We start from the raw sequence: 57,387 nt of genomic DNA, 5'->3' as shown, positions 1-57,387 counted from the left end.
GCTGCCGCTGCGCACCGAGCTGGCCGGCTGCCGGGACTTCCGTGAGGTCGTCGCCCGGGTGCGGGCCGGCTGCCTGGAGGCGTACTCGCACGACATCCCGTTCGTGCAGATCCTGGCGCAGGCGCCGGAGCTGATGGAGCCGGTCATGGAGGACGACCGCGCCGCGTGTGTCTTCCAGGTCTTCCCGTTCCCGTTCGTGCTGGACGGGGAGCGGATCGGTGACGTCGAGTACACCGAGATACGGCGCCGGCTGGACTCCCAGCCGGTGTGCTCTGACGTGCCGAACGGCGCGTTGTGGACGCTCAACCTCGATCCGGCCGGTGACGTCGTCGCGGGCATCCAGTACAACAGCAACCTGTACGACGAGAGTTCGGTGGCCGCGATGGTGGACCGGTTCCGGCAGATCCTGTCGGAGGTGGTCGGCGCGCCGGACGCGCCGCTGGACCTGCCGGGCGCGCCGTAGCTCCGAGGGGAGGACGGGTGCGGGGCGGCCGGACCGGCCGCCCCGCACCTTTTCCGGTCAGCCCACCCGGATCGGCCCTTTGGGGCGCAGCCCGCGGCAGCCCGCGTCGTAGTCCTCCAGGACCCGCTGCGCCTGGGCGTTGGCGCGGGCCAGCCGGTCGCGCACGTCCACGTCGGAGACCAGGACGTCGTGCATGGCCCGGGTCAGTACGTCCTGGATCCCGGCGAAGTCGCCGAGCACCGCGCCCTGCGCGGCCGGTGAGCCGTCGTTGGCGGCGAGCTGGTCCAGGGCGGTGCGGAAGTGCGGGTTCTCCTTGAACCAGCCCTCCTCGTCGAGCAGCCGGATCGCGCCGTCGGTGACCGCGATGAAGCCGGTGTCCCGGTGGCGGTCGGCGGCGGCCCTCGGCGCGTTGAGGAACTGCATGAAGGCGAGCGCCCCGTCGAGGGTGTCCGGGTCCAGGCCGTCCCGCAGCCAGAGGGCGTCCCCGCCGATCACGTTGCCGGCGTAGGGCACCTGCTCGTTGTAGGGCATCCGGCAGGCCCGGACGGTGAAACCGCCGTCGCGGCCCGCTCCGATCATGCGCTCGGCCTCGACCGAGGTGGTGAGCGTGAAGGCGACCCGCTGCTCGGCGAACGCGCTGAAGTTGGCGTCCCAGTCGCTCCGGTCGGAGGTCGGCCTGCCGCGGTAGAGGTACAGCCCGTCCCGGTGCAGCCGTCGCCACCAGTGGAAGTAGGCGAGCATCGCGTCCGAGTCGAGTGCCATGGTCTCGGCGCGGCCGGAGCGGCCGTTGTCGTGGTCGGCGAGCAGCGCGCCCTGCTGGGCCGCCGCCTGCTGGAACAGCCAGCCGTGGTTGGGCCAGTTGGCCCCGTACGTGGGACCGTCGGGCAGGGCGACGACGGCCCGGCAGGCGGCCTCCAGCTCCGCCCAGGTCTCGGGGACGTCGTCGATCCCGGCCCGGGCCAGCAGGTCGGTGTTGGCGTAGAGCAGGGTGGTCGAGGTGAGCGGGGGCATGGCCGCCACCTCGCCGTCGAAGGTGTAGTACCGGCGGGCCGCCGGGGTGACGTCGTCGAGGACGACCGGTTCGCCGAGGATCTCGGTGCGGCCCGCGATCGCCCGCTCGACCGGGGTGAACAGCGGTCCACCGTCCGGTCCGCGGGCGTCGAGGGCTTCCTGGGTCGAGGTGTAGAAGTACTGCGCGACGGTCGGAGCGGCACCTTCGCGGGCCGCGTCGTGCACGGCCTGGGGCAGCGACAACCAGTCCTTTCCGGTGACCCGGATCCGGTATTCGGGATGGGCCGAGACGAACTGTCCGGCCAACTCGCGGGTCCGGTCCAGGAAGTACGGCATGAACGGGTAGAGCGGCACCCAGATGTCAATGTCGATGCGGTTCCGCATTCCGGTGTTCTCCTTCGGAGGTCTTGCCGGACGGGCCCTGCCCATGATTTGCAGCGGCCTGCGCCGGAGCATCTTCGAGACTGCCGAGTAGGCCGGGTCACGGCGTTCGGCCGCGCATGCTGCAAGAAGCCCGGCGGGCGTTCGGGATGCCACGCTCTGAGGTGTTCCTTCGAGGCGGCGGCATGGGGAGGCGTCTGATGGCCGAGGGTCGCGACAGCAGTGGCGGGGACGGGCGGAAGACCCGCCCGTTGACCGGTCGGGAATATCTCGACAGCCTCCGCGACGACCGCGAGATCTACCTCTACGGAGAGCGCGTCAAGGACGTCACCGAACATCCCGCATTCCACAATCCGGCCCGAATGGTCGCCCGGCTCTACGACGCCCTGCACGATCCGCGGCAGCGCCCGGTGCTGACGTCGCCGACCGATTCCGGCAGCGACGGTTTCACCCACCGGTTCTTCACCACGCCCCGCAGCGGCGAGGACCTGGTCGGCGCCCAGCAGGCCATCGCCGCCTGGGCGCGCCTGAGTTACGGCTGGATGGGCCGCAGCCCCGACTACAAGGCGTCGTTCCTCGGCACGCTCGGCGCGAACGCGGACTTCTACGAGCCGTTCGCGGACAACGCGCGCCGCTGGTACGCGGAGTCGCAGGAGAAGGTCCTGTACTGGAACCACGCGATCGTGCACCCGCCGGTCGACCGCTCCCTGCCGCCGGACCAGGTGGCCGACGTCTTCGTGCACGCGGAGCGGGAGACGGACGCCGGCCTGGTGGTGTCCGGGGCGAAGGTGGTGGCGACCGGGTCGGCGCTGACGCACTACAACTTCATCGCCCACTACGGTCTGCCGATCAAGGACCGCAGGTTCGCGCTGGTCGCCACGGTGCCGATGAACGCCCCCGGCATGAAGCTGATCTGCCGCACGTCCTACACGGCGACGGCGGCGGCGACGGGCAGCCCCTTCGACTATCCGCTGTCCTCACGGCTGGACGAGAACGACACCATCCTGGTGCTCGACAAGGTACTCATCCCCTGGGAGAACGTCTTCGTCTACGGCCAGCCGGAGAAGATCCGCATGTTCACCGGCCAGTCGGGCTTCATCGAGCGTTTCACCTTCCACGGCTGCACCCGGCTCGCGGTGAAGCTGGAGTTCATCGCCGGCCTGCTGATGAAGGCCCTGGAGATCACGGGGACGAGTGACTTCCGGGGTGTGCAGAGCCGTATCGGCGAGGTGCTGGCCTGGCGGAATCTGTTCTGGGGGCTGTCGGACGCCGCCGCCCGCAACCCGGTCGACTGGCACAACGGCGCGGTGCTGCCCAACCCGCAGTACGGACTGGCGTACCGCTGGTTCATGCAGGTGGGTTATCCCCGGATCAGGGAGATCGTGCTGCAGGACGTGGCCAGCGGGCTGATCTATGTGAACTCCGGTGCCAGGGATTTCGCCCATCCGGAGATCCGGCCCTATCTGGACAAGTACGTCCGCGGTTCCGGCGGTGTCGACGCGGTCGAACGCGTCAAGCTGATGAAACTGCTGTGGGACGCCGTCGGCAGCGAGTTCGGCGGGCGCCATGAACTCTACGAGCGCAACTACGCGGGAAACCACGAGAACACCCGGATCGAGTTGCTGTTCTCGCAGCTGGCCCACGGACAGGTGGATTCCTACAAGGCGCTCGTCGACGAGTGCATGGCGGAGTACGACCTCGACGGATGGACCGTGCCGGACCTTTCCTCGTTCCCCGACCTGCGGCAGTCCGTCCAGGACCTTCTCGACAGCTGATTTCCACACATCGGAGAAGACCATGGCTTCCCCTTCCCTCCACGGGCATTTCGCCGAACAGGCACTCAGGACGCCGGATTCCGTCGCGCTCTCGTCCGCCGGACACCGTCTGACCTACCGGGAGCTGGACGAGCGCGCCAACCGGCTCGCCCACCGGCTCGGACAGCTCGGGGTGCGCACCGAGACGCCGGTCGCGGTGCTGATGGAGCGGTCCGTGGACGTGGTGGTGGCGATCCTGGCCGTGCTCAAGGCCGGTGGCTGCTACCTCCCGCTGCACACCGCGTACCCGCTGCCGCGCATGCAGGCGATCATGGATCACTGTGCCGTGCCCGTCCTGCTGGTGGACGAGGAGACGCGCGGGCGCGGCGTCCCGGAGGGTGCGGCGGTCGTGACCGTCGACGGGGAGAAGGGACTCGCCGAGTACCCGGCGGGCAACCCGTCCGTCCCGGTCGACCCGGCGCAGCTGGCGTACGTGATCCACACCTCGGGCTCGACGGGTGTGCCCAAGGGCGTCGCCGTCACCCACAAGGAGGCGCTGGGCCTGGCCCTCGACTCGATCTGGGAGAGCGGCCGGCACGAGCGGGTGCTGACGCTGGCGCCGTACGCCTTCAACGTCTCCACCTACGAGCTGTGGGTTCCGCTGCTGCACGGCGGAACCATCGCGGTGCCGCCCGCGGGGGACCTCGGCGTGGCCGACATCCGCCGGCTGATCGCCGAGGAGCGGATCACCGGGGTCCATCTGACCGCGGGGTTGTTCCGGGTGCTGATGGAGGAGGATCCGGGGTGTCTGGCCGGGGTGCGCGAGGTGCTCACCGGCGGCGACGTCATCGCGCCGGCCGCGGTGCGCCGGGCGCTGGAGCACAACCCGGACCTGGTGGTGCGGGCCATGTACGGCGCGACCGAGGCGACCTTGTTCAGCACCCATCTGCCGATGACGGCCCCGCTTCGGCTCCAGGGCCCGGTGCCGGTGGGGCGCCCCATGGACGACGTCCGGCTGCACGTCCTCGACGCGGACCTGCGGGCCGTGCCGGCCGGTGCGGCCGGTGAACTCCACATCTCGGGGCGCGGGCTGGCCCGCGGCTACCTGGGGCGGCCCGATCTGACGGCCGAGCGGTTCGTGGCGAACCCGTTCGGCGCCCCCGGGGAGCGGATGTACCGGACCGGCGACCTCGTCCGGCTCGGCGACGACGGCCTGCTCGAGTATCTGGGCCGGGCCGACGAGCAGGTCAAGGTGCGGGGCTTCCGGGTCGAGCTGGCCGAGGTGGAGGCGGCGCTGGCGCGCTTCCCCGGCATCCGTCACGCGGCGGTGACGGGGGTGGCGTCGGAGTCCGGGGAGCGGCGGCTCGTGGCCTACTACGTGCCGGCGGGCGACGCCGTCGACGTCGCCGGCCTGCGGGCGCACCTGGCGTCGCTGCTGCCCGACTACATGATGCCGGCGGCCTTCGTCACCGTACCGGAGCTGCCCCTGACCCCCAACGGCAAGGTGGACCGGCGGGCGCTGCCGCAGCCCGGGCCGCAGGCGGACTCCCCCGGCCGGGAGCCGGTGAGCGAGCGGCAGCGGACGCTGTGCGAACTGTTCGCGTCGGCGCTGGAGGTGCCCCGGGTCGGGGTCGACGACAACTTCTTCGACCTGGGCGGGGAGTCGCTGGCGGCGATGCGCCTGGTCAGCCGTATCAGGTCGCTGTTCGGTACGGACCTGACGATCACCCAGTTCTTCGACGCGCCGACGGTGCTGGGCCTGGACGACCTGCTGGGGCCGGCGGGACCGGTGCCGCAGGAGCGGACGGAAGGAGCACGACGATGACCGATCCCTTCGACGACGAGCACGCCATGTTCTCGGTCCTGGTCAACGCGGAGGGCCAGCACTCGCTGTGGCCGGCCACGGCGGAGGTGCCGAAGGGCTGGACCGTGGCCCGCCCTCCGTGCGACCGCGCCTCGGCACTGGCCTATGTGAACGAGCACTGGACGGACCTCAGGCCGCGCACGCTCGCGCGGCGCCTGCGGACATTGGAGGAGACGACGATGAGCGGACGGACGGAAGCGGCCGGCTTATCAGGTATGGGCCTGGACCATGTGAAGTTCTATGTCACCGACCTCACGACCGCGACCGACTGGCTGACCCAGGGCTACGGCCTGACCGTGTACGCGCGGTCGGACGGCGAGGCGGAGGCGTCCGGGGCGCGCTCGGTGGCGCTGGGCCGGCGCGACGTCCGGCTGGTGCTGAGCGAGCCGGTCTCGGCCACGCATCCCGGGGCGGAGTACGTGGAGAGGCACGGTGACGGAGTGGCCGACATCGCGCTCGGCGTCCCGGACGCGGCGGCCGCCTTCGCGGAGGCCGTCCGCCGCGGCGCCCGGCCGGTGTCGGCGCCGGCCGCGCACGGCGACCTGGTCACCGCGACCATCTCGGGGGTCGGCGACATCACCCATACGTTCGTGCAGCGCGCGGACGGCGGCGACGACCGCGCGCTGCCCGGTCTGTCGCCGGCCGGGGACGGCGGCTCCGCGGTGGACTCCGGGCTGCGGGAGATCGACCACTTCGCGATCGCCGTCGAGCCCGCGGACATGGACCTGACGGTCGAGTTCTACCGCACGGTGCTGGACTTCGAGCTGATCTTCACCGAGCGGATCGAGGTGGACGACCAGGTCATGATCACCAAGGTGGTCGAGAGCCGCTCCGGCGCGGTCACCTTCACCCTGGTCGCGCCGGACCAGTCCCAGGCGACCGGCCATCTGGACGAGTTCCTGAAGAGCCACAACGGGCCCGGCGTGCAGCACATGGCCTTCGCCACCGACGACATCGTGCGCTCGGTGGACACACTCGCCGCGCGGGGCGTCGACTTCCTGCCCACCCCGTCGGCCTACTACCGCGTGCTGCCGCAGCGGCTGACACCGCTGAGGCACTCGGTCGACGAGCTGGAGCGCCTGAACATCCTCATCGACGAGGACCACGACGGACAGCTGTTCCAGATCTTCACCCGGTCCGTGCACCCCAAGGGAACGCTGTTCCTGGAGGTCATCGAGCGGATGGGGGCCCGCTCCTTCGGCAGCGGCAACATCAAGGCGCTCTACCAGGCCGTCGAGTACGAGCAGGGCAGGGGTACCGGCAATGCCACGTGAGGCGGCGTCCGACGAACGGTTCCGAGCCGTGGTCGAACGGCTGCGGATGCCGGGCATGGGAACCGAGGTGGTGGCGCCGCTCCTCGCCTCCCTGATCCATCTGGTGCGGCCGCGGCGGGTGCTGGAGATCGGCATGGGGCACACCACCCCGTACCTGGCGCGTGCGCTGGCCGAGGTCGAGGAGCTGGTCGCCGCCGAGACCGAGGGGCTGGCCCGCAAGACGCTGCCGTATCTCGCGGACGGCCGGGAGCTGGACGAGGAGTGGGTGGAGGCCGAGCCCGCGCTGCTCACGCCGTCCGAGTACCTCGAACCCTTCCGGCCCCGGCTCGTCGCGATCGACGACTTCTCCGACTCCGGCTCGTCCGCCCCCCAGGTGACGCGGGCACTGGACGAACTCGGGCTGGCCGACCGGGTGACGGTGGTCAACGCGGACCTGCGCAACGCCGTGGAGCGGCTGCCCGAGGAGTGGCGGCCCATCGACTTCGCGTGGGTGGACGCCTGGGACTGCCTCTACTTCTTCGAGAACTGCTGGGAGCTGATCGATCCCGACGGCGGGATCGTGGTGATGCACTATCTGATGACGTACCCGGAGGGCGAGGCGATCCTCCGGTACATCGCCGAGAGCCAGCGGCTGCGGCCCGGCGAGTTCGAGGTGCTGAGCCTGCTGGAGAGCCACAAGCTGCGGCAGAACAGCATGACCGTGCTCCGCCGCACCAGCGGCGCCACGCCCAGGGAGTACTCCGACACCGGACAGCGGCCCCGGCTCGGGGGCCGGGTGCGCGCGGACGCGCTCACGCTGGCGAGATCGCTCGCCGCCCCGGTCGCGCCGTCGGAGGAGCTGCGCAAGGCACGAGATGTGAGCCGTGCCGCCGCCGTGCGAACGTCTGCTGCACCGGACACAGGAAGGCGCGAACAAGCATGACGGACACGGCCGTTGAACCGACGTCCCTGCTGGTGATCGAGCCGGGGGACGCCCGCTACGAGAACCTCGTCCAGGGCTACAACCACCGCTTCACGGGCCGGCCCGAACGGGTGTGCCTGCCCGTGGACACCGACGAGGTGGTGGCGGCGGTCCAGCACGCGGTGACCGCCGGGAAGCGGATCGCGGTGCGCAGCGGCGGGCACTGCTTCGAGAACTTCACCGCCGCGCCCGAGATCGCGGTGCTGGTGGACCTGTCCCAGCTGAACGGCATCGCGCACGACCGGGGGCGCCGCGCCATCGAGGTCGGGGCGGGGGCCACGCTGGGCGACGTCTACCGCACGCTGTTCAAACGCTGGGGGGTGACCGTCCCCGGCGGCACCTGCTTCGACGTCGGCGCCGGCGGGCACGTCATGGGCGGTGGCTACGGCCATCTCTCCCGCCGCGACGGCCTGGTGGTCGACCATCTGTACGCCGTCGAGGTGGTCGTGGTCGACGAGTCGGGCCGGGCCCGGGCCGTGGTGGCCACCGCCGAACCCGACGACCCGCACCACGACCTGTGGTGGGCGCACACCGGCGGTGGCGGCGGCAACTTCGGGGTGGTGACGCGGTACTGGCTGCGCACCCCGGGCGCCGACTCCGACGACCCGGCCGCGCTCCTGCCCAAGGCCCCGGCCCGGGTGTGGAAGCGCACCGTCATGTGGCCCTGGGAGGGGATGACCGAGAAGGCCTTCGACACCCTGCTGCGCAACTACTGTGCCTGGTACGAGAAGCACGACGACGCCGGCAGCCCCGAGGCGGGGCTGTGGAGCAACCTGATCGCCACCCACCGCAGTTCCGGGATGTTCGGGATGACGGTGGTGATCGACCACGACGGGCCGGACGCCGAGAGCGTCTTCCACGAGCAGTACGAGTCCGTCACCCGGGGCGTCGACGTCCCGCCGGTGATGCACACCGCCGAGGTCGTCCCCTGGTTCAGCTCCTGGATGCCCTCCTACACCTTCCCGAACGATCCCCAGGGCCGCTACAAGGACAAGTCGGGCAACCTCCGCAAGGGTTTCACCGAGCGCCAGCGCAAGGTGATCCACCGCTATCTGACCGATCCCGAGCAGTCCAACCCGACGACGTGCGTCGTGCTCGCGGGCTACGGCGGGAAGGTCAACACGGTCGCCCCCGGGGCCACGGCCACCGTCCAGCGGGACGCCGTCCTCAAGGTCGTCTACAGCGGCGGGGTCTGGCAGTCCGAGGACCGGGACGAGGCCGCGATCGCGTGGATGCGCCGGTTCTACCGGGACGTCTACGCCGGGACCGGCGGCGTGCCCGTGCCCGACGACGTCAACGCCGGGGCGTACATCGGCTATCCCGACGCCGACCTGGCCGACCCCGCCTGGAACACCTCGGGCGTTCCCTGGTCGACGATCTACTACGGCGCCAACTACCCGCGGCTGCGGCAGGTCAAGGGGCGCTACGACCCGCGGAACGTCTTCCGCCACGCACTGTCGATCGAACTCCCGTCCGCCTAGGTCCGTCCGTCTTCCGGAGGTTCACCGTGCTCGAGAACAAGGTCGTCGTCGTATCCGGAGTCGGACCGGGCCTGGGGCGGGCCGTCGCCCTGCGGGCGGCCGGGTCGGGGGCGGACGTCGTGCTCGCCGCCCGCACCGAGTCCCGGCTGACGGAGATCGCCGCCGAGATCGAGCAGCAGACCGGGCGCCGCGCCCTCGCCGTGCCGACCGACATCACCGACGAGACGTCCGCCGCCGCCCTGGCCAAGGTGGTGACGGACACCTTCGGCCGGGTCGACGCGCTCGTCAACAACGCCTTCGCCGTCCCGCCGCTGACCGACCTCCTCGACGTCGACCTGGCCGACGTGCGCGCCGGGTTCGAGACCAACGTGTACGCCGCGCTGCGGCTCACCCGGCTGTTCACGCCCGCGCTGGCGGACAGCCGCGGATCGGTCGTGATGGTCAACTCCGCGGTGCTGCGCCACTCCAAGCGGCTCTTCGGCGCCTACAAGATGAGCAAGGCCGCCCTGCTGTCCCTCGCCCAGAGCCTGGCCACCGAACTCGGCCCGCAGGGCATCCGGGTCAACACCGTCGCCCCCGGCTACATCTGGGCGGACGCCCTGCGCGAGGGCTTCGGCCAGTGGGCGGAGCAGCGCGGCGTCACCGTGCAGGACATCTACGACGAGATCGCGGCCACCCTCGACCTCGGCCGGCTGCCCGAACCGGACGAGATCGCGGACGTGGTGCTCTTCCTGGTCTCCGACATGTCCCGCGCCGTCACCGGTCACTGCCTGGACGCCAACGCCGGCGAGTTCCACCACTGACCGGGATGCCCCCGAACCACTCCCCGCCCCAGAGGAAAGTTGAGGCTCCGCGGTGACACAGAACAGAGAGGGAACCGGTGCTCCGACCACCACGGTGGGGCACCGCGCCACGGGCACCCGGCGCGCGGCGGGCCCGGCGCCGAGCTGGTGGCAGAGTCCATGGGCGGCGGCGCTCGCCGTCATCGTGGTCTTCAACCTGCTGTATGCCTTCCCGCGCTACCTGTCCGGGGATCCGGAGCAGTCCCGGATCCCGCTGGACCCGGGCTTCTCACAGCACTTCCTGGTGGTGGTGCTGCACGCCGTGCTCGGCAACCTCGCGCTGGTGACGGTCTTCCTCCAGGTCCTGCCCTGGGTGCGCCGCCACCATCCGCGGGTGCACCGGGTGAGCGGCAGGATCCACATCTTCGCCGCCGCGCTGCCCACGACCGTGCTGGCCTTCGTCCTCGTGCCCTACAGCCAGGCCCCCTTCGGGGCGTTCGGGCTGACGCTGTCGGGGGTGCTGTGGATCGTCACCACGATGCTCGGCTACCGGGCCGCGCGGCAGCGCCGGTACGTCGACCACCGCCGCTGGATGATCTACAGCTTCGCCATCTCCCTGGGCACCACCTGGGGCCGCGTGCTGGCCGAGTTGATGCAGGCCTTCCCGGGCATGCACGTCAGCCTCTCGTTCGTCCTCGAGCTCTCCATGTGGGGCAGCTGGGTCATGAACCTGCTGCTCGCCCATTGGTGGCTCGAGTACACGGCTCCGCGTGCGGCCCAACTGGTGCGGTAGCCCGGAAAACAAGGCGGTCGACCGAATTACGAAGCTCCGGTTGACGGGGTGACCTTCCCGGGTCATCCCGCCGGCCGGAGCTTCGCTATTCAATACCACCGGTGATTCCTTTTGGCACGGTGCGCGGGGAAGGGGGCTCCCGGCGCTTTTCGGAGTTCGCGTGGCTCGCCCGGATTTCTCCGCATAACGCCGTCGGCGCGCAAGATCACCTGCTCGGTGTGATCTTGACACGGATCGCAGATTACCGATGGGTACTGATTCGGCCTCTCCTGTACTACCCAGCCACCACCGTGCACATGCCGACATACCGCACCGGACGCCGACACGATCCTCTGTGACCAGCATCTCCCGACTTGCGGAACCAGCGTTCCCCTAATCATTCCGACTCTCTTTCGAAAGGAGGCTGCACGGCGAGCCGTCCGAAAAGGAGCAAGACCGCCGACGCAACGTGGGAAGGTAGCCGTCGTTACCAAGGTCGGGGCGGTGCGGTTCTCGCAGCTGCGGACATGGATAGGAAGTGTTTTTCAATGCTCCTCGAGGACAAGACGGTGGTGGTATACGGTGCTTCGGCAGCGCACAGCGCTGCGCTGGTCAGAGCGTTCGCCGGCCAGCGGTCTTTGATTTTCTTTGCAGATTCTTCACGAGATGCGGCCGAGGCGGCCGCACGCCGGATGATTGATGCCGGCGCGGTCGCCGAAGCGGCCGAAGTCGACCTTTTCGACCGCCGCCAGATCGAGGAGTACACCGCCGAGCTGGTGGAATGGACCGGCGGCATCGACGTCGCCGTCGTGGCGATCCGGGGCGAGGACGGCGACGCCGCCCAGCTGACGGCCGTGAGAACCGTCGCCGAGCGCATGGCCGCCCAGGGCTCCGGCATCATTGTGATCATGTCCATCGCCGACTACGAGCGGGACTACCGGGAGCTGATCGAGCACGCCGCCGACCACGGCGTCGCCGTTCTTCCCCTCTTCTGCGCCCCGGCCCGCGGACAGCGGCACAGCATCTCGATCGATCGTCCGGCCCATTCCTGATCTCTTGAGCGTGAAACCGGGGCGGGCCGCAGCCGGCGGCACGCCCCGGTTTCGCGGGCGGCGCGCCCGCTCCACCCTCTAGCCTGGTGCGCGGGCCGTGCCGCTGACGAGGCGTCAACAGCCCCTTTCCAGGGCCTGGTTGCGATCACATGGCCGGGCTCGCATCGCTCGACGGGGAGGGATCCACTGTGAGTCGAACGGGCAACAGACCAAGGGTGCTGATCGTCGGTGCCGGCCTGGCCGGCACCGCCACGGCGATCCGTCTGCTCCGCTTCGCGCGCCGGCCTGTCGAGATCGTCCTGCTCGAACGGCGCTCCGACTACCGGTCCGCCGGTATCGCCTACCACCGGGACGGCAATCCCTGGGACCACGTGTTCAACATCCAGGCGGGCCGGATGTCGGTGTTCCGGGAGGACGTCCTCGACTTCGTCCGCTGGGCGAACACCGAGGCCGACCGCCGGGACTGGCCGGATCCCTGGGCCGGGCTGGAGTTCGCCGAGCAGGGTCCGGCACCCCGGCGGATCTTCCAGGACTACCTGAACGACCGGCTGGCCGAGGCCGCGCGGGAGGCCGCTCCCGGCGTCGTCCTCGTCGAGGAGGACGGCGAGGCGGTGGACGTCGACGTACGCCCCTCGGGCGCCGACGTGACCGTGCGGCGGGCGTCCGCGGACGGGCGCGAGCCGGAATGCGAGGTGCTGCCCGCCGATCACGTCGTGCTCGCGACCGGTCTCGAACTCAAGGAGCCGCCGTTCGCCGCCGAGGTGCTCACCCACCCGTCCTTCGTGCGGAATCCGTACTCCGCGGCCGGTGTCCGAAAACTCACGGAACTTCCGCCAGAGGCGACCGTCGCGATCGTCGGCACCGTGCTGAGCGCATATGACTCGGCGGGCCTTCTGCTGCGCCAGGGCCACACCGGCCCCATTCATCTGATCTCGAGAAGCGGGACGATCTTCCGCACATATCCGGACGGTCACGAACACGAAGTCTTACAACTGCCCTGTCCGAAATCGTTACTCGAGCCGTACGGCAGTCGCGAAGGGTTTCTCGCCCGGGTGCGGAACGAGTGGGAGACGGCGTGCGCGTCGGTCGCCCGGCACCATCCCGAAGTCGCCCCGGCGGTGGTCGCGGAGCGGGTGGCGAAAGCGTGGGAGCCGTATCTTCCCGAGATCATCGAGCGTATTCCCACCGCGGAATTACGGAGCCTGCTGGACGAATTCAGCACCGCGATAGCCGCTTTCCGGGTCGGGGCGGTGGAGTACACGATGGCCGTCATCGAGCGCGCGATGGCCGCCGCGGACGGTTCGGTGAGGCTGGTCGTCGGCAGGGTGGACGGGATCGGGCCGGCGGCGTCCGGGCGGCTGGCCGTCTCGGTGGCAGCCCCGGAGGGACCGCGCAGCATCGAGGCCGACCTGGTCGTGTGCAACGTGGGCAGGGAATGGGACTACGGCAAGGCCCGTCAGCCGCTCTGGCGGAATCTCGTCGGCAAGGGGATCGCCGTACCCCACGACCGCACCGGACGGGGCGTGGAGGTCGACGCGAAGGGGGCTCTGCTCGGCCGCGACGGCAGGCCGGCCGGCCCGCTCTCGGCGGTCGGCGTGCCGAGGGAGGGCGACGAGATCGTGCGCAACGGCCGGACCGGTGCGTTCGCCTTCAATCTCGCCGCCATCAAGAACCAGTCAATAGCGGTCGCCGCGCGGGTGCTCGAGAGACTGGAATCCGGCGACGGTCCGGCTCAAAACCATTCTCCGTTCGTACGCCTTGTCAGCAATACAGAGGATGCGGTCCGGGCCCGCTGGGAAGAAGCTGTACTTCTGGAGGTGCGGAGGCTCGCCACACGTTCTCGGAATGAGCGGGAACTGCTGGATTCCCGGCTGGACACCTGCATTCGGTCCATCGGCGAACTTCCGGTCCTTCCGAAGGATGCTTCCCGGCGCCGCCGTCTGCTGAGGACGGTCGTCAACCGGGCTGCCGTCGACCGGCTCACCGACGTGTCCGTGACTCCACGGCAGCTGCGTCGGGAGTTGGACCTGGAGAACTCCGAATACCTGGAGGAGTAGTTGAACGGGCGACGGATTCGTGGATCTCTCCTGACCAGTGGACCGCACCGGGTGGTGCGCGGAATCTGCAACCGCACCAGAAATCCACTGGAGGGCTCCATTCTCGTCGCGCCTCGACTCGAAGCCGGGCTCTACGACGCGATGCTGGCGTCCCGGGCCGTCGTCTGCGGTTCGGGCGGGCTGACCGGCCACATGCAGTCCATCTGCCGCGGCCGGGGAATTCCCGTGCTCCTCGTCGACCAGGCGGACCTCGCCGGCCTGGCCGGCGAGGTGACGCTCGACCTGGACAGCCAGTCGGTCGTCGTCGGCCCCGACACGCCCCCGAGGACGCCCTCGCCGGACGACCTGGGCTCGGCCTGCGCGGTCATCGCCGACCTGCGGGACATCCACACCGTCAACTCCTGCGGGCCGGACGCGAAGCGGGTCGAGTCCTTCTTCATCCGCGAGGAGTTCCTCTGCCTGGCGGCGAACCTGCGGCCGCTCGACGCCCTGGCGGGCGGCCCCGCCGACGTCGCGGCCTACGGGCGGGCCCTCGCCGACCGGCTGTGCGCCTTCGTCGAGGCGCTGCTGCCCGGCCAGCGGCTGGTGCTGAGGATGCTCGACCTCCGCTCCGACCACGCCGCGGACGTCACCGAGCAGACCCGGGTCGCGGTCGAGCCCAACCCCGAGCTGGGCCTGCACGGGGCACGCTGGCTGCTCGGCTCCACCGCCTACCGGGACGCCCTGCACGCCCTGCTCACGCTCCTCGCGGAACGGCTCGGCGAGGAGGCGGGCCGGGTGAGCCTCGCGGCCCCGTTCCTCACCGACGAGCAGGAGTTCGTCCGGCTCAGGGCACACCTCGAACTGCCGGCCGACCTGCCCATGTCGGCGTTCGTCGAGACGCCGGCGGCGGTGCACGCCAGCCCGGCGCTCTGCGCGGCGGGCGCCAGCGAGCTGTTCCTCGGCATGAAGGACCTGGTGCAGTTCTATCTCGCCGCGGACCGCAGCAACCATCTCGTGGCCGGCACCTACCAGACCCGCCATCCGGCCGTCCTGGACGGCGTGCGGACCGTGGTGGAGGCCGCGCGCGCCTCGCGCACCCCGGTGCGGGTGTTCACGCTGGGCGCGGACTTCGCCCACTACCTGGAGCGGCTGCCGACCCCTGACGGCTACATGATGTGCACCGCCGAACTGCTGCAGGTGCTCCTGCCCGCGGAAACCCCGTGACGTCAACTCCGCATGCAGGAAGAAGACTTGAGACCCGCCGACTGCTGGGATGGGCGGCGACGTGGACCAGGGAGGTTCCCTATGTCAGCCAGCACCGCAACCGCGTACCGGATCCGTGACGGCATCGGCGTCCTCAACGGCCGGTTCCACAAGATCGGATTGAGGATATTCGCCGTCATCGTCCTGGCCCACTGGGCGGAGCACCTCACCCAGGCCGTCCAGATCTACGTCCTGGGCTGGCCGGTGCCCGAGGCCCGAGGGGTCCTCGGGGTGCCCTTCCCGTGGCTGGTCACCTCGGAGTGGATGCACTACGGGTACGCCCTGATCATGCTCGTCGGCTTCGTGGTGCTGCGCCCGGGATTCACCGGCGCGTCACGCACCTGGTGGAACGTCACCCTCGGCGTCCAGATCTGGCACCACTTCGAGCACCTGCTGCTGCTGGTCCAGGCGCTCGCCGGCGCGTACCTGGCCGGCCGTGCCGCGCCCACCAGCATCGTCCAGCTGTTCGCTCCCCGGGTGGAACTGCACCTCTTCTACAACGCGTTGGTCACCCTGCCCATGGTGGTCGCCATGGTGCTGCACGTGCGGGCGGACCGGGCGGACAACGCGGGCGCGCGCTGCACCTGCGCGGCCGAGGCATGACACGACGGCCGTCGGGCTTCGTGTCCCTGGTGCTGCTGGTGGCGGCGTGCGCCCTGCTGGGGGTGGCGCTGCCCAACGTGGGCAACGTGCTGCGCGCGGCGACGGCCGACGGGGTCCCCGGGACGTTCACCGCCCGGCAGCTGTCCTGCGTACGGCATCCGGGACACGAGACGTGCGAGTGGGTCGGCTCCTTCCGCTCCGCCGACGGCACGTCCGCGCTCGAGTCGGTCAGGATGTACGGCCGCGGCCGCGACTCGCTGGCGGAGGGCCAGCGGGTCGCGGCCGTCGACGTGGGCCTCCCGGGCCGGGTCTACGGCCCGGGAGGCTCCCGCGAATGGATCTTCACGGGCCTGCTGCTGCTCGCCGGCTACGCCCTCTTCGCCCTGGTGGCCAAGCGCCACCTCATGCCGCCGCCCGCCCGGCCGTCGACGACGACGGCCGCGTCCCGCCCGCTCCCCGAGGGGGACGCGCCCCGGGAGGAGACCCTGGCGGGCGCCGAGCCGCACCGGCTCCCGTAAGTCCTCTCCGCACTCCGGGAGTGGCCGGCTCCCCCGCCGGGGACGGAGCATGAAGCGGCCGTCGACGACGGCCGTGTCGTTCCGCTCGGGAGAGGACTGCCACCGTGCCGCACATCGATCTCGACAACGATCAGCCCGGCATTCGCGGGCTGATGGCCCATCGCCCCGACACCGCGGCGCCGCTCGGCCAACTGGCCGAGACGCTGCTGCGCTCCCCCCTGTCGCTGGAGCGCGGCGAGCGGGAGCTGATCGCCGCCTACACGTCCCACCTCAACTCCACGCCGTACTGCGCCCTTTCGCACGGGGCGTTCGCCGCGGCGCAGCTGGAGGAGGGGCACGACCTCGTCGACGCCGTGCTCGCGGATCCGGACACCGCGCCGATCACGCCGCGGCTGCGGGCGCTGCTGCGGATCGCGGCGGAGGTTCGGGGTCCGGTGCGCCCGGTCGCGCCCGAGACCGTCGCCGCCGCGCGGGCGGCGGGCGCCGACGACCGGCAGATCCACGACACCGTGCTGATCGCCGCCGCGTTCTGCATGTTCAACCGCTACGTCACCGGTCTCGACACCGAACTGCCCGAGGACCCGGGCTACTTCGACGAGGCGGCGAAGCTGATCACCACCCGCGGGTACACCGGCCGCGGCTGACGCGTCTCAGCCGCCGTCCACCCACGCCGCGTGGAAGCCGTGCGGCACCGGGACCGGCAGCGGCACGACGGCGGCCGGGCGGCCGGTGAAGTCGGCGGTGTCCAGGACCATCAGCTCGCCGCGCCCCGTCCGGCCGTCGGCGACCATGCTCAGCAGCCAGCCGTCGCCCTCGGGCGCACACGGCTCGCGGGGGACGAAGACGGCCTCGCCGGCGGTGCGGCCCGGGGGCAGCGCGTGGGTGTCGGTCCGTCCGGCGGCGAGGTCGTGGCGCAGCAGCGCCGGGCCGCCCAGCAGTTCGCCGCCGGACGGGTCGAGGGCGGTGGTGAAGGCGAAACGGTGCCGCATGCCGCGTACCCGGTCGTCGATCACCGGGGATTCCTGGACGGCGTCGGAGAGCTGCTCCTCGACGACCGTGCCCCCGACGGCGTCCACCGTCCAGCGGACCAGGGCGGGGGGCGTCTCGCCGGGGCGGTGCGGGTCGCGGTCGAAGACGCGCGGGTGGCGGATGACGTCGACGACGATGTGCCGGCCGGTCTCGTAGGCGTTGACGGGGTGGAAGACGAAGCACGGCGGCAGTTCGACCCAGAGGATGTCGTCGGGCCCGCCGTCGCGCGGCAGCAGCCCGAGGCGGGCGCCGTGGCCGTCGTTCCAGGCGTAGGGGACGCGTGAGCCGGCCGCCGCGGCGGCGGGGCTGAAGACCACGGGGAGGTCGTAGACGAGCGCGTGGCGCTCCGTCAGGGAGAACGCGTGCATCATCACCGGCCGCTTCAGCGGCACGGGGACCGAGCGGCGCACCCTGCCGTGCACGTCGACCACGAGGTAGGCGGCGTAGGGCGGCTCGTGGGACATGGCGACCGCGTGCAGCTCGCCGGTGAGGGGGTCGTGCTGCGGGTGTGCCGCGAATCCGCCGGGCAGCGTTCCGTCGAAGTCGACGCGGGCGACCGTGTCGAGGCAGGCGTCGAGCTGCAGGGGGCGCGGGCCGCCGTCGCCGAGGGCGAGGGTGCGGCCGGCGTGGCGGACGATGTTGGCGTTGGCGTTGTCGTTCGGGCCGTGCCGGGGGCCGGGGGCGGGCAGTTCGCCGAGGATGCGGGCGGCGCGGTCGGTGCGCAGCCAGCGGTTGCGGTACCACTCGGCGCGGCCGTCGCGCAGCCGCAGCCCGTGCACCATGCCGTCGCCCGCGAACAGGTGCTCGTCGCGCGGCCGCCGTAGCGGGTTGGGGCCGATGGTGAGGAAGGTGCCGTCCAGCTCCGTGGGGAGCGCACCGAGTACGGGGGGCGCGCAGACGTCCACCTCTCGGGCGACGGGGGGAACGGCGGTGAGGTCGACCGGTTCGGATTTCGATGCGATCATCGTTCCGCCCTACGTAGCGTATCGCCGTTACGTAACATGGTTACGTATCAGGGTGTCGGACGACCGAGGGGGCGTCAAGAGTGAGTCCACGACAGGCAAATCCGAGGCTCAGGGGCGATCTCGTGGAGGCCGCCGCGCGGCTGCTCGCCGACGAGGGGCCGCAGGCGCTGACGACCCGCCGGCTCGCGGCCGCGGTGGGTTCCTCGACCACCGCCGTCTACACCCACTTCGGCGGCATGGACGATCTGGTGCGGGCGATGGTCCACGAGGGGTTCGCCCGGCTCGACCGGCGGATGAGCGAGGTCACCGCGAGCGGCGACCCGGTGGCCGACATCGCGGCGCTGGGGCTCGCCTACCGCGACAACGCGCGTGAGCACCGGCACCTGTACGGGGTGATGTTCGGCGGCGTGGGGTTCGGCGGGTTCAGCCTCACCGAGGAGGACCAGCAGCACGGCCGCTACACCCTGGAACCCGTGGCCAGGGCGGTGTCGGCGGCCATGGCGGCGGGCCGGTTCCAGGAGGGCGACGCGCGGCTGGTGGCCCATCAGATGTGGATCGCCCTGCACGGTCTGGCGACGCTGGAGCTGGGCGGCTTCCTGGTCCGGCCCTACGACGCGGACCGGTGCTTCGCCGCGCAGGTGTACGGGCTGCTGGTGGGCGCGGGCGACGACCCGGCACGGGCCCGGCGCTCCCTGGAACGCCTCGGTGTGCCCGTCGGGGCCAGGTGACCGCGAGGGCGTGAACGCCGTCGGGCCGCGGTCGTCGCGAACGGCGACCGCGGCCCGAACGGGTGTGGCTCCCTGCTCCTGTCTCAGACGGTGGAGGGCGCCAGGCGGTGGAAGGCGCCCCCGTAGAACAGCAGGGCGTCGGTGTCCGGCCCGCGCCCCGCGTCGAGCACGGCGCCGAGCAGGATGGAGTGGTCCCCGCCGTCGTACACCGCCTCCAGCCCGCACTCCAGCCAGGCCAGCGCACCCGACAGGATGGGGGCGCCGGTACGGCGGCCCGGCTCGGTGTCCACCGCCTCGAACTCGCGCGCGCCGCGCGGCCGCGCACGGTCCGCGAAGCGGCGCGCGATCGGCTCCTGCCCCGCGGCGAGGACGGACACCGCGAAGGCCTTCTCGTCCAGCACCAGGTCGTGCAGCGCCGCCGTGCGCAGCACGCACACCAGCACCAGCGGCGGGTCCAGCGAGACCGAGGTGAACGAGTTCGCCGTCATGCCCCTCGGCAGCTCCCGGCCCGCCGTCAGGACGGTGATGCCGGTCGCGAAGGAGCCGAGCACACCCCGCAGTGCGCGGCGATGGTTCTCCAGCAGCGCGGCCGGCGCCCCGTCCGGGGCGGGCGTGCGCGGACCGTCCGCGCGGCCGTCGTCCATGCCGTCACCCCCCGCCCGCGGTCGCCGCGAGCTGCCCGGGGGGAACGGAGCCGGACGCCGGGAGCGCGTACGGCTCCAGCGCGCGGCGCAGCGCCTCGGGCACCCGGGTCGGCCGGGTGTCGGTGTTGGGACCGCGCATGCAGGCCACCCGCTGGCGGCCCCGGGCGACCAGGTCCTCGGCGACCGCCCCGTCCTCGCCGCGCAGCCGCACGTAGTCGAAGGTGAACCCGATCTGCGTCTGCGTCAGGTCCTCCAGCCGCATCCGGATGGAGAGCTGGTCGAACGCGGTGATCTCGGCGAAGAACTCGCATCCCACCGAGAGCGTGAACAGCTTCAGGTCGCCCCGGATGTCCTCCAGCACCTCCGGGGCCCGGTCGCGCAGGAACATCTCCCGGCACCGGCCCTGCCAGCGCACGTAGTTGACGTAGTAGACGTTGCCCACCAGGTTGGTCTCCTCGAAGCCGACCAGGTGGCGCAGTTCGTAGTAGGGGCGTTCTGCGCCCATCGGTCCCTCACCCCTCCTTCTCTGTCAGCACGGCGAACACCGCCGGTTCCGGCGCACCGCGCAGGACGGCCGGGACGGTGGCGATCCGGGCCGCGCCGCACCGCAGCACCACCCACCGCTCCGGCGCCCCGGGGCCGCCGTCCACGGTCAGCTCGACGTGCGCCCGGCCGCTCTTGCGCAGGCACTCGACGGCGCCCCACACCCGGGTCGCGGCGAGCGGCAGGTCCTCGCCGTGCTCGGCCGCGATCAGCCGGGCCAGCGCGAGCCCGCCGGCGCCCAGCAGCCCCTCCCAGTCGTCCGGGCCGTGCGTGCCGACGCGCTGCACGTCGCACGCGACCGGCCGGTCTCCCGCCACGGCGAGGGTCACGCCGGCCCCGTGGGAGGCGGAGACGTACGGGCCGCCGTCCACCTCGGGACGCCCGTCCGGGCGGTGCCTGAGCGTCACCGGGCGGCCGAGCGCCTGGCCGAGGGCGTGGGCGGTGCGGGCCCGCCGGGCGTCCCGGCCGCCGTCGGCGTCGTCCCCGTCCGGGTGGACGGCGATCCGCACCGGCGCGGACAGCACCGCCTCGGCGCGCCGCTCCAGGTAGGGGCCGAGCAGCGCGGGCTCCCAGGGGCCGGAGCCGTCCAGCTTGCGGACGGCACGCAGCGTCAGGCCCGTCCAGCGTTCGACGACCGTGCCGTGCTCGTCGCGGACGTCGAGGTCGTAGACGTAGGTGTCGCCGTCCCGGGAGCGCTCGACGGCGTGCAGGACCACCCGGTCGCCGGCGGCCGCCGTGGCCGGGTCGGCGAGGTGCAGCCGCTCGATGCCGACCGGCAGCAGCGTCGCGTCCGGCACGCACGCCTGGATGGAGTGCATCAGCGCGTCCCGGGTGCCCGGGTCGGCCAGCACCAGGTCGGGCGAGAGGAAGCCCGCGAACCAGGGCGCGGTGGCGGACGTCGAGATGTCCGCGACGCACTCCTTGGCCGCGAGGTGCCGGTAGCCCCGCAGCCGCTGGAAGCGGGCGCCCTGGAACAGCACCGGCCCGTACATCTCCCGCGCCGGGTCCAGCGCCGGGGGCACGCCCTCGGGCGGGACCGGACCGTCCGCCGGCCGCGGGTGCGGCCCGTAGCGCAGCACCGCGCGGAAGTGGTCGGCGCGGAAGTCCGTCTCGCTGCTGCGGATCACCGCGCGGACCGTGTCGGGGCCGGTGGCCAGCACGGCCACCCGCACGGTGGTCGTACCGTCCGGCGGCACCGCCACCGGACGCAGGAACTCGGCGTCCTCCAGGACGGGCACCGCGTCGCGGCCGGTGCGGCCGGTGAGCGCCGCGGCGGCCTGCGCCATGGCCTCCATGCCGAGCACCGCCGGCAGCAGCAGGGTGCCGTCGAGGAGGTGGTCGGCGAGGTAGGGGTCGGTGGCGGCGGACAGCTCGGAGTCGGCCACGAGTTCGACACCGGGGTAGTGGGCCTGGACGCCCTCCACGAACCGGAGCAGCGGCAGTTCGCGCTCCTCCAGGGTGAGGGTCGGCAGGCCGCCGGCGCGGCCCATGACGACCAGGGTGTCGGGCATGTCCGGGTCGGCCAGCACCTGCCGGAGCATCGCGACGCCCTCGTCGGCCGGGATCGGCTCGATGCCCTCCCGCAGCAGCGACTCGAGCACCCCGAGCCGCTCCCCCATCCCGGTGCCGGACCACACCGACCACTCCAGCGCCACGCACCGGCAGCCGGGCAGGTCCCGGCGCAGCCGCGCGATCCGCTCCGTCAGCCAGTCGTTGGCGGTGGCGTAGTCGGCCTCGCCGCGCAGTCCGGCCCGGCCGATGATGCTGCCGAACGCGACGACCAGCCTGAGGTCCGCCGGGTCGACGGCGGCGAGGACCGCCTCCAGCCCGGCGATCTTCACGGCGAGGGTGCGGCGGAACGACGCCTCGTCGAGGTCGGCGAGGGCGCGCGGTTCGTTGCGTCCCGCGCCGTGCAGCACGGCGGTGACGGGGCCGAGCCGTTCACGTATCTCCTGCACGGCGGCCTTGGTGTCACCGGCCGAGGTGACGTCGGCTCGGGCGTAGTGGAAGCGGACGCCCGAGGCCGCCATCCGGCCGAGGTTGGCGGCGAGCTCCCGGTCGGTCTCGGGGTCGGACCGCCCGAGCAGGCCGATGGCACAGCCGGACTCACGGGCGAGGGACAGGGCGCACTCGGCGGTGATGCCCTTGCCTCCGCCGGTGACCAGCAGGACGTCGGCGACGGTCAGCGGGACCCGGGCCCCGCTGCCGGCGCCGGAGACGTCGACGGGCGGCAGGGCCCGCAGCACCGGCACCCGGCGGACGCCCGCCGCGTCGTAGTGCACCTCGCTGAACCCGCTGGTCCCCGCGACGTCCGCGACGATCCGGCGCGCCAGCCCCGCCACGTCGGACAGGCTGTTCAGCGGGAGCGTGACCACCGTCGTGGCGGTGGCGGGCGCCTCCAGGTGGAGCGTCTTGGCCAGCCCGGCGGCCCCGCGCCGGTCGCCGACCGCGACGAACCGGGCGGCCGGCGCGGTGGGGTGCAGGGCGGCGCGGGCGGCGGAGAGCATCAGCGCGGCGTGCTCGTCGTCGCAGTCGGCGGGCAGGCAGAGCAGCACGCCCCCGCCGAGCCCGGCGTCCCGGAGCGCCGCCGCGAGCGGCCCGGCCAGCGGATGCCGGTCGGGGGCGAACACGGCCCAGTCCGCCCCGTCTCCCGCGGCGGAGCCGGCCTGCCCGGCCACGCCCGCCGGTGCGGCCTCGACGAGGTCGACCGAGAACGCCCGGACCCACGGCGCGACACCGGCCGCCGCCGTCGTACGGTCCGCGTCGGACGGCAGGGCCGTGCCGGACAGCTCGTCCAGCAGGGCCGCCAGTTCGGCCAGCGTCGACGTGGCGAACGCCGAGGTCGTGGCGATCGCCTCGACGCCCAGTTCACGGGCCGCGTCGTTCATGATCTGGCCGACGGTGATCGAGCTGAGGTGCAGCTCGTCCAGTGGGTTGGTGTCCGGCGAGACGGCCGACGGCGGCAGCTCGGCACGGGCCGCGGCCAGCCGCATCAGGATGTCGAGCGTGCTCGCGCCGTCCTCGGCAAAGTCCCCGGCCGGCGGCCGTACGGCCGCCGCGGCGACGGGGTCCGTCCCGGTGTCCGCCGGGAGCGGCAGGTCCCCGTCCGGCGCCGACTCGCACGGGCTCGCCAGGAAGCGGAACTCCTTGTCCAGCGGCAGCGGCCGGGTGAAGCGGTCCCGGAACAGCTCCCGGTGGCGCACCGGGGCGCCGAGCACCCACGCCGCGGCCACCCCCTGGAAGAGCCCCGCGAGGGACCTGCCGTCGGTGTCGAGGGCGATCACCGGAACGTCCACCGTCTCCGCGGCGAGACCGCTCAGGATGCGCCCCGGGCCGACCTCCAGCAGCAGCTCGCTCTCGGCCGCCACACCCCGCACCGCCTCCGTGAACCGCACCGGCGCGAGAACCTGACGGGTCAGCAGCTCCGCCACGTCGGTGTCCAGGGCGAGCGGCGCGCCGGTGACCGTGGAGACCACCCGCCGCTCCAGTGGCGCGAGCCGCTCCTCCGCCAGATGCCGGGCGAACGCGCGCGCCGCCGGGGCGACCGCGGCCGAGTGGAAGGCGTGCGAGACGTTGATGCGCTGCGAGCCGAGCCCCTGGGCGGCGGCCCGCGCGCTCACCCGCTCGACGGCGGCGGCGGGCCCCGAGACCACGGTCTGGCGGGGCCCGTTGTACCCGGCGATCACCACGGGCTCACCGGCGAGCAGCGGCTCCACCGACGCGGGGCCCGCGGCGATGCTCACCATCGCGCCCCCGCCGTCGCTGGCGGCGGCCATCACCCGGCCGCGCGCCGCCGCCGTGCGCAGCAGCCCGGCCTCGTCCATGGCCCCGGCCCAGTGCAGGGCCGTCAGTTCGCCCAGGCTGTGGCCCGCGGCGGACGTGCCGGTGATGCCGAGCATCGCCAGCACGCGCAGCCCGGCCGCGGAGGCCGTGACGATCCGGGGCTGGGCGACCTCGGTCGCGACCTGGTCGCCGCCGACCGGGAGGGCCTGGTCCCGGTACAGCTCGTCGACGGCGGCGAAGCGGGCGCGCAGCGCGCCCCCGTCGCCGCCGCGGCCGGCGCCCTGCCCGGGGAAGAGGAATCCGATCCGGGGCGGTACGTCGGTACGGCGGCCGAGGAACAGCCCGCCGGCCGGCTCGACGACGGTGCGCGCACCCCCGTCGACCCGGGCCAGCAGCTCGGTGAAGCGTTCCTCCGCCTGCTCCGGCGACGAGGCGACGACGGCGGCCCGGACCGCACGGCCCGCCAGCTCGGCCTGCAACGAGGCCGCCAGGTCCGCGAGTTCGGCGTAGGACAGGCGTCCGGCGAGGGCGGCGAGCCCGGCCAGCCGTCCGCGCAGCCCGGCGGTGTCGTCCGCGTCGACCAGGAGCAGCTCGCAGTCCTGGCGGGAGCGGACCAGGCGGACGGCGGACCGGGGCAGGGCGGTGCGGCGCACCCCGTCGGCGTGCTCGACGACGACGTGCGCGTTGATGCCGCCGAAGCCCATCGAGGAGACCCCGGCTCGCCGCGGGGCGCCGTCGGGCCACGCCTCGGCCTGGCGCGGCACCCGCAACGCGGGCCGCTCGCCGAGCAGTTCGGGGTGCGGGTCGTGGTGGCCGGTGGCCGGGGGGATGATCTGGTGGCGCACCACGAGCAGGGCCTTGAGCAGGCCGGCGATCCCGGCCGCGGCCTTGGTGTGGCCCATGTTGCCCTTGACGGTGCCGAGGGCGGCGGGCGGCGCGTCCGGGTCGGCGGCCCGGCGGGCCTCGGACAGGGCGCGCAGCTCGGTGGCGTCGCCCACGGCGGTGCCGGTGCCGTGGCCCTCCAGGTAGGAGACGGTCTCCAGGCCGAATCCGGCGGAGCGGTAGGCCCGGTCGAGGGCGAGGCGGTGGCCGCTCGCCTCGGGGCGGGTGATGCCGCCGCGGCCGTCCGAGGACCAGCCCCAGCCAGCGATCACCCCGTAACGGAAACGTTCCTGCGCCACGGCGTCCTCGTCCCGCATCAGCACCACGGCACCGCAGCCCTCACCGGGCCAGAAGCCGTTGGAGCCGCGGTCGTAGACGCGCATCTCGCCGGTGGCCAGGGCTCCCGTCTTGGCGAAGCCGATCACCTCGAACGGGTCGATGCTCAGATCCACGCCGCCCGCGATGGCCACGTCCCACTTCCCGGCGGCCAGCGCGTCGCACGCGGTGGCGACGGACAGCAGCGAGGAGGAGCAGGCGCCGTCGACCGTGAACCCGCCGCCACCGAGGTCGAAGTGGTTGCAGATGCGTCCGGCGATGGTGTTGGCCAGGCCGCCGGCCAGGCTGTCCTCGTCGATCGGCGGGAACGGCTGCTTGTACCGCTCCTCCAGACCGGCCAGGAACCCGGCCAGCTCCTTGTCCGACCAGCCCTGCTCGCGCAGCGCCGCGCCGACCGTGCGCCGGACGTACGGCCAGCGCAGCCGCATCAGGTTGGCGCGGCTGAACTCGCCGGTGAGGCTGTTGCCGAGGACGGCGCCGGTGGTGGCCGCCGGCAGGCCCCCGCCGTCGGGGAACCCCGCGTCCTCCAGGGCCCGCGCGACGGTGTCGAGGGCCAGCCAGTGCGTCATGTCCGTGGCGCGGAAGGTGCTGCCGGCGACGCGGTGCCTGACGCGGTCGAACTCGTACCCCTCCAGGACGGCCGCCTTGCGTGCGTAGTGGCGGTCCGGGGCGGCGGGGTCGGGCGAGTAGTAGTCCTCGTGGCGCATCCGCTCGTCCGGGAGGCGGCGGAAGGCGCGCCGCCCGGCCAGGACGTTCTGCCACAGCTGCTCGGGCGTCTCGGCGTCGGGGTAGCGGCAGGCCATCCCGACGACGGCGATACGCGACGGCGCTCCGGTCATGCCGCCACCGCCTCGGATCCGGTGGCCGTGCCCGCGGTCGCGGACGGCACGGCGGCGGCCCGCTCGCGGCGGCGCTGCCTGAAGTGGGCCACCCACCAGCCGATGCCGCGCAGGGCGCACACCGCGGTGGTGGCGAAGAACAGCGTGTAGACGACGTTGAAGAGCATCATCACCCCGTAGACCATCGCGACCGACGCGCCGAACATGAACTGGTTGCGGGCCTTGGTCGGCGTGGTACCCGGGTCGCTGATCATGTAGTTGGTGAAGAGCACGAAGGCGACGCCGCTCATCGTGCCGACCGCCGAGTAGACCGCGACGTCCCAGACGAAGTGCCGGATCACGCCCTGGATCGCGAAGCCGCCGAGCCAGCCGACGATCAGCGCGACGCGCTTGGTCAGGATGGCGTTGATGACGGTTCCCGCGGTCGCGATGATCAGCGGGATGGCCATCCGGAAGAAATTGTTCGCGTTCTCCGTGAACTGGTACGGCGGCGCGATGCTGAACCAGGTGCCGAAGCAGAGCAGCGAGACGGTGATGCCGAAGTTCGACGGGTTCATGAAGTGCCGCATCCGGCCCGCGATCGGCGCCTGGAACACGTGCTTGCCGCCGACGCCGACGACCACGCCGAACAGGACCGGCAGGAACAGGTCGTTGCCGTAGGTGAGCATCGACACGGCCAGCGAGGTGATGTGGGCGGGCAGCAGGAACTCGTACACCCCGCGCACGCCCCGGCCCCGGAAGCGCGGGGCGCGCTTGTACGCCCAGGCGCTGATCAGTTCGAGGCCGATCTCGGTGGCGTAGCCGCAGAGCACGGCCAGGATCGGCCAGAGCCACGGCTGCTCGAAGCCGAGCAGGGTGTAGCCGAAGACGTTGAACACGCTGATGGAGATTGCGAAGTTGCGCAGTGCGAGATAGCGCGGGTCGGGTTTGCCGGCCGGGCGCGGCGCGCCGGCCTGCGGTGCCTGCCCCGCGGCGGGTTGGGTCACCGTCGCGGTCATGTGCTCGGTACCTCCTGCGCGTCGCCGGTGAGCATGAGGGTGTGGGTGCCGGGGTCGAGGCGGCGTTCCTGCTGGTGGACGTTGCCGTCGGCGTCACGCCACCGGATGTCCAGGTTCACGGGTCCGTCGTAGGAGCCGAGTCCGAAGCGGACCTCGAAGCTGCGGAAGCCGCTGTGGCCGCTGCCGCCGTCGAGCTGTGCGATCTCCGTGCCGTCGGGCGTGGTGGCGCGGACCGTGGCGTTGTAGGCGGGGGTGCCGGCGCCGGACAGGCCGTCGTCGGAGCCCTTCGCGGCCGGGTCCTCGGAGGGCCGCACCAGGTTCAGGGTGAGGTGGTTGCCGAGGTCCGGGGACGTGTTGCAGTAGAAGGCGGGCGGTCCCCACTGCCGGGCCACGGCGAGGTCCAGCGCGCCGGTGCCGGTGGTGTCGCCGGTCGCCAGGGCGCGGGTGGGGGTGGGCACCGCGAGGCCGAGCTGCTCGCTGATGTTGGCGAAGGTGCCGTCGTCGGTGCGGGCGTAGAACGCCAGCTTGTCGTCCCCGGCGATGTCGTCGCCCGGCTGCACGTTGGGCCACATGGCGGGGTTGGACAGCAGGAGGTCGTTGGCCATGGCCATCTCCTGCAGCCACGGCCAGCGGTCGATCTCGCCCTTGACGAAGCCGTCGGTCTGGACGACGTCCTGGTTGCCGGAGTTGCGGAAGTCGCCCATCTTGACGTCCCAGTTCCAGCCGGTCCACGCCAGGCCGTACTCGCGGGCCTCCTGGGTGAACGGGGCGACGCCGTCGGCGAGTTTGCGCTCCATCTCCGCCTCGTCGGAAGTGCGGTTCTTCCAGACGAAGTTGGACTCCTCCAGGCCCCACGCCGCGGTGATGTTGCTGACCACCATGTCGAAGCGGCCGGTGCGGTCCAGGTCGCCGAAGTCGACGCCCATGCCCTTGAAGGAGCCCTTGCCGAGCACGAACGACTTGGGTGTGGTGGGGGTGCGTTCCCCGACCGCCTCGGTGAACCGGATCTGCCCGGGACGGGAGCGGTTGTAGAGCAGGTGGTCGTGGCCGAAGTCGTTGGCGATGTACAGCTCCGGCAGGACGTCACCGGTCAGGTCGGCGCCCGCGATGGCGAGCGTCCAGCCCGTGGCGGCGTCGTACGGGATGGCCTTGGAGTCCTCCGTGTAGTGCGCGGTGGGCTCGGTGCCGGAGGTGGCGGACGTCCAGCGCAGCACGCGGTCGCCGCCGGCGTTCTCGGAGCGGGACAGCGAGTCGTTCATCACGACGTTCTTCAGGCCATGGGGGTCGAGGACGTCGGAGTCGGGGAAGTAGTTGCCGATGACGATGTCCGGATGGCCGTCCCCGTCCAGGTCGCTGACGTGCACGGCGTCGGTGTTCCAGCGCGGGCCGTGGTACTTGCCGTCCCGCGACTGGAAGGGCACCAGCTCACGCGGCACATAGGCGCTGTTCGACGGTGTGCGCGCGTCGGAGCGGGCCAGGAAGAGGATCGGGGTGCGTCCCCAGTAGCTGACCAGGATGTCCATGCGCGCGTCCGCGTTGAAGTCCCCGAAGGTGCAGCCGGTCGGCGCCATGGTGTTGTCCACCGGCAGCGGCGCGGCGTCGAGGAGGAACGGCGTGAACCGGTCGGCCTTTCGTGCCGTGGGCGTGTACGTCACCGTGACCTGGTCGGTGCGGGTGTCGACGATGCACATGCCGGAGGGCCGGCCGTTTCCGGTGACGTCGTTGATCGCGATGCTCGCGCCCACCGACGAGATCCAGGAACGGATCTTCTCGTAGGCCGGGTTGACCTCGCGCACGGTGCGCTTGGGCAGCTTGTCGTAGCCCGGCGGCATGGCGATGGGCATTTCCTTGAAGCGGTAGGCGGCGGCCACCTTCGTGCCGTCGGGAGCGGCGACCGATTCCCGGGTCGCGAAGAACAGTGTTGCCGCGATGAGAACCGTCACCAGCCCCGGCACAAGCCTGCGAATCCGCTGGCTGTACGCCACGGTGCTCCCCCCTCTCTCTGGTGGATGTCAGGGTCGGCGTGCGAATCGAGATTTGATTCCACAGCTACGATCCGGGATTGCCGTGCGGTCGGCATCTCCCGGCTTGCTAGCCGAGACTGCGCACGTCAGGGCAGTCGGCAAGCTCGAAGAAGCGCCGCGGGCGGGCCGTCGCGAAAATCCTCGGCCACGGCCCGGGACTCGTCACCGCCGGCCTTTTGAATGCGGCCCGTGGAATCAATTGGGATTCCGTTCACATGCTCTCGGGGCGCGAATTCCCGTGCGCCGTCGGAATGCGCCCCCCGTCGGTTTCCGACGCTCCCCCGCGGGGGCGGGGTCCGTGTCACCCGGTTCCGGGTGACACGAACTCTCCGGCCCGCCGGCCTTGCTCAGCGCGCCTGCGTGGCGAACTGGCCGGGCTTGCGCCCGGGACCGGCCGGGCCGCGGTACGCCTGGGCGATGTCCAGCCACTGGTCGGCGTCCGGTCCGGACGCGGTGAGCGCGAGGTCGTCGCGGTGCCGGCGCCGGGTGGCGAGCAGGCACAGGTCGACGGCGGGTCCGGTGATCCGCTGCTCCGCGTCGGGCACGCCGAGCGTCCACACCTCGCCCGAGGGCGCGGTCAGTTCGAAGCGGAAGCCCTCGCGGGGCTCCGGCAGGCCGTGCGACTGGTAGCCGAACTGCCAGGTGATCGCGGTGAACTCGGCCACGTGCCGGATCCGGTCGGTGTACTCGCGGGTGACTCCGAGGGCGTCGGCGACGTCCTGGCCGTGCGCGAACATCTCCATCATCCCGGCCGCCGCCAGCACCGCCGCCGGGATCGGCCGGACCAGCCACGGCACCAGCTGCGCCGGGGGCACACCGTGCAGCGCCCGCTCGGTCGCCGCCCGCTGTGTCCGCCAGGCGTCCAGCAACTGCTTGCCGTCCATGGGCAGATACGGTTCGAGCCCGTGCTGGACGGCCTGGTCGAAGTTGGTGACCTTGGCGACGAACTCCTTGAACGCGGCGGGGTCCCCGGCGGCCTTCTCGGCCATGCCGAACACCATGGTCAGGTGGCCGACCTGGTGCCGGACCGTCCATCCCTCGGCCGGTGTCGGCCGCGCCCACTCGTCCTCGTCGAGATCCACGAGCAGTGCCTCGAGGGCGTCGCCCTCCGCCACCAGATCGCCGTAGGGGTCCCTGTGCTGTGTCATGCCTCGTCCTCTCTCCGGGCGGCTTGTCGCGGGGCCCAGTCTCAGACGAGGCGGGGCGCGTCCACTTCTCCGACCGTGCTGTGGGGGCGCGGCCCGGCGGGAGGCGCAACCGTGAAGAAGCACCGGTGTCGCCCGGGTGCCGATGATGGTGTGGCAGTCGAGTCGTTCGTGGAGGGAAATGTGGCGAGGACTCTGAGATCGCTCCGGCGCGTACTGCTCGCCCCCGAACTGGCCGAGGTGTCGTTCGCCCGGCGCGGCTTCCCGCCGCTGCCCGCCGGCAGTCCCGCCGCCCGCCTCCAGGACGTCCCGCGCGCCGTCGTGTGCGGCTTCGAGTGGGCCATGGAGGAACGCGGCGTCGAGGACATCGCGCACCGTCTGGAACTCCTGGATCCCGAGCAGCGCGGCTTCGGCTACGAGGGCGCCACCATGGCGCTCACCGTGCTGGACGTGATGGGCCGCCGCGGCCACCGCACCCGCCGGCTGCTGGACGGCCCCGGCCGCCCGCACATCCTCCTCGCCTACATCGGCATCGGCTTCGCCATGGCGCGGCTGCCGCGCGTGCTGTGGGGCAAGGTGCTGCCCGATCTCACCGACCAGCCGTTCCACCCGGTGATGAGCTGGCTCGCGGTGGACGGCTACGGCTTCGACCTGGCCTATTTCCACACCCGCCGCTGGGTCGACGAGCAGCGGGTGCCGGCGAGTCATCCGTGGCAGGGCGCGCCCGACTACTTCCCGCGCGCCGTGGACCAGGGCATCGGCCGCGCCCTGTGGTTCATCCACGGGGCCCGGCCCGAGCGCGTCGACGCCGCGATCCGCGCGTTCGCCGAGCACCGGCAGGCCGACCTGTGGAGCGGCGCGGGGCTGGCCTCCGCGTTCGCCGGCGGCTGCGGCGCGGACACGTTCGCCGAGCTGCGGCGGCTGGCCGGGCGGCATGTGCCGGAGCTGGCGCAGGGAGCGGTGTTCGCGGTCCGGGCCCGCGATCTCGCCGGGTTCGTGCCGGAGCACACGGCCGTGGCGACGCGGGCGCTGACCGGCCTGTCGGTCGAGGCGGCCGTGGCGCTCGCCGACGACAGCGCCCCGCCGGCGGGTGGCCCGGGCCAGGTCCCGGCCTACGAGCACTGGCGGCGCGCGATCCGTGCTCACTTCCGTCCCGAAGTGGCCGCCCGCCGATAGCACCTCGGCGCAACGCCCAGGGACAGCCGACAAGAAGGGGAGTTCCATGCCGAGCACCATGGGCAGGCTGCGGCGCCGGTTGCTGACGCCGAGCGTGACCGAGACCCTGCTGGAGACCCGCGGCTTCCACCGGAAGACGCCCGAGGCGCAGAAGCTGCTGGAGACGATCGGCAGCCGGTTCCTGGAGGGCTACGGCCATGCCATGGCCGCCGGCGGTACGGCGGAGGCCGAGGAGCATCTGGAGGCGATTCCGGAGCGGTTCCGCGGGTTCGCCTACGAGGGCGCGGGCATGGGGTACGCCGTCCGCGACGGCCTGCCGGGAGGCGGCCGGGACGGCGTCGAGCGGCTGCTGGCCGGCCGCGGCGGCGCGCACGTCTACATGGTGTACGTCGGCATCGGCTGGGCGATGGCCCGGCTGCCGCGTTTCCGGTGGGCGGACGTCGACTCGCTCGATCCGCTGCTGCGCTGGCTGGTCCTGGACGGGTACGGCTTCCACCAGGCGTACTTCCGCACCGACAAGTACGTGCACCGCAAGTACCGGGACGAGCGGTTCCCGTGGCCCGCGCACGACTTCCCGTCCTACACCGGTCAGGCGATCGACCAGGGCGTCGGCCGTGCCCTGTGGTTCGTGTGCGGCACCGACGCCGGTCTCGTCGCGTCCACCATCGAGGGTTTCCCACAGGAGCGCCGGGCCGATCTCTACAGCGGGGCGGGCCTCGCCGCCACGTACGCGGGTGGGTGCGACAAGGAGGAGCTGGCGCTGCTGCGGGAGCAGGCGGGGCCGCACCGGGGCGCGCTGGCGCAGGGCAGCGCGTTCGCCGCGGAGGCGCGGCTGCGCGCCGGGCTGCTGGTGCCGCACACGGCGGAGGCCACCCGGGTGCTGTGCGGCATGGAGCCGGAGGAGGCGGCCCGCATCACCCAGGAGGTCCGGCCGCGGGAGGCCGCCGGGTCGGGGTCCCTGCCGGCGTACGAACTGTGGCGGCGGGCGATCGCCGAGCGGATCGCCGCCGGGACGGAGCGCCGGTGACCGCCGTGACCCGTGCGGACCGGCGGGTCCCCCCGTCGCCGCCGCTGCGTGCCGTGCCGTCCCTGATGCGGCAACTGGCCGGGGACCGCCTGGCGATGATGACGGCCGCCGCCGGGTACGGGGACGCGGTGCGGCTGTCCCTCGGCCCGAAGACGCTGTACTTCTTCAACCATCCCGACCACGCCAAGCACGTGCTGGCGGACAACGCCGCCAACTACCACAAGGGCATCGGTCTGGCCCAGTCCCGGCGTGCCCTCGGCGACGGGCTGCTGACCAGCGAGGGCGATCTGTGGCGCCGGCAGCGCAAGGTCATCCAGCCCGCCTTCCAGCACCGGCGGATCGCCCAGCAGGCGGGGGCGGTCGCCGAGGAGGCGGCGGCGCTGGTCGAGCGGCTGCGCCGGTACGAGGGGCGCGGCCCGGTGAACCTGACGCGGGAGCTGACGGGGCTGACGCTGGGCGTGCTGGGCCGCACGCTGCTCGACACGGGCCTGGACGAGTTCGCCGACCTCGGCCATGCCTTCGAGGCGGTCCAGGAACAGGCCATGTTCGAGATGGTCACCATGGGCGCGGTGCCGATGTGGATCCCGCTGCCGCACCAGATGCGTTTCCGGCGGGCCCGGGCACGACTGCAGCGGGTGGTCGAGCAGCTGGCGGCGGAGCGGATCGCGCGGGGTGCGATCGGGCAGGGGGACGACGCGCTGTCCCGGCTGATCGCCTCGGTGCGCGCGGAGCCGGACCCGCGGGTCGGCGACCGGCGGCTGCGGGACGAGCTGATCACCCTGCTGCTGGCCGGCCACGAGACGACCGCCTCGACCCTGGGCTGGACCTGCTACCTGATCGACCGTCACCCGGAGGTGCGGGACAGGCTGCACCAGGAGGCGGTGGAGGTGCTGGGCGACCGGCTGCCGCGCCACGAGGATCTGCGCGCGCTGACTTACACGGCCATGGTGGTCGAGGAGGCCATGCGGCTGTATCCGCCGGTGTGGATCCTGCCCCGGCAGGCGCAGGCCGCCGACGAGATCGGCGGCTATCACGTCCCGGCCGGCGCGGATGTCCTGATCTGCCCCTACACGCTGCACCGGCATCCGGACTTCTGGGAGGCGCCGGGGCAGTTCCGGCCCGAGCGTTTCACGCCCGGGGAGCGGAGCGACCGCCCGCGCTACGCGCACATCCCGTTCGGCGCGGGTCCGCGGGTGTGTGTCGGCAGCAGCCTGGGGCTGATGGAGGCGGTCTTCACGGTGGCCCTGCTGTGCCGCGAGCTCCGTCTGGAGAAGGTGGCCGGTCTTCGCGTGGCCCCGGAGCCGATGCTGTCGCTCGGGGTGCGCGGCGGGCTTCGGGTGACGGTCCGTACGGTGCGGTGAGGAACGGTACGCCGTGGCATGCGCCGGGTGCGATGGAGTCGCTCCACCGCACCCGGCCGGTCACCCGGCCGCCTTGACCAGATTGGCCGTGAAGGTGCCCGACCGTACCCGCTGGAGTGCCATCAGCACCGGCGGGTCCAGCACGCTCACCTCGCGCAGCCGGAAATCGATGCGATGACGTGCCACTCGGGGGAGTATCTCGAGGGGGCCGACGGAACCGACGTGGACCGCCTGGTCGTCGGTGAGCGCCTCATGCGCGGAGGCCGGCACCGAGTGCCCCAGCAAGTACCACGCGCCCATCGGCACGTCCCGTATCTCGAATGGGCCCGGCCTGCTCAGCACGGTACAGCTGACGGGTTTTCCCTCCGGCACTCTGGTGGGAAACAGGCCGAGGTATATGAGCCCCGGGTCGGCACCAACCGGGGCGCTCACCGCGCCGTATACCGACCCGCCGGCCCCGCCCCTTTCCGCGGCGTTCACCTTGCGCACGAACCCACCCAATCTGCGGTATGCAGAAGGCGGCAGACCGACACTGCTCGCAAAGCGCGAGCTGAATGTGCCGACACTGCTGTAACCGACCGTGGAACTGATCTCCGTCACGGTCATGCTGGTGGTCAGCAGGAGTCGTTTGGCCTCCTGGATCCTTAACGCGGAGAGAAAACGCCGGGGAGAGATACCGGTGATCCGCTGGAACTCCCGCGAGAAGTGGAACTTGCTATACATGGCGAAACGCGCCATGTCATCAATGCTCAGCGGCTCCGAGAGCCTTCTCTTCATGTCTTCGATCGACCGCTCCACCGCCCTTTCGATCCCCGTTACCGCGCACCCTGTACTAGCCATTTGTCCTCCGAAGCCGAGACGAAATGCCGATGGACAGAACCTGGGCCGGTGGCGCTTGCAGCGACCGTCTCTGAAGCGGAAGCGGCTCCGCCGAATGTCATTATTAGCGGCCGATCAGCGCCCGAACAAGAAGGCCGTTGATGTTTGGCCGGTACATGCTGCGGGAATATACCGCCCCTTTGCCCGGTGCCTCGCCGACAGCAATGACAGAGATGCCCCCCACCACGCGGACCGTGGACCATCGACAGCAGTGCAGCACCCGCTGGAATCAAATTCAACCAACAGGATGCTTAGACGTCCCACAGGCCGAAAAGGTACAGCGATGCGACTGGATCAACCAGCCCCGAAACAGGACACAATTAGCACACTGGAAGCCTTCGCCGACACCATAGTCCCGGGAGAGAAGCGAAATCCGGACGACCGTGCGGTCGCCGGCGCCACCTCCGGCCCCGGCGCCGTCGCGGCGGGCGCCCTCGAACTGCTGCAGAACCCCGCGACCGGTCTGGCCGAGTCCCTGGAGGACCTCGCCCACGCCCTCAACGGCCACGCCGTGGCCCTCGCCGCCCAGCGCGCGATCTCCCTCGACCCGGAGGTGCCCCCGTTCGTGGCCCTGTCCTTCGCCGACCGCACCGGCCTGGTGACCGCGCTGACCGCGCCCGGCCACCCCGAGCGCGATCTGTGGGTCAGCCTCGCCCTGTTCAGCAACATGGCCTTCGACACCGGCGCCCATCTGCACACCACCGAGGCGATGGCCGCCGGGCATCCGGGACTGGCGGCCATGGGCTTCGCCGCCCCGGACCCCGACGGGCTGTGGCGCTTCCCCGACTTCTCCTACGGGCGTCCGCTCGCCCGCCTCCACCCCGACACCACTCCTTCCGGGAGCCTGGCATGAACGGCACCGAACGCACCGACGTACTCGTCGTGGGCAGTGGCTTCGGCGGTGCCATCGCCGCGTACCACCTGGCGGCGGGCGGCGCGAAAGTCACCGTTCTCGAACGCGGGCCGTGGCTGGAATCCAATGACTTCGAGCACGACTTCCTGCTGGGGTCCTCCTACACCCGCATCTTCGACTTCGTCGTCGGCGACGGCATGAGCCTGCTCGGCGGCAACTGCGTCGGCGGCGGCAGTGTCGTCTACTTCGCGGCGATGCCCCGCGCGCCGCGCTTCGTCTTCGACCGCACCGGCAGCATCGGCCGCCGCATGTGGCCCTCCTCGATCAACCGCGACACGCTCGACCCCTGGTACGACGTGGTCAGCGACGCCCTGCCGGTCACCACCCAGAGCTGGCAGGACGTCACCTACGCCGGCGGGCTGTTCGCCGCGGCCTGCGACCACGCCGGGCGGACCGCCAACCCCGTGCCCACCGCCGTCGACACCGCGAAGTGCACCAACTGCAACTGGATGATGGCCGGTTGCCGGTTCGACGCGAAGCGGTCGCTGCTGCTGAACTACCTGCCCGCCGCGCTGGCCCACGGCGCCGAGATCCGGCCACTGCACGAGGTGCAGAAACTGACCCGCACCGACGACGGCGGCTACCGGGTGCACTACAACGTCGTCGACGACACCGACTACCGGGTGCACAACGGCAGCGGCACCATCGACGCCAAGATCGTCGTGCTCGCCGCGGGCGCCGGCGCCACCCCAGTCATCCTGCAGCGCTCCGCCGCCGACCTCGGCGCCATGCCGCACGCCGTCGGCCGGTACTTCTCCGGCAACGGTGAACGGCTCAACACCGCCGTCGTCGACGAGGACCGCGCCCGCGACCTCCTCGGCCTCGACCGCGGCGACGGCACCGCCTACCTCGCCAACCAGATCGGCAAGGGCCCGGTCGTGGCGAGCTGGGACAACCTCGACGGGCGGCTGCCCGAGCACTCCCGGTTCTCCCTGGAGCAGCTGTACTTCCCGCCCGGCTTCGGCACCATCCTCGCCCAGGTGCCCGACGCCCAGGGCCCCACGTGGTTCGGCGTGGAGAAGACCGAGCTGGTCCGGCGCTGGCGCTCCTGGCTGACGATCTTCACGATGGTGGAGGACGACAACGAGGGCGTCTTCGGTCCGCCGCCGCCCACCGGGAACGCGGTCCGGATCTCGCAGCAGATGCTCGGCCGCGGGCCGATCCAGTACCGGCCGACCGCCAACACCCTGCGCGGCTGGGCCGAGTCGGACGCCGTCGTGAAGGACATCCTGGAGCGGGACGGCCTGTCCCGTGTGATGCCGTGGACCAACGACGTGGTGGGCGCCTACACGGTCCACCCGCTCGCCTCCGTCCGCATCGGCGACGACCCCCACACCTCCGCCCTCGACGACCGGCACGAGCTGCGCGGCCACCCCGGCATCTTCGTGACGGACGGCTCCGCGGTGCCCGGCGCCCTCACGGTCAACCCGGCGCTCACCATCTCCGCCCTGGCCGAACGCGCCATGCCGGGCATCGTCCAGGCGGCCCGCGAACGCGGCGTCGACGTCACCTACGGCGCCCCCACCCCCGACGGGAACACCGCCGGCCGGCGCGGCGTACGGACACAACTGCCGTACCTGGCGCGCGACTAGGGGGTGCCTCGTCGATCAGGCCGGATCAGGGAGCGGCGTCTGGTGCCGTGCATCGCAAGGCGGAGGAGGGAGTCGATGCGGCGCATCGGCGAGTGACGACAACGCGGCGAGGCGCGGTGCCAGACGCCGCGAGCCCGGCATGATCGGCGAGACACCCCCTAGAGCCTGGCGTTCGGACCAGGCCGTCCGGGAGTCCACGAAGGCAAAGGGCAAGGCCAAGGGAAAGGGAGATGAACGATGCCGAACCCGCTCGTCCGTCCGGCCGCGCGACGGTCGCTCTCGCACGTGCGATACGTACGGCGCGTGCCGCCCGCCGCCGCGTCCGGCCTGGTCGCGGCCGTCTACGAGGAGGTCGAGCGGGACTTCGGGATGCTCGCTCCGCCGGTCGCGCTGCACGCCCCCGCCCCGCCGCTGCTGGCCGCCGCGTGGACGGTGCTCCGCGAGACGCTCGTCGCCACCGGGGAGCTGGAGCGCGCCCACAAGGAGGCCGTCGCGACCGCGGTGTCACAGGCCAACTCGTGCCCGTACTGCGTCCATGTGCACGGGACGACGCTGAGCGGCCTGGTGCCCGGGGCCGGCGCCGCCACGTCGGGGCAGGACGCCGGTCCCGCGAATCCGGAGGGCGAGTCGCGCGGGCTCGCCCTCTGGGCCCAGGGGGGAAGGGGCGGGCGGCCCGCTCGGCCGCCCGCCCCGCGGGAACTGCCCGAGGCCCTGGGCGTGGCCGTGACCTTCCACTACCTCAACCGCGTGGTTAACGTGTTCCTCGGCCCGGAGCCGCTTCCCGCCCGGATCCCCTCCCCCGCCCGGCGCACCGCCTCCCGCCTGCTCGCCCGGGCCCTCGGCGAGAGCGCCCGGGCGCACCGGGAACCGGGCCGCTCCCTCGATCTGCTGCCGGCCGCTCCGCTCCCCGGCGACCTCGAATGGGCCCGGGACACCCCCACCGTCGCCGGCGCGTTCGCCCGCGCCGCGGCGGCCGTCTCCGCCGCGGGCGAGCGGGTCGTCCCGTCCTCCGTCCGCGCGCTCGTCGACGCGGAGCTGGCCGACTGGGACGGCGGCCACAGGGGGCTCGGGCTCGGCTGGCTGGACACCGCGCTGGCGGCGCTGCCCCCGGGCGACCGTGCCGTCGGCAGGCTCGCCCTGCTCACGGCCTGCGCCTCGTACCGGGTGGACGAGTCCGTCGTCGCGCCGGTGCGGAGCAGCGGGGCGGGCGACGGCGATCTCGTGGCGCTGGTCGCCTGGTCGGCCTTCACGGCCGCGCGCCGCGCGGGCACCCTGCTCGCCCGCCCGCCGCAGCCGACCGAGGCCGTCCCCGGAACGCACGCTCACGAGTGACGGCACGGAGGCCCCATGCTCATCGCGGAACTCTCACACGTCACCGGGGTTCCCATCCCGACGATCAAGTTCTACCTGCGTGAGGGCCTGCTGACGTCGGGACGGCTCATCAGCCGCACACGGGCGCACTACGACGGCACGCACGTCCACCGGCTGCTCCTGATCCGCGCGCTGCTGAACGTCGGGGGCCTCTCCCTGACCGCGGTGCGCGACGCGCTCGCCGCGGTCGACGGCGAGGACCCCGCCTCGGCGCGCCGCCCCCGTGCGGGCCGGGACGGGACGCCGCCCGCCGCCGCGGACGAGCCGTCGTCCGCGAGCGTCGGCGACCTGCTGGCGGTGGCGGAGCGCCAGGGCTGGCGGGTGTCACCGCACAGCGCGGAGTTCGCCGCCGCGGCCGGTGTGCTGGACACGCTGCGCGAGCTGGGGCACGGCGACTTCGTCGACCGGCTGGACGACTACGCGGAGGCAGCCGGCAGGGCTGCCTCCGCGGACGTCGAAGCGCTCCACCGGCCCGGTGACGACGCCGTCGTACGGGAAAGGCTCGTCGTCGGCGACGTCCTGGGCGACCGGCTCCTGAGCGCGCTCCGGAGAATCGCGCTCAGTTGTTCCAGGGAGCCGTCGGGAACCAGATGTAGTCGAGCCTGCCGAGAATGCGCACCGTCCAGTAGACGAGGGTGAAGAAACCGGTGACGAGGAACGCCGAGGCGGTCAGCGTGGCCGCCCGGCCCGGCCGCGCGGTGAGCCAGCGCTGAAGCCGCCCGCCCAGTCCGTAGGACAGCGCGATGAACAGCACCGCCATGACGAGCACGTTGCCGAGGGACTGCAGGGTGAACGCGACCGCGCCGTACAGCGGGTCCTGCGTGGTCGCCGCGTGCCGGAACAGGCTCCGGAACAGCGGGTACGGGCGCCCGATCAGGAAGGCGCCGACCAGGACGCCCATCAGCACCAGCGGCGCGTTGCGGAACCGCCGGGAGGCGGCGGCCAGCGGATCCCTGATCACTCCCAGGGCGGCCAGGCCGAGGACGATCATGACGAGCCCGATGAACCCGAAGGTGATCATCGCCTGGGCGATGCGGGGCGTCATGCCTCCGCCGGCGGGCCTGACGGTCGAGAACTGCGGCATGTGGGTGCCGGCCAGGCCCACGATCACTCCGTAGAGGGCGGACACCGGGATCATGCCGGCGGCCATCCAGCCCAGCGGCTTGACGGTGTGCAGGAACCGCTGCCGTCGCGACTCCTTCTGCCCCACCAGCGGCCCGACGGCACCGAAGACCGCGATGTTGCACGCGGTGAACGATCCGGCCAGGCCGGTGACGAAGGCGAAGACCACCCCGGCGGCGATGCCGCTGATGGGGGTGGTCTCCGGGTTGTGCCCCAGCAGGGTGTCGGCGGTCCTGAAGCCGATCTCGTGGTCCACGAACTCGGCGGACCAGGCGTACGCGGCCAGCAGGCCGCCGATCAGGCTGAGCAGCACGATCAGTCCCCGTCTGCGGGGGAAGCTGCCGGGGACGAACAAGGACGTTCTGAGCGGCTCGGTGGGTGCCGTTGCCGCGGCGGTCTCACTCACGCGTTGTCCTCCTGCCTCATGGCGCGGGGAGTCACGCTTGCAGAGTGTGGGCCACCGTCGCGGTGGGCGCTTCTCTCCGCTTGCTTTCCGCGCTGGGCCACCGGGTGTTTCCGGCCGCTCCCGCCGGGTCCGGATCTGAGGTCCGGTCAGGCTTCGGCGGAGGCGCCGAGGCCGGTGAGGGCGCCCACCGGGTCGGGGTCGGGGGTGCCGCGGGGCCACCAGTCGTCGGCGCCGGGGTCGGACTCGTAGCCGTACCAGAGGCCGTCGCGGCCGAGGCGGAGCTGGAGGTGGCCGCGGGGGTGCGTGAGGCGGTTGCGCCAGGGCCGGAACGCGGGGAGGTCGGCGGCGAGGAGGAGCGGCCGGGCCCGGTCGAAACGGCCGGCCGGCGGATCCCAGGGCTCTTCGAGGGCGGCGAGCCCGTCCGGGCCGCCCTGACGCCAGGCGGCGACCGCGCGCGCCAGCTCGGCGGGGGTGCGGCCGGCGGCGGAGGCGAGGGACGCGTACAGGCCGCGGGTGGCGACGGTGAGTCCGGCGCCGGGGCGGGCCGCGGCGAGCCGCACCGCGTCCTGCCACAGGGTCAGCTCGGCGGCCGGGTCGTGGCCGGTGGCGAGCAGCGCGTGGGCGCGGGCCGCGGCGTCGGTGGCGAGCTGGTCCAGCGCGAGCGGGTCGGGGCCGCCGGGCGCCGCCGGGTAGGCCGGGGGCTGCTCCGGGTGCGGGGGCACCGGCAACGGCGCGGGCAGCGGCGGAAGTCGACGTGGGGCGAGGGCGTCGGCGGCGCGGACGCCGGGCAGCGGTGCCGGATCCCGGTCCTGGGCGGAGCGGGCCGCTCGGGTGGCGCTCAACCGGGAGAGCGCGTCGAGGAGTTCGCGCTCGCCCCGGCCGCGCAGCAGGAGCAGCACGAACGGGTCGGCGTCGAGCAGCCGGGCCGTCTGGTAGCACAGGGCGGCGGCGTGCTTGCAGGGGTGGCCGCGGTCGGGGCAGCTGCACCGGGGCTCCAGGTCGCCGGGGCCGGGCAGCAGCGGCACGTCGCCCTCCGCGAGGGAGTGCGGCATCTCCTTGTCCAGCAGCGCGGCGATGTGCCCCGGCCGGTCCGCCGCCGCGTCCAGGAACCGCTCCCAGTCCGCGTCGTCCAGGGTGCGCAGGCGGATCTGCACCCGGTACGGCCTGGGGCGGCTGCCGTGCACGTAGGCGAGGACCAGGCCCGGTGTCACCGTGATGGCGTCGACATGGCCCCGCTCGGCGTAACCCCGGCCGCGGTCCAGCCGCTTGGCGTCGAGCGCGCCCTCCTCCAACGCGGTGATCCAGGCGTCGCCCCACCAGGTCTCCGCGAACCGGCCGTCACCCTCGGAGGGACGGGGCGGGAAGGCCGGGAAGGTGCGGCGGAGGTCGCCGTCACGGCGGGGGGAGGCCATGGAGCGGGGGGTGGAGCCGGGTTCGGGGCGGGCGGCGGCCTCTGCGTCGGCGTCGGCGGCCCAAGTGGCCCGGTGTGGGCGGGGGTTGGCGTCCGACGGCGTGGCGGGGCGGGCGGGTCCTACGGCGTGGGAGGGTGCAGCGGCATGGGAGGGCTCCGCCGGGCCGTCCGTGTCGGCCGGCATCCGGAAGGCGTTCGCCAGGAAGGCGGCCACGTCCCTGGACGACGTGGGGCGGTCCGGGCGGCGCACCGGGGCGGTGCGCGGCGCCTTGGTGGCCGCGCGCTCCTTCTCCTGTTCCCGGCGGGCGGCGCGGAGCGCGTCGCGGGCGGCGTCGGCGGGACGGGTGTCCCGGCTGTCGCCTGTCCGGGGCGCCCCGGCAGGGGTGTGGTGCGGTTCGTCGCCCGGTTCGTCGTCCGACTTGTGGTGCGGCTCGGCGTGCGCTTCGTGGTGCGGCTCGGCGTGCGTTTCGTGGTGCGGCTCGGCGCCCGCGGACCGGTCGTCGGCTTGCGGCACCTCCCCGACGGCCCGTTCCTCCCCCTCGGCCTGCTCACCCAGGTGCTCCCCGGCGCCCCGCCGGGCCGCGACCGCCCGGCGCAGCGCCGCGCGGGCGGCGTCACCGGGACGGGGCTCACGCGGTTCACGGGATGCACGGGGTGCACGGAACTCGCGTGTCCCGTCGGCGTCGCCCGTGTCGCCGGTGCCGGTGTCCTCGACGCCCCCGACAGCGTCCGTCGTCGGCGTACCCGCCGCCGCTCCCCGCGTCCCCCGCGCCGCGCGCAGCGCGCGGCGTGCCGCGTCTCCCGGACGGGCGGACCGCGTCTCCTCGGCACCGTCCCCCTCGATGCCGGTCCCCGCGACGACGGCCTCGTCGGCGCCCGCGCCCTCGGCGTCCCGCTCCCGCGACACCTCGCTCATGACTCCGCCCTCCGCAGCGAGACCAGGTCGGTCAGCTCACGGTCCGTCAGTTCGGTGAGGGCCGCCTCGCCGGAGCCGAGGATCGCGTCGGCCAGGGCGCGCTTGGAGGCCAGCATCTCGGCGATGCGGTCCTCCACCGTGCCCTCGGTGACGAGGCGGTGGACCTGGACGGGCTGGGTCTGGCCGATGCGGTACGCGCGGTCGGTGGCCTGCTCCTCGACGGCCGGGTTCCACCAGCGGTCGAAGTGGACGACGTGGCCCGCGCGGGTGAGGTTCAGGCCGGTGCCGGCCGCTTTGAGGGAGAGGACGAGGACCGGGGTCTCGCCGCCCTGGAAACGGTCGACCATCCGCTCGCGCTCGGGCACGGGTGTGCCGCCGTGCAGCAGGTCGACGGGGACCGCGCGGGCGGCGAGGTGGGCGGTGATGAGGCGGGCCATGCCCACGTACTGCGTGAAGACCAGTGCCGAGCCGTCCTCCGCGAGGAGTGTGTCCAGCAGTTCGTCCAGCAGGGCGAGTTTGCCGGAGCGGGCCGCGTTCCGGTCGACGCCGCCGCGCTGTCCGGGTTCCTCCTTGAGGTACAGCGCGGGGTGGTCGCAGATCTGCTTGAGGGAGGTCAGCAGCTTCAGGACGAGGCCCCGGCGTGCCATGCCCTCGGCCGTCTCGATGGCGAGCAGCGACTCGCGGACCACCGCCTCGTAGAGCGCGGCCTGTTCGCGGGTGAGGGGGACGGGGTGGTCGGTCTCCGTCTTGGGCGGCAGCTCGGGGACGATGCCCGGGTCGGACTTCTTGCGGCGCAGCAGGAAGGGGCGGACGAGGCGGGCCAGCCGGGTCACCGCCTCCTCGTCCTCGCCGTTCTCGACGGCGCGGGCGTGCCGGGCGCGGAAGGACTTCAGGGGGCCCAGCAGGCCGGGCGTGGTCCAGTCGAGCAGGGCCCACAGCTCGGAGAGGTTGTTCTCGACGGGGGTGCCGGTGAGGGCCACGCGGGCGGGTGTGGGGATGGTCCGCAGCGCCTTCGCGGTGGCCGAGTACGGGTTCTTGACGTGCTGTGCCTCGTCGGCGACGACCATGCCCCAGGGCTGTTCGGCGAGGAGCGGGGCGGCCGAGCGCATGGTGCCGTAGGTGGTGAGGACGAAGCCGCCGCCGAGGTCGTCCAGGGTGCGGCCGGTGCCGTGGTAGCGGCGGACCGGGACGCCGGGGGCGAACCGCTCGATCTCCCGCTGCCAGTTGCCGAGCAGGGAGGCCGGGCAGACGACGAGGGTCGGCTCGGGGCGGGCCCGCTTCAGGTGCAGGGCGATGACGGTGATCGTCTTGCCGAGGCCCATGTCGTCGGCGAGGCAGCCGCCGAGGCCGAGGGAGGTCATGAGGTCGAGCCAGGCCAGACCGCGGAGCTGGTAGTCGCGCAGGGTGGCGCGCAGTCCGGCGGGCGGTTCGGCGGGGCGCACCCCGGCGGTGAGGCGGTCGCGCAGGGCGGCGAGGGCGCCGGCCGGGACCGCCTCGACGGTCTCGCCGTCGACCTCCGCGGTGCCGGTGAGGGCGGCGGAGAGCGCGTCGACGGGGTCGAGCAGGCCGAGTTCGCGTTTGCGGGCCTTGCGGACGAGGGCCGGGTCGACGAGCACCCACTGGTCGCGCAGCCGGACCACGGGCCGGTGGGCCTCGGCGAGGGCGTCCATCTCGGCCTCGCCGAGCGGTTCGCCGCCGAGGGCGAGCTGCCAGCGGAACTGGAGCAGTTCCCCGCTCTCGAAGAAACCGGTGCCGTCGGTCGCGGAGCCCGGCGCGGGCCGCACCACGGCGGCGGCGGTGAGGTCGCGGGCGAGGTCGCGCGGCCAGTGCACGGCGACTCCGGCGGCGGCGAGGCGGGTGGCGGCGACGCCCAGCAGGTCGCCCAGCTCGTCCTCGGAGAGGGCCAGGACGTCGGGTACGTCCTGCTCGGCGAGCCGGTCCAGCGGGGGCCAGACGCGGGCCGCGCGGCGGACGGCGAGCGCGGCGTCCACGCGGGCGCGGGGGCCGAACTCCGTGTCCGCCCCGCCCGCCCACAGCGTGGCCGCGTCGGTCACGAGCGTGGGGTCGGCGAGGCTGTGCACCTGGACGATCGCGGCGCCCGCGCGGCGCAGCCGTTCGCCGCCCTCGCCCTCCTGGCCGGTGTCGAACAGGTCGTAGGCGGCGAGGTCGAGCCGGAGCGAGACGCGCACGCCCGCGTCCATGCCGGCGGCGACCTCGGCGGCCCAGTCGTGGGCGTCGGGCAGGCGCTGCGGGCGGCGGTCGGCGAAGGGGCGTCCGCAGGCGTGCGGGGCGGCGGGGGTGCGGGGCAGGGTGTCCGCGACCGCGTCCAGGAAGGAGCGCATCAGGGCCTCCGGCTCGGGCAGCCGGAGCGGGCCGGGGCCGGGCAGGGGCACCGCGTGGCCCTCGTGGGGCAGGGCGGCGGCGACGGCGCGCAGGTGGGCGACGTCGTCGGGGTCGAGCGGGCCGGCCCGCCAGGCGTCGTGGCCGGTCGGCGTGAGACCGGGCAGGAAGCGGCCGCGGGCGGCGAGCCGCAGGGCGTGCAGGGCGGCCGCGCCCCAGCAGGCGGTGGCGGGGTGGGCGGCGGGGTCGTGCCGCGCGCGGACCAGCAGGGGCAGGGCCTCGCCGAGCGGCACGCTGAGCGCGGGGGCCTGCTTGCGGCGTACTCCGGAGCCGTGGGGCCGTACGACCGTCAGTTCCGTGGGTTCGGCGGCGGGCAGGTCCGCCGGGGTGTCGCCGTCGGGGTTCCAGAAGGCGATCCGGCCGTCGCGCGGGAGGGGGGCGGGCAGGAAGACGGCCGCGAGTCCCGCGGGCACGCGAAGGTCCGCCGGCTCGGCCGCCACCGTGTCACGCATACGTCCTGTCACCTCCCACCCCGGGTGTTCCGATCAGTCGTCTTCGACTCTACGGGGAGGGTCTGACAACCGGCCCCGGCACCGGTCCGGGGCCGCTCTCGTCAGGGAACCGTGCGGGAGACGACGTACACCATCGGGTACGTCGGATTGCCGAAGTTCACGACGACGTTCTGCGACGGCTTCGGGTTCTTCTGCGTGCGCACGAGACCGTAGTCCGGGCCGGGGCGGGCGGTGGGGCCGGAGAACGTCCAGCCGCTGACGTCGCGGTCGCGGGCGCCGATGGTGATGTCGTCCTTGACGAGGTCGTGCCGGTCGGCGCCCAGCTCCGCCAGGAAGGCGTCCAGACCGTCGTGCGTGGTCTGGAACTGGACGTAGAGGCGGCTGGTCTTCCAGTTGTTCGTCTCGTACCAGGCGACCTTGTTCGCCGGATGCGGTATCGGCACCTGGTAGAGGCGGCGCTGCACCTTGGACGGCCAGCCCTCGGTGAGGCCGGTCGCGGAGTACTTCTCCTCCTTGTCCTTGCCGCTGTCGCGGCTCTGGTTGGCGGAGATCACCAGGTAGCCGGCCGGGATGCCGATGAGCAGCACGATGATCAGCAGGGTCAGCGCCCGGCGGCGGATCATGTGGCTCCGGTCCTCGGCGGGGCGCTCCGGCTCGTCCGCGGTGCCCGGCTGGTACGGCAGGGGCCCCGCCGTCACAGCGACCCCTCCGCGCGGCGGGCCTGCGCGTACCGTTCGTAGCGCTCGTAGCGCTCCACGCGGCGGCGCTTGGCGCGGCGGAAGCGGCGGGCGACCAGCCGGGCGAGGTCGGCGGCGCCGACCATGCCGGCCTCGGGGCCGAGCTGGGCGCGGACGATACGGGCCTCGGGGCGGTAGCCGCGCCCGGTGAGGTGGCGTTTGAAGGCGTCCCGCGCGGGGCCGATCAGCAGGTCGTCCGCGGCCGAGACGCCGCCGCCGATGACGAAGCAGGACGGGTCGAGGGCGGCGGCCAGGTTGGCGATGCCGACGCCGAGCCACTGGCCGATGTCCTGGAGCAGCTCGACGCACATCGCGTCGCCGTCGCGGGCCAGCTCGGTGATCATGGGGCCGGTGATGTCGCCGATCTGCCCCTTGACGTGCTCGATGATCCCGTACGCCACCGGTGAGTCGGCGGCGGCCAGCTCCCTGGCCTCGCGGACCAGCGCGTTCCCGGAGCTGTACTGCTCCCAGCAGCCGCGGTTGCCGCACGGGCAGCGGTGACCGCCGGGCACCACCTGCATGTGGCCGAACTCGCCGGCGACGCCGAACTTGCCGCGCTTGACCTGGCCGTCCTCCAGGATGGCGCCGCCGATCCCGGTACCGAGGGTGATCATGACGAGGTGGTCCTCGCCGCGGCCGGCGCCGAAGCGCCACTCCGCCCAGGCGGCGGTGTTGGCGTCGTTGTCGACGAGCACGGGGACCGCGAGGCGCCCGGCGATGCGGTCGCGCAGCGGTTCGTTGCGCCACGACAGGTGGGGGGCGAACAGCACCCGGTTGCGGTCGGCGTCGACCCAGCCGGCCGCGCCGATGCCGACGGCGTGCACGTCGTGCCGGTCGGACAGGTCCAGGACCAGCTCGACGATGGTGTCCTCGACGACCTTGGGGCTCTTGGACCTGTCCGGGGTCTCCGTGCGCAGCTTCTCCAGGATGTTGCCGTCGGCGTCGACGACCCCCGCCATCACCTTGGTGCCGCCGATGTCGATGCCGACCGTGGGCACGCGGGGTGCGGTCAGGTGGGAGCGGCGTTCCCGGGTGCCGATCGTTCTGAGGGCAGGGGCACGCCGGGAGCCGATGGGGGCGGTGAAGGTGCCGTAGGTGCTCATCGCCGCCGATTGTGCCTCACGGGGGTGCGGGGTGCCGAACCGCGTGGTTCCGGGTTCTATGCCGGGTGCGGCGCCGTCGTGGTCGCTCGCGCCCCTTGAAGACCCTTCAGTTCCCGGCGCAGGTCCGCCAGGTCGGTTCCGCCCGCCATCTGGTCCGTCAGCTCGTCCAGCGTGATCTCGTCACGGGTGTGGTTCCCGACCATGGCGCCCCGCCGGAGCAGGACGAAACGATCGCCGACCAGGTACGCGTGATGCGGGTTGTGCGTGATGAAGACAACGCCCAGGCCCTCGTCGCGGGCGGCCGCCACGTACTTCAGGACCACGCCCGACTGCTTGACGCCCAGGGCGGCCGTCGGCTCGTCGAGGATGAGGACCTTGGCGCCGAAGTACACCGCCCGCGCGATGGCGACGCACTGGCGTTCGCCGCCGGAGAGGGTGCCGATGGGCTGGTCGACGTCGCGCAGGTCGATGCCCATGCGGAGGAGTTCGGCGTGGGTGGTGCGGCGCATGTGGTCGACGTCCATGCGCTTGAAGGGGCCGGCACCCTTGCGGGGTTCGGAGCCGAGGAAGAAGTTCCGCCAGACCGGCATGAGGGGGACGACGGCCAGGTCCTGGTAGACCGTGGCGATGCCGCGGTCCAGGGCCTCGCGCGGGGAGCCGAGGCGGGTCTCCTCGCCGTCGACGCGGAAGATGCCGGCGTCGTGCTGGTGCAGACCCGCGATGATCTTGATGAGGGTGGACTTGCCGGCGCCGTTGTCGCCCAGGACGCAGGTGATCTCGCCCGGGTGGACCTCCAGGGAGACGCCTTCGAGAGCGCGGACGTTGCCGTAGTGCTTGCTGACGCCGGACAGCTCCACGAGCGCCGTGCGTATCGCCGTGTCCGTCATTTCGTGGCCTCCGCGCGCTTGCGGACCCAGGCGTTGAGCAGGGTCGCGAGGAGCAGCATCGCTCCGAGGAAAAACTTGAACCAGTCGGGGTTCCACTCGGCGAAGACGATGCCCTTGCTGGTCATGCCGAAGATGAACGCGCCGACCGCCGAGCCGACCGCGCTGCCGTAGCCGCCGGTGATCAGGCAGCCCCCGATGACGGCGGCGATGATGTAGATCAGCTCGTTGCCGACGCCCTCGCCGGACTGGACGACGTCGTACGAGAAGAGCAGGTGCTGGCCGGCGATCCAGGCGCCGAAGGCCACACCCATGTAGAGGCCGATCTTGGTGGCGGTGACCGGGACGCCCACCGCGCGGGCCGCGTCCTTGTTGCCGCCGACCGCGAAGATCCAGTTGCCGGCGCGGGTGCGCAGCAGGATCCAGGAGGCCACGGCGACCAGCGCGAACCACCACAGGATGGTGACCTTGAAGTCGACGCCGCCGATCGTGAGCGTGGAGGCGAAGACGTCGCGGGCGGCGGGGAAGCCCTCCATGTCGGCGATGGTCTTGGTGGAGACCGTCTCGGAGATCAGCTTGGTGAAGCCGAGGTTCATGCCGGTCAGCATCAGGAAGGTGCCGAGCGTGATGATGAAGCTGGGCAGCCCGGTGCGGGCCAGCATGAATCCGTTGAAGGCGCCGATGGCCAGGGTGGCCAGCAGGGAGACGCCGACGCCGACCCACACGTTGGCGGTCATCTGGTAGCTGAACATCGACGAGATCAGTGCGGACGACGTCACCAGGACACCGGCCGACAGGTCGAACTCGCCGCCGATCATCAGCAGCGCGACCGGCACGGCCATGATGCCGATGGTGGAGGACGCGTACAGGACGGTGCTCAGGCTGGAGGCGCGCAGGAAGCTGTCGGCGGCGAACGCGAAGAAGACGAAGACGGCGAGCGCGCCGACGACCGAGCCCAGTTCCGGGCGGCCGAGGAGTCTGCGCAGCGGGGAGGTGCGCAGCAGGCGCTCGTCCGTGGTGGTGGTCGCGCTCATCGGGTGCCCCGCTTCGTGTACTCCTCCAGCTCGGCCGCCTGGTCCTCGGTGATGATCTGCGGGCCGGTGAGCACGGGCTTGCCGCCGCCGAGCACGTCGGCGTTGTACCTGTACAGCCACAGCAGGTCGACGGCCTGGTAGCCCTGGAGGTACGGCTGCTGGTCGACGGCGAAGCCGAGGGTGCCGTCCTTCAGACCGGCGGCGACCTTGGCGTTCAGGTCGAAGGTGTCGATCTCGGCGTCGCTGCCCGCGCCCTGCTTGGCCTTGACGGCGGTGTCGGCGTACGGGGCGCCGAGGGTGACGACGGCGTCGACGGACTTGTCCGCCTGGAGCTTGGCCTCGATGGCGGACTGCACGTCGGGCATGCTGGTGCCGTTGACGTAGAGGCTCTGCACGTCGCCCTCGAAGGTCTCCTTGACCCCGGCGCACCGCTGCTCGTGGCCGACGTTGCCCTGCTCGTGCAGGACGCAGACCGCCTTCTTCCTGCCGCGCTCGTTCAGCTCCTCGCCGACGGCCTGCCCGGCGATGGTCTCGTCCTGGCCGATGTGGGTGAGCGCGCCGAAGTCCTTCGACTCCTCGGAGCCGGAGTTCACGGTCACCACGGGGATGCCGGCCTTCACCGCGCGGGCGACGGCGGCCTTCATCGCGTCGGGCTTGGCGAGGGTGACGATGATGCCGTCGACCTTCTTGTCGATGGCCGCGTCGACCAGCTGGGCCTGCTGCTGCGCCTCGTCGTCGTGGGAGTACAGGAAGTTGATGTTGTCCTTGGCGGCGGCTTCCTTCGCGCCGCTCTGGACGATGTCCCAGAAGGTGTCGCCGTCACCGGAGTGGGTGATCATGGCGAACGTCCAGCGGGGGGTGGTCACCGCCGCCCCGCCTCGGGCGGCCGCGGCCTTGCGGGCGTCCTCGGCGCGTTTGCCGCCGGTGCTGCTGCACCCCGCGAGGGACAGTGCCAGCGCCCCTGCCACCGCGATGCCTACCCAGGTCCGAAACCGTGCCACGAGGCCGTGCCCTTCTTGCTGTGTTCTGCGGTACGTCAGGGGCCGGTCTCACCGGCCCCAAACGCTCCAGTATCGAACACGGGGCCCGCGCCCTCGGCGACCGGGGAGCGTGAGTCGGTCGCATTGTCCTGACATTGCGACGTATCCGGCGCCGACGGGCGGGGCGCTCAGGGGCGTACGAGGAGCTGGAACTCGAAGGAGTAGCGGGCCGGGCGGTAGGTGTGGGTGCCGTACTCGACGGCGCGGCCGGTGTCGTCGAAGGTGGTGCGCCGCATGGTCAGCAGCGGGGCGCCCTCGATCTCGCCGAGCCGCTCGGCCTCGGCGGCGCCGGCGGCGCGGGCGCCGATGGACTGCCGGGCGCTGTGCAGGGTGATGCCGGCGGCCCGCATCAGCCGGTACAGGCCGGTGGCCTCCAGCTGCGCGGTGTCCAGGTCGAGCAGCCCGGTCGGCAGGAAGTTGCACAGGTACGCCATCGGCTCGCCGTGCGCGAGGCGCAGCCGCTCCACGCGGTGCACATCGCTGTCCTCGGCCACCCCGAGCGCGGCGGCGACCTCGGCTGACGCGGGGACGATCGTGTTGACCAGGACCTTCGTGGCGGGGCGCTGGCCGGCCGCCTCCAGGTCGTCGTAGAGGCTGCTCAGCTCCAGCGGGCGCTTGACCTGGCTGTGCACGACCTGGGTGCCGACGCCGCGGCGGCGCACCAGCAGTCCCTTGTCGACCAGGGACTGGATGGCCTGGCGGACGGTGGGCCGGGACAGGCCGAGCCGGGCGGCCAGCTCGATCTCGTTGCCCAGCAGGCTGCCCGGGGTCAGCGCTCCCCGCTCGATCGCGGCCTCCAGCTGCTGGGACAACTGGAAGTACAGGGGCACCGGAGAGCTCCGGTCCACGCTGAGGTCGAGCTGGACGGTCGGGTCGGCTTCTGGTTTCGGCACGGGCCGAGCGTAGCTTTCGTGACCGGTTGACGGGAAGTTGTGTAGTCCGATTGTCCGGACATGAGGATTGACAGTGTGCCCGGTCGGACCCCACCTTGATTCCATGCGCATCGGGGTCATCGGTACGGGTCGCATCGGCACCTTCCATGCGAACACGCTCAGCCGTCACCGGGACGTCGGTTCCCTGATCCTGACGGACGCGGACCCCGCGCGGGCGCTGGAGCTGGCCCAGCGGCTGGGCGAGACGGCCGCGCCCGGCGCGGACGAGATCTTCCGGTGGGGCGTGGACGCCATGGTGATCACCACGACGACGTCGGCCCACGCCGAGCTGATCGGCCGGGCGGCGCGCTCCGGGCTGCCGGTGTTCTGCGAGAAGCCGATCGCGCTCGACCTGCCCGGCACGCTGCACGCGCTGGCCGAGGTGGAGGCGGCCGGGACCGTCCTCCAGATGGGCTTCCAGCGCCGCTTCGACGTCGGCTACACCGGCGCCCGCGAGGCGGTCCGCTCGGGGCGGCTCGGGCGGCTGCACACCGTGCGGGCGACCACCTCCGACCGGACGCCGCCGCCCGCCGAGTATCTGCCGCTGTCCGGAGGGCTGTTCCGGGACACGCTGATCCACGACTTCGACATCGCGCGCTGGGTGACCGGCCGCGAGGTGGTGGAGGTGTACGCCACCGGGTCCGACGCCGGTCCGCCGATGTTCCGCGCGGCGGGCGACGTGGACACCGGCGCAGCGCTGCTCACCCTGGACGACGGCACCCTGGTCACCGCGACGGCCGCCCGGCTGAACGGGGCGGGCTACGACGTGCGCATGGAGCTGGCCGGGGAGCGGGACCAGATCGTCGTCGGCCTCGACGACCGCACGCCGATCGCGTCCACCGAGCCGACCGGGCCGCCCGCGGCGCCCCGGCCGTGGACCGGCTTCCTGGAACGCTTCGGGCCCGCGTACGAGGCCGAGCTCGCCGCGTTCGTGGAGGTGGTGCGGGGCGAGCGGGCCAACCCGTGCGACGGCCGGGAGGCCCTTCAGGCACTGCGCATCGCCGAGGCCTGCGAACGCTCGCGCCGCGAGCGCAGACCGGTGCGGCTGGCGGAGATCGCGGGCGGGGCGGAGGCGGTGTTCCGCTGAGACGGTGAGGCCGGTGAGCATGGCACACCCGGTGAACCCGGTGAGGTCGGCCATCACCGCACGGCGCTCGGCTACCACCGCACGGGAAGGCTCCGCATCCCCCGTATCAGCATTCCCGGCAGCCAGGCGCCGGGCGGGCCGTCCAGGGCGAGGCCGGGGGCGCGGTCGAGCAGGGTGGCGATCGCGGTGCGGGCCTCCAGGCGGGCGAGCGGCGCGCCCAGGCAGAAGTGGATGCCGTGTCCGAAGGCGAGGTGGGCGCGGGGGTCGCGGCGGATGTCGAAGCGGTCGGGGTCGGGATAGCGGCCGCCGTCGCGGTCGGCCGCGGTCAGGCCGATCATGACCGTCTCGCCCGCCTCCAGCCGGGTCCCGGCGATCTCCAGGGGCTCCGCGGCGTACCGGAAGGTCGCGGCCTCAACCGGTCCCTCGTAGCGCAGCATCTCCTCCACCGCGCCGTCGATCAGGGACATGTCGGCACGCAGCGCGGCCAGTTGCCCGGGGTGGGTGAGCAGGGCGTGCACGCCGTTGGTGATGAGGTTGACGGTCGTCTCGTGCCCGGCGATGAGCAGCAGGTAGGCCATGCCGCGCAGTTCCTCCGGGGAGAGCCGGTCACCGTCCTCGGTGGTGGTCTCGATCAGCGCGCCGAGCAGGTCCTCTGCGGGGCCGGCCCGGCGCTTGTCCTCGATCAGTTCCGTCAGGTACTCGCCGAGCCGCACCACGGCGTCCTCCCCGCTCGCCAGGCTGACCGGGGCGACGACCTCCGTGGACAGCTTGCGGAACGCCACGCGGTCCAGCTCCGGCACGCCGAGCAGTTCGCAGATCACGGTGATCGGCAGCGGGTAGGCGAACGACTCCACGAGATCGGCGCGGCCGAGCGGGAGCATCGCGTCGAGGAGGTCGTCGGTGATCCGCTGGACGCGCGGGCGCAGGGCCTCCACCCGGCGGGCGGTGAACGCGCGGGTGACGAGCGCGCGCAGCCGGGTGTGCCGGGGCGGGTCGGCGACCAGCAGATACGGCCCGATCAGCTCCTCGTCCAGCGGGGTCAGGCCGATCCGGCTGCCGTCCTTGGACAGTCTCGGGTCGGCGAGCGCGGCACGCGCCTCCTCGTACCCGACGACGAGCCAGGTCTCGTAGCCGTCGGGTTCCGGCAGCCGCACGCGGTGCACCGGGCCGAGCTCGCGCAGCGCGGCGTACGCCGGATGCGGGTCGGCGCGGAACGTGTCGCCGTACGCGCCCAGGTCGATGACTTCCCCCATGGCTCTTCCTCTCGCGTCGATCACCTGTCCAACGGACGGGCGGCCGGTTCAGTGCCCCGCCGTGGCGTCCTCCTCGGGCAGGTCCAGGAGTCCCGCGTCGTAGGCCAGCAGCGCGATCTGCACCCGGTTGTTGAGGTCGAGCTTGGCCAGGACGCGTGAGACGTGGGTCTTGACGGTGGGCACGCTCATGAACAGCCGGGCGGCGATCTCGGCGTTGGACAGGCCCCGGCCGACCGCGACGGCGACATCGCGTTCCCGCTCCCCGAGCACGGCGATGCGCTGCCGCGCGCGCGTACGGCGGGTGTCGGCGGCGGTGCCGGCCGCGTGGGCCATCAGCTGCCGGGTCACGGCGGGCGAGAGGACGGGGTCACCGGCCGCGACCTTGCGCACCGCGTCGAGGATCTCGGCGGGCGGGGTGTCCTTCAGGACGAACCCGGCGGCGCCCGCGCGCAGCGCCCGCAGCACCTGCTCGTCGGCGTGGAAGGTGGTCAGCACGACCACTTGGGGGGCGTCCGCGCGGGCACGCAGCCGCTCGGTGGCGGTGAGCCCGTCGACCACCGGCATCCGGATGTCCATGAGCACCACGTCCGGCCGGACCCGCTCGACCATCGCCTCGGCCTCGTCGCCGTCGGCGGCCTCCCCGACGATCTCGACGTCGTCGGCGCCGCCCAGCATGAAGGACAACCCCGCCCGGACCAGGGGGTCGTCGTCGACGAGGAGGAGTCGGATCGCAGTCATGGGGCTACGAAATCATGGCCGCCGGATGCCGCGCCCCGGACCGGGGACGGGTCTTGCGCCACGGCCCGTGCCGCGCGGGCGACCGCCCTCCTTACCGCCCTGCCTGCCACCCGGCCTCCCCCGCTGTACGTCCCCGCCCCCGCTGTACGTCCCCGCCCTCACCGCGCCCCGAGTCGCGAGGGCGCCTGCTCGTGCCACGGGAGCCAGGCGCGGATCTCGAAGCCGCCGTCACCGCGCGGTCCGTGCTCCAGGTGCCCCCCGGCCAGCGTGGCCCGTTCCGTGAGGCCGATCAGGCCCTGGCCGGAGCCGGGGACGGGCGGGACGTCGCCGTCGGGGGCGGGGTTGGTGACGTGGACGGCCAGGCCGTCGCCGGGGGTGCCGGAGACGCGGACGGTGACCTCCGTGCCGGGCGCGTGCTTGCGGGCGTTGGTGAGGCCTTCCTGGGCGACGCGGTAGGCGGTGCGGCCGACGGAGGCGGGTACGGCGGCGGGGTCGGTGACCTGGTTGACGAGGGTGACCTTCATGCCGGCCTGGCGGGACTCGGCGACCAGCGCGTCGAGGGCGGCGAGCGTGGGCTGCGGCCGGCCCGCGTCGTCGGGCTCCCCCGCGCGCAGCACCCCGATGATCTCGCGCAGGTCCTGCAGTGCCTCGTGGGCGCTCTCCCGGATCACGCCGGCCGCGCGGGCGATCTCCTCGCGGGAGGCGTCGGGCCGGAACTCCAGCGCGCCGGCGTGCACGCTGAGCAGCGTCAGCCGGTGGGCGAGCACGTCGTGCATCTCGCGCGCGATGGCCTCGCGGGCGAGCCGCTGGGCCTGCTCGGCCCGCAGCCGGGCCTCCGTCTCGGCGCGCCGGGCGCGGTCCCGCAGGCTCAGCATGAGCTGCCGTTTGGACCGGACGAACATGCCCCAGCCGATGACGGCGAGGGTGAGCAGCGCGGTGATCACGACGGACGCCAGGTACGGCAGGCCGGGTTCGGGGCGCAGCCAGAAGAGGAACGGGATCAGCGCGAGGTTGACGCCGCCGATCCAGGCGACGTGGCGGAAGGGCCGGTGCACGGCGACCGTGAACAGGGCGACCAGGCCGACCCCGCCGGAGGTGGTGGAGACCACGCTGAGGACGGTCATCGCGACGGCGAGCCCGACGGGCCGGCGGCGGCGCAGCCAGACGGCGGCGCAGGCGAGCGCGCCGAGCAGCTGGTCGGCGATCGCGAGGCTCTCGGGGATGGCGGGGTCGTCGGCGACGGTGTCCGCGCCGGCGATGCCGATGACGACGGAGAGCAGGAAGCAGGTGAAGTCGACGGCCCAGTCCCGCGCGGTGCGCCGGGGCCGTCCGGGCGGTGTGCCGTCCGGGTCGAGTTCGTGGATCACGGCGGACGGGAACAGCCACCGGCGTCCCGTGAACGCCGGCGTCTGCGGTGCCGTGTCGTCGTCCTTCACGGTCGACGAATCTACGCAGCCGGGGGCCTTGTCACCGCTCCGCGCGGGGCATTGTCGACGGAAGTCGCACGGCCGTGGACGAAAGTCGCACCGCGTGTGCCGTCCGGCGGGGCCGGGCAGCGGGAGACGGCGACTTCCGTCGAGGGGGTCTCGCCCCGCGGCCGATGCGTGTGGGGGGTCCGCGGGGCGAGAGTCCTGTCCATGAAACAGGTTCTGGAACTACTCGGTTTCCTCGCCCTGCTCCAGGGCGTGCTGGGTCTGGTGCACGAGTTCACCGACTGGAACACGGGGATCGTGCAGCGGGTCGGCTTCCTCGACGGTCACGAGCTCTTCGCCAGCATCGCCTTGCTGGTGCTGGCGGGGGCGCTGTTCGCCGTCGCGGAGAGCCGCAAGCCGGACTGACTCAGCAGTCGTAGTCGATCAGGTCGAAGGACGCGTAGTGGTCGGCGGTGTAGTAGTCCTCCTGGTGCTCCTCGCCGGTGACGATGCGGCGGGCCCCGCGCGTGGAGACGTTCGGGGTCTTGACCGTGTACTCGTGGTAGTAGCCGGTCGGCTGGCCGGGCAGGATGCCCTCGCGGTTCTGGAAGACGCTGCCGTCCTGCGTGTAGGGGTAGGGGCCGCCCTGCCCGATCAGGCGCAGGGTGTCGTACGCCTGGGAGGGCAGGTCGCCGTAGCAGACGCTGCCGACCGACTGGACGGCGGCGCCGGCGGGGGCGGCGGAGACGGTGCCGCCGACGAGGAGGGCGGACAGCAGGGCGGCTGCGGCGCCGATGCGAGATGCGCGTGGGGGGAATCTCATGCCCTCATGATGACGCGCGTAGACAATGACATGTCAATGACAGTCGCGGAGAATTTCCCGTGAAGACCCGGGAGTTTTCAGGGAGTTAACCTGCCACCCGGCGCCCCCACGCCGTGCCCACCAGCACCAGCGCGCCGCCCGCCAGACCGACCGTTCCCAGCCGCTCCCCGCCCAGCGCGATCCCGGCCGCCGCGGCCCACAGCGGCTCGGTGCCCAGCAGCAGGCTGACCCGGGACGGGGAGGTCCGCCGTACGGCCCACATCTGCACGAAGAAGGCGAACAGCGTGCAGAACGCGGACAGGAACAGCAGCCCCGCCCACTCGCGCGCGCCGAACGTCGCCGCCGTGCCCCACGGCGTGGTGTCGGCGCCGGCCGACAGCAGCGCGAACACCACGACCGACGTGCCCAGCTGAACGGTGGTCAGCGGCAGCGCGGACGCGTCCCGGACGGCCTTCATCCGCGACATGGCGAGCACGTGCGCGGTGCGGGCGACGGCCGCGAGCAGCATCAGCAGATCGCCGAGCGAGGGCCGCGTGAAGCCGCCGCCCTGGGTGAGCAGCACGACGCCGAGGACCGAGATCCCGGCCGCCGCGAGAAAGCCGCGCGAGGGCCGGACCCGGGCCACGGCGGCCTCGGCGAGCGGGGTGAGGATCATGGTGAGGCTGATGATGAGACCCGCGTTGGTCGCCGAGGTGTGCACGACGCCGTACGTCTCCAGCAGGAAGATCCCGCTGAGGATCAGCCCGAGCAGCCCCGCCCCGCGCCACTGGGCCGGGGTGAGGGCCCGCAGCACGCGCCGGGCGGCGACCACCAGGACCGGCAGCACGACGGCGAACCGCAGGACCAGCACCGCGAGCACGGTCCGCGCGGTGGTGATGTCCTTGGCGGCGAGATAGCTCGCGCCCCAGACCACCGCCACCAGCAGCACGGGCAGGTCGGTGAGCCAGGCACGGCGCGGCGAGAAGGCGCCGGGCACGGCGATCGAGGAGGAGGACATGGCGGCTGCGGCTTTCGTCTCCGGCGTGGTGCGGAGACGGCGGTGGCTCGCGCGGGGACGATCACGGTACCGGTGGGATCGATCTTCGGCCAGACGTTTGTGTCCTCACGGTTCCCAGGGTTTCCGGGGCTCTAGGTGTATTGATCACGAGCGTTGTTGACACTCGTCAGTGCTTGATCATGGCGAA

47 protein-coding genes (1 of these 47 only partly in view) are annotated in these 57,387 nt (G+C 72.7%); 24 read left to right on the top strand and 23 right to left on the bottom strand.

Going from position 1 to position 57,387, the window contains the following annotated elements:
• On the top strand, window positions 1-463 hold the 3' end of the coding sequence (locus tag AMK31_RS22855; RefSeq protein ID WP_079186899.1) for a condensation domain-containing protein. 914 nt of this gene lie to the left of the window's left edge; 463 of the gene's 1,377 nt are visible here — the last part of the coding sequence; its start codon lies off the left edge, out of view; it ends in the stop codon at window positions 461-463.
• 57 nt (window positions 464-520) lie between these two features.
• Here AMK31_RS22855 and AMK31_RS22850 read toward each other — a convergent pair whose 3' ends face one another.
• Window positions 521-1,858, bottom strand: coding sequence for an extracellular solute-binding protein (locus AMK31_RS22850; protein ID WP_073942484.1), 1,338 nt, complete (start codon window positions 1,856-1,858; stop codon window positions 521-523).
• A gap of 197 nt (window positions 1,859-2,055) precedes the next feature.
• Here AMK31_RS22850 and AMK31_RS22845 point away from each other — a divergent pair, with 197 nt between their 5' ends.
• The 13 genes from AMK31_RS22845 (at window position 2,056) to AMK31_RS22780 (ending at window position 16,862) form a co-directional block, all read left to right on the top strand.
• Window positions 2,056-3,630 carry a 4-hydroxyphenylacetate 3-hydroxylase family protein gene (locus AMK31_RS22845; protein ID WP_073942483.1) on the top strand — a complete coding sequence of 525 codons (1,575 nt, stop codon included), beginning with the start codon at window positions 2,056-2,058 and terminating at the stop codon, window positions 3,628-3,630.
• 22 nt (window positions 3,631-3,652) lie between these two features.
• The gene (locus AMK31_RS22840; protein WP_073942482.1) at window positions 3,653-5,434 is read left to right on the top strand and encodes a non-ribosomal peptide synthetase; all 1,782 of its coding nucleotides are present in this window, start codon (window positions 3,653-3,655) and stop codon (window positions 5,432-5,434) included.
• On the top strand, window positions 5,431-6,747 hold the full coding sequence (gene hppD, locus AMK31_RS22830; protein ID WP_079186898.1) for a 4-hydroxyphenylpyruvate dioxygenase: 1,317 nt from the start codon (window positions 5,431-5,433) through the stop codon (window positions 6,745-6,747). Before AMK31_RS22840 ends, hppD begins: the two co-directional genes overlap by 4 nt.
• The gene (locus tag AMK31_RS22825) at window positions 6,737-7,669 is read left to right on the top strand and encodes an O-methyltransferase (protein WP_073942481.1); all 933 of its coding nucleotides are present in this window, start codon (window positions 6,737-6,739) and stop codon (window positions 7,667-7,669) included. Before hppD ends, AMK31_RS22825 begins: the two co-directional genes overlap by 11 nt.
• Window positions 7,666-9,189 carry an FAD-binding oxidoreductase gene (locus AMK31_RS22820; protein ID WP_073942480.1) on the top strand — a complete coding sequence of 508 codons (1,524 nt, stop codon included), beginning with the start codon at window positions 7,666-7,668 and terminating at the stop codon, window positions 9,187-9,189. Before AMK31_RS22825 ends, AMK31_RS22820 begins: the two co-directional genes overlap by 4 nt.
• 26 nt (window positions 9,190-9,215) lie before the next feature.
• On the top strand, window positions 9,216-9,992 hold the full coding sequence (locus AMK31_RS22815; protein WP_073942479.1) for an SDR family oxidoreductase: 777 nt from the start codon (window positions 9,216-9,218) through the stop codon (window positions 9,990-9,992).
• A gap of 52 nt (window positions 9,993-10,044) precedes the next feature.
• The gene (locus AMK31_RS22810; protein ID WP_198948549.1) at window positions 10,045-10,764 is read left to right on the top strand and encodes a DUF2306 domain-containing protein; all 720 of its coding nucleotides are present in this window, start codon (window positions 10,045-10,047) and stop codon (window positions 10,762-10,764) included.
• A 527-nt stretch (window positions 10,765-11,291) separates the two neighbouring features.
• Window positions 11,292-11,795, top strand: a complete 504-nt coding sequence (locus tag AMK31_RS22805; protein ID WP_143204249.1) for a hypothetical protein — start codon at window positions 11,292-11,294, stop codon at window positions 11,793-11,795.
• A 188-nt stretch (window positions 11,796-11,983) separates the two neighbouring features.
• Window positions 11,984-13,852 carry an FAD/NAD(P)-binding protein gene (locus AMK31_RS22800; RefSeq protein ID WP_073942476.1) on the top strand — a complete coding sequence of 623 codons (1,869 nt, stop codon included), beginning with the start codon at window positions 11,984-11,986 and terminating at the stop codon, window positions 13,850-13,852.
• A 51-nt stretch (window positions 13,853-13,903) separates the two neighbouring features.
• Entirely contained in the window at window positions 13,904-15,058 is a 1,155-nt protein-coding gene (locus AMK31_RS22795) for a putative PEP-binding protein (protein WP_198948548.1), read from the top strand.
• 81 nt (window positions 15,059-15,139) lie between these two features.
• Window positions 15,140-15,700: a hypothetical protein gene (locus AMK31_RS22790; protein WP_073942474.1), complete on the top strand. Its 561-nt coding sequence runs from the start codon at window positions 15,140-15,142 to the stop codon at window positions 15,698-15,700.
• Complete coding sequence (locus AMK31_RS22785) at window positions 15,697-16,218, top strand: hypothetical protein (protein ID WP_198948547.1); 522 nt, start codon at window positions 15,697-15,699, stop codon at window positions 16,216-16,218. Before AMK31_RS22790 ends, AMK31_RS22785 begins: the two co-directional genes overlap by 4 nt.
• 104 nt (window positions 16,219-16,322) lie before the next feature.
• Window positions 16,323-16,862, top strand: a complete 540-nt coding sequence (locus tag AMK31_RS22780) for a carboxymuconolactone decarboxylase family protein (RefSeq protein WP_073942472.1) — start codon at window positions 16,323-16,325, stop codon at window positions 16,860-16,862.
• Window positions 16,863-16,868: 6 nt separating this feature from the next.
• On the opposite strand, the gene AMK31_RS22775 is transcribed toward AMK31_RS22780, so the two are convergent.
• Complete coding sequence (locus tag AMK31_RS22775; RefSeq protein WP_073942471.1) at window positions 16,869-18,212, bottom strand: carotenoid oxygenase family protein; 1,344 nt, start codon at window positions 18,210-18,212, stop codon at window positions 16,869-16,871.
• A 122-nt stretch (window positions 18,213-18,334) separates the two neighbouring features.
• Here AMK31_RS22775 and AMK31_RS22770 point away from each other — a divergent pair, with 122 nt between their 5' ends.
• A complete protein-coding gene (locus AMK31_RS22770; protein ID WP_241842702.1) occupies window positions 18,335-18,940 on the top strand; it encodes a TetR/AcrR family transcriptional regulator in 606 nt (201 codons plus the stop codon).
• A gap of 83 nt (window positions 18,941-19,023) precedes the next feature.
• Here the strand turns inward: AMK31_RS22770 and AMK31_RS22765 are convergent, their stop codons facing one another.
• From AMK31_RS22765 to AMK31_RS22740, 6 genes are all read right to left on the bottom strand, one after another.
• Window positions 19,024-19,584 (bottom strand): flavin reductase family protein, encoded by a 561-nt coding sequence (locus AMK31_RS22765; protein ID WP_079186896.1) that lies wholly within the window; start codon window positions 19,582-19,584, stop codon window positions 19,024-19,026.
• 4 nt (window positions 19,585-19,588) lie between these two features.
• The gene (locus tag AMK31_RS22760) at window positions 19,589-20,089 is read right to left on the bottom strand and encodes an acyl-CoA thioesterase (protein ID WP_073942469.1); all 501 of its coding nucleotides are present in this window, start codon (window positions 20,087-20,089) and stop codon (window positions 19,589-19,591) included.
• Between the two features lie 7 nt (window positions 20,090-20,096).
• Window positions 20,097-25,967 (bottom strand): type I polyketide synthase, encoded by a 5,871-nt coding sequence (locus tag AMK31_RS22755; RefSeq protein WP_073942468.1) that lies wholly within the window; start codon window positions 25,965-25,967, stop codon window positions 20,097-20,099.
• Window positions 25,964-26,965 (bottom strand): hypothetical protein, encoded by a 1,002-nt coding sequence (locus AMK31_RS22750; RefSeq protein WP_073942467.1) that lies wholly within the window; start codon window positions 26,963-26,965, stop codon window positions 25,964-25,966. The genes AMK31_RS22755 and AMK31_RS22750 overlap by 4 nt, the downstream gene beginning before the upstream one ends.
• Window positions 26,962-28,950: a CRTAC1 family protein gene (locus AMK31_RS22745; protein WP_241842701.1), complete on the bottom strand. Its 1,989-nt coding sequence runs from the start codon at window positions 28,948-28,950 to the stop codon at window positions 26,962-26,964. The genes AMK31_RS22750 and AMK31_RS22745 overlap by 4 nt, the downstream gene beginning before the upstream one ends.
• A gap of 386 nt (window positions 28,951-29,336) precedes the next feature.
• Window positions 29,337-30,137 (bottom strand): TIGR03084 family metal-binding protein, encoded by an 801-nt coding sequence (locus tag AMK31_RS22740; RefSeq protein WP_073942466.1) that lies wholly within the window; start codon window positions 30,135-30,137, stop codon window positions 29,337-29,339.
• Between the two features lie 180 nt (window positions 30,138-30,317).
• On the opposite strand from AMK31_RS22740, the gene AMK31_RS22735 reads away from it, so the two are divergent.
• The 3 genes from AMK31_RS22735 (at window position 30,318) to AMK31_RS22725 (ending at window position 33,698) form a co-directional block, all read left to right on the top strand.
• Entirely contained in the window at window positions 30,318-31,310 is a 993-nt protein-coding gene (locus AMK31_RS22735) for a DUF1702 family protein (protein WP_073942465.1), read from the top strand.
• A gap of 46 nt (window positions 31,311-31,356) precedes the next feature.
• Window positions 31,357-32,337: a DUF1702 family protein gene (locus AMK31_RS22730; RefSeq protein ID WP_073942464.1), complete on the top strand. Its 981-nt coding sequence runs from the start codon at window positions 31,357-31,359 to the stop codon at window positions 32,335-32,337.
• A 65-nt stretch (window positions 32,338-32,402) separates the two neighbouring features.
• Window positions 32,403-33,698, top strand: coding sequence for a cytochrome P450 (locus AMK31_RS22725; RefSeq protein WP_079186912.1), 1,296 nt, complete (start codon window positions 32,403-32,405; stop codon window positions 33,696-33,698).
• Between the two features lie 60 nt (window positions 33,699-33,758).
• Here AMK31_RS22725 and AMK31_RS22720 read toward each other — a convergent pair whose 3' ends face one another.
• Entirely contained in the window at window positions 33,759-34,475 is a 717-nt protein-coding gene (locus AMK31_RS22720; protein WP_073942727.1) for a helix-turn-helix transcriptional regulator, read from the bottom strand.
• A 385-nt stretch (window positions 34,476-34,860) separates the two neighbouring features.
• Here AMK31_RS22720 and AMK31_RS22715 point away from each other — a divergent pair, with 385 nt between their 5' ends.
• The 4 genes from AMK31_RS22715 (at window position 34,861) to AMK31_RS22700 (ending at window position 39,092) form a co-directional block, all read left to right on the top strand.
• Entirely contained in the window at window positions 34,861-35,430 is a 570-nt protein-coding gene (locus AMK31_RS22715) for a DUF5987 family protein (RefSeq protein WP_073942463.1), read from the top strand.
• Window positions 35,427-37,082, top strand: a complete 1,656-nt coding sequence (locus AMK31_RS22710) for an FAD-dependent oxidoreductase (protein ID WP_073942462.1) — start codon at window positions 35,427-35,429, stop codon at window positions 37,080-37,082. Before AMK31_RS22715 ends, AMK31_RS22710 begins: the two co-directional genes overlap by 4 nt.
• 237 nt (window positions 37,083-37,319) lie before the next feature.
• A complete protein-coding gene (locus AMK31_RS22705; protein WP_073942461.1) occupies window positions 37,320-38,414 on the top strand; it encodes a carboxymuconolactone decarboxylase family protein in 1,095 nt (364 codons plus the stop codon).
• 15 nt (window positions 38,415-38,429) lie between these two features.
• Complete coding sequence (locus tag AMK31_RS22700; protein WP_073942460.1) at window positions 38,430-39,092, top strand: MerR family transcriptional regulator; 663 nt, start codon at window positions 38,430-38,432, stop codon at window positions 39,090-39,092.
• Here the strand turns inward: AMK31_RS22700 and AMK31_RS22695 are convergent.
• The 9 genes from AMK31_RS22695 to AMK31_RS22655 form a co-directional block, all read right to left on the bottom strand.
• A complete protein-coding gene (locus AMK31_RS22695) occupies window positions 39,013-39,981 on the bottom strand; it encodes a hypothetical protein (RefSeq protein ID WP_198948546.1) in 969 nt (322 codons plus the stop codon). The genes AMK31_RS22700 and AMK31_RS22695 overlap by 80 nt on opposite strands.
• A gap of 146 nt (window positions 39,982-40,127) precedes the next feature.
• A complete protein-coding gene (locus tag AMK31_RS22690) occupies window positions 40,128-42,308 on the bottom strand; it encodes an SWIM zinc finger family protein (protein WP_079186895.1) in 2,181 nt (726 codons plus the stop codon).
• Window positions 42,305-45,160 carry a DEAD/DEAH box helicase gene (locus AMK31_RS22685; RefSeq protein ID WP_073942459.1) on the bottom strand — a complete coding sequence of 952 codons (2,856 nt, stop codon included), beginning with the start codon at window positions 45,158-45,160 and terminating at the stop codon, window positions 42,305-42,307. The genes AMK31_RS22690 and AMK31_RS22685 overlap by 4 nt, the downstream gene beginning before the upstream one ends.
• A 101-nt stretch (window positions 45,161-45,261) precedes the next feature.
• Complete coding sequence (locus tag AMK31_RS22680) at window positions 45,262-45,858, bottom strand: sugar kinase (RefSeq protein WP_073942458.1); 597 nt, start codon at window positions 45,856-45,858, stop codon at window positions 45,262-45,264.
• A complete protein-coding gene (locus AMK31_RS22675) occupies window positions 45,855-47,000 on the bottom strand; it encodes an ROK family glucokinase (protein WP_073942457.1) in 1,146 nt (381 codons plus the stop codon). The genes AMK31_RS22680 and AMK31_RS22675 overlap by 4 nt, the downstream gene beginning before the upstream one ends.
• A 56-nt stretch (window positions 47,001-47,056) precedes the next feature.
• Window positions 47,057-47,887 carry an ATP-binding cassette domain-containing protein gene (locus tag AMK31_RS22670; RefSeq protein WP_073942456.1) on the bottom strand — a complete coding sequence of 277 codons (831 nt, stop codon included), beginning with the start codon at window positions 47,885-47,887 and terminating at the stop codon, window positions 47,057-47,059.
• Window positions 47,884-48,918 carry an ABC transporter permease gene (locus tag AMK31_RS22665; protein WP_073942455.1) on the bottom strand — a complete coding sequence of 345 codons (1,035 nt, stop codon included), beginning with the start codon at window positions 48,916-48,918 and terminating at the stop codon, window positions 47,884-47,886. The genes AMK31_RS22670 and AMK31_RS22665 overlap by 4 nt, the downstream gene beginning before the upstream one ends.
• On the bottom strand, window positions 48,915-49,919 hold the full coding sequence (locus AMK31_RS22660; protein ID WP_073942454.1) for a sugar ABC transporter substrate-binding protein: 1,005 nt from the start codon (window positions 49,917-49,919) through the stop codon (window positions 48,915-48,917). Before AMK31_RS22660 ends, AMK31_RS22665 begins: the two co-directional genes overlap by 4 nt.
• 167 nt (window positions 49,920-50,086) lie before the next feature.
• Complete coding sequence (locus AMK31_RS22655; protein ID WP_073942453.1) at window positions 50,087-50,851, bottom strand: GntR family transcriptional regulator; 765 nt, start codon at window positions 50,849-50,851, stop codon at window positions 50,087-50,089.
• A 103-nt stretch (window positions 50,852-50,954) separates the two neighbouring features.
• Here AMK31_RS22655 and AMK31_RS22650 point away from each other — a divergent pair, with 103 nt between their 5' ends.
• On the top strand, window positions 50,955-51,977 hold the full coding sequence (locus AMK31_RS22650; protein ID WP_073942452.1) for a Gfo/Idh/MocA family protein: 1,023 nt from the start codon (window positions 50,955-50,957) through the stop codon (window positions 51,975-51,977).
• 71 nt (window positions 51,978-52,048) lie between these two features.
• Here AMK31_RS22650 and AMK31_RS22645 read toward each other — a convergent pair whose 3' ends face one another.
• From AMK31_RS22645 to AMK31_RS22635, 3 genes are all read right to left on the bottom strand, one after another.
• On the bottom strand, window positions 52,049-53,230 hold the full coding sequence (locus AMK31_RS22645) for a cytochrome P450 family protein (RefSeq protein ID WP_073942451.1): 1,182 nt from the start codon (window positions 53,228-53,230) through the stop codon (window positions 52,049-52,051).
• Window positions 53,231-53,278: 48 nt separating this feature from the next.
• Window positions 53,279-53,968, bottom strand: coding sequence for a response regulator (locus AMK31_RS22640; protein ID WP_073942450.1), 690 nt, complete (start codon window positions 53,966-53,968; stop codon window positions 53,279-53,281).
• 158 nt (window positions 53,969-54,126) lie between these two features.
• The gene (locus AMK31_RS22635) at window positions 54,127-55,404 is read right to left on the bottom strand and encodes a sensor histidine kinase (RefSeq protein WP_073942449.1); all 1,278 of its coding nucleotides are present in this window, start codon (window positions 55,402-55,404) and stop codon (window positions 54,127-54,129) included.
• A gap of 201 nt (window positions 55,405-55,605) precedes the next feature.
• Between AMK31_RS22635 and AMK31_RS22630 the strand changes: the two genes are divergently transcribed.
• A complete protein-coding gene (locus AMK31_RS22630) occupies window positions 55,606-55,806 on the top strand; it encodes a hypothetical protein (protein WP_073942448.1) in 201 nt (66 codons plus the stop codon).
• 1 nt (window position 55,807) lies between these two features.
• Here AMK31_RS22630 and AMK31_RS22625 read toward each other — a convergent pair whose 3' ends face one another.
• Together AMK31_RS22625 and AMK31_RS22620 are read right to left on the bottom strand one after the other, a co-directional pair.
• Window positions 55,808-56,203: a ribonuclease domain-containing protein gene (locus tag AMK31_RS22625; protein WP_073942447.1), complete on the bottom strand. Its 396-nt coding sequence runs from the start codon at window positions 56,201-56,203 to the stop codon at window positions 55,808-55,810.
• 85 nt (window positions 56,204-56,288) lie between these two features.
• Complete coding sequence (locus AMK31_RS22620) at window positions 56,289-57,200, bottom strand: DMT family transporter (RefSeq protein WP_073942446.1); 912 nt, start codon at window positions 57,198-57,200, stop codon at window positions 56,289-56,291.
• Window positions 57,201-57,387: the final 187 nt, after the last annotated feature.

It is taken from the genome of Streptomyces sp. TSRI0107 (genome assembly GCF_001905845.1).
Lineage (GTDB): Bacteria > Actinomycetota > Actinomycetes > Streptomycetales > Streptomycetaceae > Streptomyces.
Note: the sequence above shows the minus strand (reverse complement) of the source record. Positions and strands in the feature narration are given on the sequence as shown.

What these genes read in the sequence shown, in the direction of transcription:
- AMK31_RS22850 (WP_073942484.1), bottom strand. Translation starts at nt 1,858, where the DNA reads ATGCGGAACCGCATCGACATTGACATCTGGGTGCCGCTCTACCCGTTC.
- AMK31_RS22845 (WP_073942483.1), top strand. Translation starts at nt 2,056, where the DNA reads ATGGCCGAGGGTCGCGACAGCAGTGGCGGGGACGGGCGGAAGACCCGC.
- AMK31_RS22840 (WP_073942482.1), top strand. Translation starts at nt 3,653, where the DNA reads ATGGCTTCCCCTTCCCTCCACGGGCATTTCGCCGAACAGGCACTCAGG.
- hppD (WP_079186898.1), top strand. Translation starts at nt 5,431, where the DNA reads ATGACCGATCCCTTCGACGACGAGCACGCCATGTTCTCGGTCCTGGTC.
- AMK31_RS22825 (WP_073942481.1), top strand. Translation starts at nt 6,737, where the DNA reads ATGCCACGTGAGGCGGCGTCCGACGAACGGTTCCGAGCCGTGGTCGAA.
- AMK31_RS22820 (WP_073942480.1), top strand. Translation starts at nt 7,666, where the DNA reads ATGACGGACACGGCCGTTGAACCGACGTCCCTGCTGGTGATCGAGCCG.
- AMK31_RS22805 (WP_143204249.1), top strand. Translation starts at nt 11,292, where the DNA reads ATGCTCCTCGAGGACAAGACGGTGGTGGTATACGGTGCTTCGGCAGCG.
- AMK31_RS22790 (WP_073942474.1), top strand. Translation starts at nt 15,140, where the DNA reads ATGTCAGCCAGCACCGCAACCGCGTACCGGATCCGTGACGGCATCGGC.
- AMK31_RS22785 (WP_198948547.1), top strand. Translation starts at nt 15,697, where the DNA reads ATGACACGACGGCCGTCGGGCTTCGTGTCCCTGGTGCTGCTGGTGGCG.
- AMK31_RS22775 (WP_073942471.1), bottom strand. Translation starts at nt 18,212, where the DNA reads ATGATCGCATCGAAATCCGAACCGGTCGACCTCACCGCCGTTCCCCCC.
- AMK31_RS22765 (WP_079186896.1), bottom strand. Translation starts at nt 19,584, where the DNA reads ATGGACGACGGCCGCGCGGACGGTCCGCGCACGCCCGCCCCGGACGGG.
- AMK31_RS22760 (WP_073942469.1), bottom strand. Translation starts at nt 20,089, where the DNA reads ATGGGCGCAGAACGCCCCTACTACGAACTGCGCCACCTGGTCGGCTTC.
- AMK31_RS22755 (WP_073942468.1), bottom strand. Translation starts at nt 25,967, where the DNA reads ATGACCGGAGCGCCGTCGCGTATCGCCGTCGTCGGGATGGCCTGCCGC.
- AMK31_RS22750 (WP_073942467.1), bottom strand. Translation starts at nt 26,965, where the DNA reads ATGACCGCGACGGTGACCCAACCCGCCGCGGGGCAGGCACCGCAGGCC.
- AMK31_RS22740 (WP_073942466.1), bottom strand. Translation starts at nt 30,137, where the DNA reads ATGACACAGCACAGGGACCCCTACGGCGATCTGGTGGCGGAGGGCGAC.
- AMK31_RS22730 (WP_073942464.1), top strand. Translation starts at nt 31,357, where the DNA reads ATGCCGAGCACCATGGGCAGGCTGCGGCGCCGGTTGCTGACGCCGAGC.
- AMK31_RS22725 (WP_079186912.1), top strand. Translation starts at nt 32,403, where the DNA reads ATGCGGCAACTGGCCGGGGACCGCCTGGCGATGATGACGGCCGCCGCC.
- AMK31_RS22720 (WP_073942727.1), bottom strand. Translation starts at nt 34,475, where the DNA reads ATGAAGAGAAGGCTCTCGGAGCCGCTGAGCATTGATGACATGGCGCGT.
- AMK31_RS22715 (WP_073942463.1), top strand. Translation starts at nt 34,861, where the DNA reads ATGCGACTGGATCAACCAGCCCCGAAACAGGACACAATTAGCACACTG.
- AMK31_RS22710 (WP_073942462.1), top strand. Translation starts at nt 35,427, where the DNA reads ATGAACGGCACCGAACGCACCGACGTACTCGTCGTGGGCAGTGGCTTC.
- AMK31_RS22705 (WP_073942461.1), top strand. Translation starts at nt 37,320, where the DNA reads ATGCCGAACCCGCTCGTCCGTCCGGCCGCGCGACGGTCGCTCTCGCAC.
- AMK31_RS22700 (WP_073942460.1), top strand. Translation starts at nt 38,430, where the DNA reads ATGCTCATCGCGGAACTCTCACACGTCACCGGGGTTCCCATCCCGACG.
- AMK31_RS22690 (WP_079186895.1), bottom strand. Translation starts at nt 42,308, where the DNA reads ATGAGCGAGGTGTCGCGGGAGCGGGACGCCGAGGGCGCGGGCGCCGAC.
- AMK31_RS22685 (WP_073942459.1), bottom strand. Translation starts at nt 45,160, where the DNA reads ATGCGTGACACGGTGGCGGCCGAGCCGGCGGACCTTCGCGTGCCCGCG.
- AMK31_RS22675 (WP_073942457.1), bottom strand. Translation starts at nt 47,000, where the DNA reads ATGAGCACCTACGGCACCTTCACCGCCCCCATCGGCTCCCGGCGTGCC.
- AMK31_RS22670 (WP_073942456.1), bottom strand. Translation starts at nt 47,887, where the DNA reads ATGACGGACACGGCGATACGCACGGCGCTCGTGGAGCTGTCCGGCGTC.
- AMK31_RS22665 (WP_073942455.1), bottom strand. Translation starts at nt 48,918, where the DNA reads ATGAGCGCGACCACCACCACGGACGAGCGCCTGCTGCGCACCTCCCCG.
- AMK31_RS22650 (WP_073942452.1), top strand. Translation starts at nt 50,955, where the DNA reads ATGCGCATCGGGGTCATCGGTACGGGTCGCATCGGCACCTTCCATGCG.
- AMK31_RS22645 (WP_073942451.1), bottom strand. Translation starts at nt 53,230, where the DNA reads ATGGGGGAAGTCATCGACCTGGGCGCGTACGGCGACACGTTCCGCGCC.
- AMK31_RS22640 (WP_073942450.1), bottom strand. Translation starts at nt 53,968, where the DNA reads ATGACTGCGATCCGACTCCTCCTCGTCGACGACGACCCCCTGGTCCGG.
- AMK31_RS22630 (WP_073942448.1), top strand. Translation starts at nt 55,606, where the DNA reads ATGAAACAGGTTCTGGAACTACTCGGTTTCCTCGCCCTGCTCCAGGGC.
- AMK31_RS22625 (WP_073942447.1), bottom strand. Translation starts at nt 56,203, where the DNA reads ATGAGATTCCCCCCACGCGCATCTCGCATCGGCGCCGCAGCCGCCCTG.
- AMK31_RS22620 (WP_073942446.1), bottom strand. Translation starts at nt 57,200, where the DNA reads ATGTCCTCCTCCTCGATCGCCGTGCCCGGCGCCTTCTCGCCGCGCCGT.